The 50,958-nt window shown below is 71.4% G+C and carries 46 protein-coding genes, 1 tRNA gene and 2 pseudogenes; 21 read left to right on the top strand and 28 right to left on the bottom strand.

Annotated features, from left to right (window positions below):
* Window positions 1-966: 966 nt before the first annotated feature.
* Window positions 967-1,563, bottom strand: a complete 597-nt coding sequence (locus tag ABZ318_RS17215; RefSeq protein WP_356903285.1) for a DUF1349 domain-containing protein — start codon at window positions 1,561-1,563, stop codon at window positions 967-969.
* A 188-nt stretch (window positions 1,564-1,751) separates the two neighbouring features.
* Window positions 1,752-2,750, bottom strand: a complete 999-nt coding sequence (locus tag ABZ318_RS17210; RefSeq protein ID WP_356903289.1) for a LacI family DNA-binding transcriptional regulator — start codon at window positions 2,748-2,750, stop codon at window positions 1,752-1,754.
* 275 nt (window positions 2,751-3,025) lie between these two features.
* On the opposite strand from ABZ318_RS17210, the gene ABZ318_RS17205 reads away from it, so the two are divergent.
* The 4 genes from ABZ318_RS17205 to ABZ318_RS17190 all read left to right on the top strand — a co-directional run bounded on the left by ABZ318_RS17205 (window position 3,026) and on the right by ABZ318_RS17190 (window position 8,253).
* Complete coding sequence (locus ABZ318_RS17205) at window positions 3,026-3,952, top strand: sugar ABC transporter permease (protein ID WP_356903284.1); 927 nt, start codon at window positions 3,026-3,028, stop codon at window positions 3,950-3,952.
* Window positions 3,953-3,974: 22 nt separating this feature from the next.
* Window positions 3,975-4,916 (top strand): carbohydrate ABC transporter permease, encoded by a 942-nt coding sequence (locus ABZ318_RS17200; RefSeq protein WP_356903288.1) that lies wholly within the window; start codon window positions 3,975-3,977, stop codon window positions 4,914-4,916.
* A gap of 97 nt (window positions 4,917-5,013) precedes the next feature.
* Window positions 5,014-6,354 (top strand): sugar ABC transporter substrate-binding protein, encoded by a 1,341-nt coding sequence (locus tag ABZ318_RS17195; protein ID WP_356903283.1) that lies wholly within the window; start codon window positions 5,014-5,016, stop codon window positions 6,352-6,354.
* 147 nt (window positions 6,355-6,501) lie between these two features.
* Window positions 6,502-8,253: a beta-galactosidase family protein gene (locus tag ABZ318_RS17190; protein ID WP_356903282.1), complete on the top strand. Its 1,752-nt coding sequence runs from the start codon at window positions 6,502-6,504 to the stop codon at window positions 8,251-8,253.
* Between the two features lie 536 nt (window positions 8,254-8,789).
* Here ABZ318_RS17190 and ABZ318_RS17185 read toward each other — a convergent pair.
* From ABZ318_RS17185 to ABZ318_RS17170, 4 genes and pseudogenes are all read right to left on the bottom strand, one after another.
* Window positions 8,790-9,818 (bottom strand): ABC transporter permease, encoded by a 1,029-nt coding sequence (locus ABZ318_RS17185; protein WP_356903281.1) that lies wholly within the window; start codon window positions 9,816-9,818, stop codon window positions 8,790-8,792.
* A complete protein-coding gene (locus ABZ318_RS17180) occupies window positions 9,815-11,419 on the bottom strand; it encodes a sugar ABC transporter ATP-binding protein (RefSeq protein WP_356903280.1) in 1,605 nt (534 codons plus the stop codon). The genes ABZ318_RS17185 and ABZ318_RS17180 overlap by 4 nt, the downstream gene beginning before the upstream one ends.
* A 112-nt stretch (window positions 11,420-11,531) precedes the next feature.
* Window positions 11,532-12,584 (bottom strand): substrate-binding domain-containing protein, encoded by a 1,053-nt coding sequence (locus ABZ318_RS17175; RefSeq protein WP_356903279.1) that lies wholly within the window; start codon window positions 12,582-12,584, stop codon window positions 11,532-11,534.
* Between the two features lie 261 nt (window positions 12,585-12,845).
* Window positions 12,846-13,442 (bottom strand): annotated as a pseudogene (locus ABZ318_RS17170) (phosphotransferase); the annotation flags it as partial.
* Between ABZ318_RS17170 and ABZ318_RS17165 the strand changes: the two are divergent.
* The 4 genes and pseudogenes from ABZ318_RS17165 to ABZ318_RS17150 form a co-directional block, all read left to right on the top strand.
* Window positions 13,424-13,813 (top strand): annotated as a pseudogene (locus ABZ318_RS17165) (SMP-30/gluconolactonase/LRE family protein); the annotation flags it as partial. The pseudogenes ABZ318_RS17170 and ABZ318_RS17165 overlap by 19 nt on opposite strands.
* Entirely contained in the window at window positions 13,810-14,445 is a 636-nt protein-coding gene (locus ABZ318_RS17160) for a bifunctional 4-hydroxy-2-oxoglutarate aldolase/2-dehydro-3-deoxy-phosphogluconate aldolase (RefSeq protein ID WP_356903278.1), read from the top strand. The pseudogene ABZ318_RS17165 and the gene ABZ318_RS17160, both read left to right, overlap by 4 nt.
* A gap of 405 nt (window positions 14,446-14,850) precedes the next feature.
* Window positions 14,851-15,165 (top strand): hypothetical protein, encoded by a 315-nt coding sequence (locus ABZ318_RS17155; protein WP_356903277.1) that lies wholly within the window; start codon window positions 14,851-14,853, stop codon window positions 15,163-15,165.
* 21 nt (window positions 15,166-15,186) lie between these two features.
* A complete protein-coding gene (locus ABZ318_RS17150) occupies window positions 15,187-16,260 on the top strand; it encodes a M14 family metallopeptidase (protein ID WP_356903276.1) in 1,074 nt (357 codons plus the stop codon).
* A 57-nt stretch (window positions 16,261-16,317) separates the two neighbouring features.
* Here ABZ318_RS17150 and ABZ318_RS17145 read toward each other — a convergent pair whose 3' ends face one another.
* From ABZ318_RS17145 to ABZ318_RS17130, 4 genes are all read right to left on the bottom strand, one after another.
* Complete coding sequence (locus ABZ318_RS17145) at window positions 16,318-17,706, bottom strand: hypothetical protein (protein WP_356903275.1); 1,389 nt, start codon at window positions 17,704-17,706, stop codon at window positions 16,318-16,320.
* Window positions 17,707-17,712: 6 nt separating this feature from the next.
* A complete protein-coding gene (locus tag ABZ318_RS17140) occupies window positions 17,713-18,465 on the bottom strand; it encodes a hypothetical protein (RefSeq protein WP_356903274.1) in 753 nt (250 codons plus the stop codon).
* Between the two features lie 33 nt (window positions 18,466-18,498).
* Window positions 18,499-18,777 carry an ABC transporter permease gene (locus ABZ318_RS17135; RefSeq protein ID WP_356903272.1) on the bottom strand — a complete coding sequence of 93 codons (279 nt, stop codon included), beginning with the start codon at window positions 18,775-18,777 and terminating at the stop codon, window positions 18,499-18,501.
* 299 nt (window positions 18,778-19,076) lie between these two features.
* A tRNA-Pro gene (locus ABZ318_RS17130) sits at window positions 19,077-19,150 on the bottom strand.
* A gap of 583 nt (window positions 19,151-19,733) precedes the next feature.
* Between ABZ318_RS17130 and ABZ318_RS17125 the strand changes: the two genes are divergently transcribed.
* Complete coding sequence (locus ABZ318_RS17125) at window positions 19,734-20,942, top strand: acyl-CoA dehydrogenase family protein (protein ID WP_356903271.1); 1,209 nt, start codon at window positions 19,734-19,736, stop codon at window positions 20,940-20,942.
* Window positions 20,943-21,020: 78 nt separating this feature from the next.
* Here the strand turns inward: ABZ318_RS17125 and ABZ318_RS17120 are convergent, their stop codons facing one another.
* From ABZ318_RS17120 to ABZ318_RS17095, 6 genes are all read right to left on the bottom strand, one after another.
* Window positions 21,021-21,590: a GAF domain-containing protein gene (locus ABZ318_RS17120; RefSeq protein WP_356903270.1), complete on the bottom strand. Its 570-nt coding sequence runs from the start codon at window positions 21,588-21,590 to the stop codon at window positions 21,021-21,023.
* Window positions 21,587-22,210: an ATP/GTP-binding protein gene (locus tag ABZ318_RS17115; protein ID WP_356903269.1), complete on the bottom strand. Its 624-nt coding sequence runs from the start codon at window positions 22,208-22,210 to the stop codon at window positions 21,587-21,589. Before ABZ318_RS17115 ends, ABZ318_RS17120 begins: the two co-directional genes overlap by 4 nt.
* Complete coding sequence (locus ABZ318_RS17110; RefSeq protein ID WP_356903268.1) at window positions 22,188-22,559, bottom strand: DUF742 domain-containing protein; 372 nt, start codon at window positions 22,557-22,559, stop codon at window positions 22,188-22,190. Before ABZ318_RS17110 ends, ABZ318_RS17115 begins: the two co-directional genes overlap by 23 nt.
* Window positions 22,560-22,561: 2 nt before the next feature.
* Window positions 22,562-22,996 carry a roadblock/LC7 domain-containing protein gene (locus ABZ318_RS17105; protein WP_116157900.1) on the bottom strand — a complete coding sequence of 145 codons (435 nt, stop codon included), beginning with the start codon at window positions 22,994-22,996 and terminating at the stop codon, window positions 22,562-22,564.
* 6 nt (window positions 22,997-23,002) lie between these two features.
* Window positions 23,003-25,153, bottom strand: coding sequence for an ATP-binding protein (locus ABZ318_RS17100; RefSeq protein WP_356903267.1), 2,151 nt, complete (start codon window positions 25,151-25,153; stop codon window positions 23,003-23,005).
* Between the two features lie 532 nt (window positions 25,154-25,685).
* Window positions 25,686-26,375 carry a TetR/AcrR family transcriptional regulator gene (locus ABZ318_RS17095; RefSeq protein ID WP_356903266.1) on the bottom strand — a complete coding sequence of 230 codons (690 nt, stop codon included), beginning with the start codon at window positions 26,373-26,375 and terminating at the stop codon, window positions 25,686-25,688.
* A gap of 324 nt (window positions 26,376-26,699) precedes the next feature.
* Here ABZ318_RS17095 and ABZ318_RS17090 point away from each other — a divergent pair, with 324 nt between their 5' ends.
* Together ABZ318_RS17090 and ABZ318_RS17085 are read left to right on the top strand one after the other, a co-directional pair.
* Window positions 26,700-26,867, top strand: a complete 168-nt coding sequence (locus tag ABZ318_RS17090) for a hypothetical protein (protein WP_356903265.1) — start codon at window positions 26,700-26,702, stop codon at window positions 26,865-26,867.
* Window positions 26,864-27,823: an NAD-dependent epimerase/dehydratase family protein gene (locus tag ABZ318_RS17085; protein WP_356903264.1), complete on the top strand. Its 960-nt coding sequence runs from the start codon at window positions 26,864-26,866 to the stop codon at window positions 27,821-27,823. Before ABZ318_RS17090 ends, ABZ318_RS17085 begins: the two co-directional genes overlap by 4 nt.
* Before the next feature lie 71 nt (window positions 27,824-27,894).
* Here ABZ318_RS17085 and ABZ318_RS17080 read toward each other — a convergent pair whose 3' ends face one another.
* Window positions 27,895-29,964, bottom strand: a complete 2,070-nt coding sequence (locus tag ABZ318_RS17080; protein ID WP_356903287.1) for a SpoIIE family protein phosphatase — start codon at window positions 29,962-29,964, stop codon at window positions 27,895-27,897.
* A gap of 189 nt (window positions 29,965-30,153) precedes the next feature.
* Here ABZ318_RS17080 and ABZ318_RS17075 point away from each other — a divergent pair, with 189 nt between their 5' ends.
* Window positions 30,154-31,458 (top strand): NAD(P)-binding domain-containing protein, encoded by a 1,305-nt coding sequence (locus ABZ318_RS17075; protein ID WP_356903263.1) that lies wholly within the window; start codon window positions 30,154-30,156, stop codon window positions 31,456-31,458.
* A gap of 73 nt (window positions 31,459-31,531) precedes the next feature.
* Here the strand turns inward: ABZ318_RS17075 and ABZ318_RS17070 are convergent, their stop codons facing one another.
* The 7 genes from ABZ318_RS17070 to ABZ318_RS17040 form a co-directional block, all read right to left on the bottom strand.
* Entirely contained in the window at window positions 31,532-32,635 is a 1,104-nt protein-coding gene (locus ABZ318_RS17070) for a tryptophan dimethylallyltransferase family protein (protein WP_356903262.1), read from the bottom strand.
* 237 nt (window positions 32,636-32,872) lie between these two features.
* Window positions 32,873-34,234, bottom strand: a complete 1,362-nt coding sequence (locus tag ABZ318_RS17065) for a cytochrome P450 (RefSeq protein ID WP_356903261.1) — start codon at window positions 34,232-34,234, stop codon at window positions 32,873-32,875.
* Window positions 34,235-34,239: 5 nt separating this feature from the next.
* Window positions 34,240-34,842: an ATP/GTP-binding protein gene (locus tag ABZ318_RS17060; RefSeq protein ID WP_356903260.1), complete on the bottom strand. Its 603-nt coding sequence runs from the start codon at window positions 34,840-34,842 to the stop codon at window positions 34,240-34,242.
* The gene (locus tag ABZ318_RS17055; protein ID WP_356903259.1) at window positions 34,817-35,194 is read right to left on the bottom strand and encodes a DUF742 domain-containing protein; all 378 of its coding nucleotides are present in this window, start codon (window positions 35,192-35,194) and stop codon (window positions 34,817-34,819) included. Before ABZ318_RS17055 ends, ABZ318_RS17060 begins: the two co-directional genes overlap by 26 nt.
* Window positions 35,191-35,592, bottom strand: a complete 402-nt coding sequence (locus tag ABZ318_RS17050) for a roadblock/LC7 domain-containing protein (protein WP_356903258.1) — start codon at window positions 35,590-35,592, stop codon at window positions 35,191-35,193. The genes ABZ318_RS17055 and ABZ318_RS17050 overlap by 4 nt, the downstream gene beginning before the upstream one ends.
* Window positions 35,589-36,755, bottom strand: coding sequence for an ATP-binding protein (locus ABZ318_RS17045; protein ID WP_356903257.1), 1,167 nt, complete (start codon window positions 36,753-36,755; stop codon window positions 35,589-35,591). Before ABZ318_RS17045 ends, ABZ318_RS17050 begins: the two co-directional genes overlap by 4 nt.
* A 515-nt stretch (window positions 36,756-37,270) precedes the next feature.
* A complete protein-coding gene (locus ABZ318_RS17040; protein ID WP_356903256.1) occupies window positions 37,271-37,969 on the bottom strand; it encodes a substrate-binding domain-containing protein in 699 nt (232 codons plus the stop codon).
* Window positions 37,970-38,044: 75 nt separating this feature from the next.
* Here ABZ318_RS17040 and ABZ318_RS17035 point away from each other — a divergent pair, with 75 nt between their 5' ends.
* The 8 genes from ABZ318_RS17035 (at window position 38,045) to ABZ318_RS17000 (ending at window position 46,189) form a co-directional block, all read left to right on the top strand.
* Window positions 38,045-38,812: an IclR family transcriptional regulator gene (locus tag ABZ318_RS17035; RefSeq protein ID WP_356903255.1), complete on the top strand. Its 768-nt coding sequence runs from the start codon at window positions 38,045-38,047 to the stop codon at window positions 38,810-38,812.
* Between the two features lie 111 nt (window positions 38,813-38,923).
* Window positions 38,924-40,135 (top strand): 4-hydroxybenzoate 3-monooxygenase, encoded by a 1,212-nt coding sequence (locus ABZ318_RS17030; protein WP_356903254.1) that lies wholly within the window; start codon window positions 38,924-38,926, stop codon window positions 40,133-40,135.
* A gap of 51 nt (window positions 40,136-40,186) precedes the next feature.
* Window positions 40,187-41,212, top strand: coding sequence for an amidohydrolase family protein (locus ABZ318_RS17025; RefSeq protein ID WP_356903253.1), 1,026 nt, complete (start codon window positions 40,187-40,189; stop codon window positions 41,210-41,212).
* Window positions 41,213-41,236: 24 nt separating this feature from the next.
* Entirely contained in the window at window positions 41,237-41,926 is a 690-nt protein-coding gene (ligK, locus tag ABZ318_RS17020) for a 4-carboxy-4-hydroxy-2-oxoadipate aldolase/oxaloacetate decarboxylase (protein WP_356903252.1), read from the top strand.
* A gap of 9 nt (window positions 41,927-41,935) precedes the next feature.
* Entirely contained in the window at window positions 41,936-42,856 is a 921-nt protein-coding gene (locus tag ABZ318_RS17015) for an amidohydrolase family protein (RefSeq protein ID WP_356903251.1), read from the top strand.
* Between the two features lie 24 nt (window positions 42,857-42,880).
* The gene (gene ligA, locus ABZ318_RS17010; RefSeq protein ID WP_356903250.1) at window positions 42,881-44,188 is read left to right on the top strand and encodes a protocatechuate 4,5-dioxygenase subunit alpha; all 1,308 of its coding nucleotides are present in this window, start codon (window positions 42,881-42,883) and stop codon (window positions 44,186-44,188) included.
* A 1-nt stretch (window position 44,189) separates the two neighbouring features.
* Complete coding sequence (locus tag ABZ318_RS17005) at window positions 44,190-45,164, top strand: Gfo/Idh/MocA family oxidoreductase (protein ID WP_356903249.1); 975 nt, start codon at window positions 44,190-44,192, stop codon at window positions 45,162-45,164.
* Window positions 45,161-46,189 carry an aldo/keto reductase gene (locus ABZ318_RS17000; RefSeq protein ID WP_356903248.1) on the top strand — a complete coding sequence of 343 codons (1,029 nt, stop codon included), beginning with the start codon at window positions 45,161-45,163 and terminating at the stop codon, window positions 46,187-46,189. The genes ABZ318_RS17005 and ABZ318_RS17000 overlap by 4 nt, the downstream gene beginning before the upstream one ends.
* A 226-nt stretch (window positions 46,190-46,415) precedes the next feature.
* On the opposite strand, the gene ABZ318_RS16995 is transcribed toward ABZ318_RS17000, so the two are convergent.
* The 4 genes from ABZ318_RS16995 to ABZ318_RS16980 all read right to left on the bottom strand — a co-directional run bounded on the left by ABZ318_RS16995 (window position 46,416) and on the right by ABZ318_RS16980 (window position 50,302).
* A complete protein-coding gene (locus tag ABZ318_RS16995; protein ID WP_356903247.1) occupies window positions 46,416-46,874 on the bottom strand; it encodes a MaoC family dehydratase in 459 nt (152 codons plus the stop codon).
* 68 nt (window positions 46,875-46,942) lie between these two features.
* On the bottom strand, window positions 46,943-48,490 hold the full coding sequence (locus ABZ318_RS16990; protein ID WP_356903246.1) for a long-chain fatty acid--CoA ligase: 1,548 nt from the start codon (window positions 48,488-48,490) through the stop codon (window positions 46,943-46,945).
* Window positions 48,491-48,500: 10 nt separating this feature from the next.
* The gene (locus ABZ318_RS16985; RefSeq protein ID WP_356903286.1) at window positions 48,501-49,388 is read right to left on the bottom strand and encodes an amidohydrolase family protein; all 888 of its coding nucleotides are present in this window, start codon (window positions 49,386-49,388) and stop codon (window positions 48,501-48,503) included.
* Between the two features lie 2 nt (window positions 49,389-49,390).
* Window positions 49,391-50,302, bottom strand: a complete 912-nt coding sequence (locus ABZ318_RS16980) for an SDR family NAD(P)-dependent oxidoreductase (protein WP_356903245.1) — start codon at window positions 50,300-50,302, stop codon at window positions 49,391-49,393.
* 195 nt (window positions 50,303-50,497) lie between these two features.
* Here ABZ318_RS16980 and ABZ318_RS16975 point away from each other — a divergent pair, with 195 nt between their 5' ends.
* On the top strand, window positions 50,498-50,911 hold the full coding sequence (locus ABZ318_RS16975; protein ID WP_356903244.1) for a MarR family transcriptional regulator: 414 nt from the start codon (window positions 50,498-50,500) through the stop codon (window positions 50,909-50,911).
* The last annotated feature ends 47 nt before the right edge of the window (window positions 50,912-50,958 follow it).

Raw genomic sequence — 50,958 nt, 5'->3', positions numbered from 1 at the left:
ACGGGATTGCCCGCCGGGTCGGTGAACTGGGTGGCGTTGTCGATGGTCACCGACGCGGCATGAGCCGTGCCCATGGCACCGAAGAGGGACAGGAGAACGGCACAGAGTGCGGTGAGCACGGTGGCCGTCCCCGAGGATGTGCGTCGCATGATCGCGTACCTCGTGGTCTGGGGAGGGGGAATGTCTGGTGTGGCGGATGGGGCAGGCACAGACGCACTTCTGGTGCGGGACGCCTGCGGATACGGGGAGCGCGCCGACGAAATCGCATACCGCGGAAGGCGGCCGCCGGGTGGGGTCCGGCGTCACCGATGGAAGGTGGCCGCTGCGTTACAGCGGGGTTTCGCCTTGCCATGTTCGCGTTAACTTGAGCGCTTGGGACGAGAGTTTGGGGAGGGCGGCGGGGGCTGTCAAGGATTCGGACAAGACTCGGCGAAGTTGACCGATCGGCGATGTTTACGCCAACATGGCGGAGGACGATCCCCGCCGTGCGGGCAGCTTTCGACGTCTCCCGACGGGAGTTCGCACGCATGGTCACGGACGACAGAACGCGATCCACCGGTCGGTTCCGACGTCCGACCGTTCGGCGACGCCCGTGCGTGCGACACGACCCCCTGCACGGCTCGCAAGGCCGGCTTCTCGGTGAGTTCCGTGGGCGTACGCGCTCGGACCGTGGGTGACGACAGGGCTCACCGCCCCTCGGACTCACCGGCACACGGCCGGAGCCGGGGCAAGGGAGCGCACGGCCGGGTCCGACCCGCGATCACGTATTCAGGCGCTCCCGCGGCGGCCTTGTCCGGCCGGCGACAGCCAGGCCCGGCGGGAACCGGCGCGAGAAGTCGACCCACCCGGACTCGCCGTCCGCGGCGCCGCCGGGCGTCACGCACAAGCCGCGGTCGCGGTCGTCGCGGCCGGGTGCGGCGCCGTGCCCCAGGCCCCGGTGGCAATGGCGCGGTCGCCGCGCAGCGATCAGCGCCCGTCGAAGAGGTGCGCCAGCCGCGTCGAGGTCAGCGTCATGCGGTCGAATCGGACCGTGCAGCCCTGCCCCACCGGAGACTGGACCTCGATGCCGACCCGCAGATCCGTCACGGGCCCCAGACCGAACTGGCGCGCCAACCGCCAGGAACTCCCGTCGAGCGACACATGGAAGGCGAAGCCGTCGTCGATGCGGCTGATGCGCAGCCATGCCGGGCCGCTGTCGAGGGTCCACCCCACCGCGTCGTCCGAGAGCCCCCGGGTGACCACGGAATACACGGTGGGCCGGCCGTCGGGCGACTGTTCGAGGTTGAGTTTGGCCCATGTGTCCGGCGCGGACCAGACGACCACGGCGCCGGCGTCCCAGGGGGCCCGGAAGCCCACGCCGACGCGGGCCGAGAACTGCCAGTCCCCCTCGGGAGGGACGAGAAGGGCACGGGCCGCGTCGTTTCTGACCTCGCCGGTCAAGGGGTTGGCGAAGACATCGGTGCCGGCACCCGCCTCCACCGTCAGCACCTCGCCGTCGAGCGCCAGCGAAGCGGGGCGGATCGGCCAGTGCCGGGAGTGGGCGAGGACGGATTCCAGGGTCATGTCATTCACTCCGATGTCGACGGCGAGCCCGTTCGAGAAACGACCGGGAAGATCCGAGAAGTGATCCGGAAGCCCGGGTGGCGACCCCGCCGCCCTCGGTCTGTCCGACCCTCCTGCCGACCCCTTTCCGTGGTGTCCGGTCGGCACGACTCTTCCGGCGCCCCTTCTTCATCCCCGGGCGTGCGGTCTCAGCGCTCCTGTCCACGCGCGCCGGGGGGCGCCGTGCTGCTCCGTTCCACCAGGGTGGTCGCCACGAGCCGCACCCCCGTCACCGTCTCGCCCGCCAGCTCCTGCAGGACGGCGTCGACGCACAGCGCTCCGACCTGCGCGAAGTCCTGGTGGACCGTGGTCAGGGGCGGAATGAAGGAGGCCGCCTCGGGGATGTCGTCGAAGCCGACGACGCTGACGTCCTCGGGGACGCGCACGCCGCGTTCGTGGAAGGCCCGCAGCACACCGAGGGCCATCTGGTCGTTGGCCACGAAGACCGCCGTGCAGGAATCCTCGTCGGCGAGCCTCAGGCCCGCTTCGTAACCCGATTCGGGAGTCCAGTCGCCGTGCAGCACGGGAGGCACCGTGCGCCCTTCCTCGCGCAGCGCCGCCTCCCACGCCTCGGCACGACGGCCTGCGGCGAAGGACTCCTCGGGTCCCGCGACGTGCCACACCGTGGAGTGGCCGAGGCCGAGCAGGTGCCGCACCGCGGAGCGGGCGCCCTGCCGCTGGTCCGTGTCCACCACCGGGAAGCGCCCCGTGGCGTCCGAGTCCACCACGACCGCCTTGACGTGCGGCGGCAGGGTGAGGGCAGCGGCATCGAGGAGGTGCACTTCCATGATCAGCACGACGGCGTCGACGGCCAGCTCGTCGAGGCGGGTGAAGGCCCCCTTGACGTTGTCCTGCGTGGGGGCGTCGAGCGGGATGAGGGTGACCGCGTAGCCGGCGCGGGACGCCGAGCTGGCGACGGCGTCCAGGGTCCGGACGTTGCCCGTGCTGGTGAGACCCCTGATGATGACGCCTATGGCTCGAAAGTCACCCCGCTTGAGGGCGCGAGCCGCGCTGTTGGGGCGATATCCCAGCTCCTTCATCGCGTCGAGGACCTTCTTGCGCGTCGCCTCGACGACGGCCGCGTCCCCATTGGACACACGGGACACCGTCTGCGAGGAGACCCCTGCCCGCTGGGCGACGTCCGCCATGGAGACCCGGCGTGGCCTGCCCCGCGCTCCTCGTCGGCCGTCGTTCACGGCCACCGACCGACCGGTCGCGTTCTGCTCGGTCACTCGATTCCCTCCCGTTCGCTGCCAGTTCGTGCTTGACGCCCCCCAGCGGGAATGTCACCATCACCTTACCGATGATTGCGTAAACATTTCGCATCGGCCAGCCCCTTTCACAGGGTCGATTCTCGGCCTCAGGCCCCTTCACCTCGCTCCCCGTCTCCCGACCGGTCGGTCACCGACGCTAGGACCAAGACATGACGCTCCTGTCGACGTCAGCACGGGCGGTGCCACCGCCCCGCCGTGGATCCCGTTTCCGCCTCCGCAAGGAGGCCTGGGTGGGATGGGGGTTCGCCGGCCCGTTCGTCGGGGTCTTCGGTCTGGTGTTCCTCGCGCCGATCGGTTACGCCGTATACCTGAGTCTCTTCCAGGACCGGCTCATCGGCGGGACCACGTTCGTCGGCCTCGACAACTACGGTGAGGCGCTCTCCGACCCCCGTTTCTGGGACGGACTGGTGCGCGTCGGGCTCTTCCTGCTGGTCCAGGTGCCGATCATGCTCGGCATCGCCCTCCTGGCGGCCCTGGCCATCGACAGCGGCCGGCTCTACGGCAAGACCTTCTTCCGGGTCGCGATCTTCCTGCCGTACGCCGTGCCCGCCGTCGTCGCCGGCCTGATCTGGGGCTTCATGTACGGCACGCAGTTCGGCCTGGTCGGAAACATCAACGACACTTTCGGGACCTCGCTGCCCGATCCGCTCTCGCCGTCCCTGGTCCTGGCCTCCATCGGCAACATCGTGACCTGGGAGTTCGTCGGCTACAACATGCTGATCTTCTACTCGGCGCTCAAGGTCGTACCCCGCTCGCTCTACGAGGCCGCGGCCATCGACGGCGCGGGGGAATGGCGGGTGGTGCGCTCGGTCAAGCTCCCGGCGATCCGCAGCGCACTGGTCATCGCCACGATCTTCTCGATCATCGGCAGCTTCCAGCTCTTCAACGAGCCCAGCATCCTGCAGAAGCTCGCCCCCAACGCCATCACCAGCGACTTCACCCCCAACCTCTACACCTACTCGCTGTCCTTCTCGGGCCAGCAGCACAACTACGCGGCGACCGTGGCGATCGTGATGGGCGTCATCACCGCGATCATCGCCTACGCGGTCCAGCTGCGCGGCATGCGGAAGGGCTGAGCCGATGACCACCTCCCTGACCATGACGGCGGAGACCGAAGCCGCCGAACCCGGCCCGTCCACCGCGGCCGTCACGCCCGTCGCGCCCCGGCGCCGCAAGCGGCGCCCGCACACCCCGCTGAACCCGCGCCCCAGCATCCCGCTGACCCTGGTCACCGGCCTGGTCCTCGTCTACACCCTGCTGCCGCTGGCATGGCTGCTCATCAACGCCACCAAGGACCAGAAGGGCCTGCTCGACTCCTTCGGCCTGTGGTTCGCCGACGACACGCACTTCTGGGACAACATCGGCCGCACCCTCACCTACGACGACGGCGTCTTCGTCCGCTGGCTCCTCAACACCCTGCTGTACGTCGCCGCCGGCGCGGGCGGCGCCACGGTCCTCGCCGTCCTGGGCGGCTACGCCCTGGCCAAGTACGACTTCCCCGGCCGCAAGGCCGTCTTCGCGGTCGTCATCGGCGCCGTGGCCGTGCCTGGCACCGCGCTCGCCGTCCCCACCTTCCTGATGTTCAGCTCCATGGGACTGACCAACACCCCCTGGGCCGTCATCATCCCCTCCCTGATCTCCCCCTTCGGCCTCTACCTCATGTGGGTCTTCGCCTCCGAGGCCGTCCCCACCGAACTCCTGGAGGCCGCCCGCATCGACGGCTCCGGCGAGCTGCGCACCTTCTTCACCATCGCCCTGCCCCTGCTCACCCCGGGCATCGTCACCGTCCTGCTGTTCTCCATGGTCGCGACCTGGAACAACTACTTTCTGCCGCTGATCATGATCAAGGACCCCGACTGGTACCCGCTGACCCTCGGGCTCAACGCCTGGAACGCCCAGGCCCAGACCGCCGGCGGCGAGGCCGTCTTCGACCTCATCATCACCGGCTCCCTGCTCACGATCGTGCCGATCGTGGCCGTCTTCCTCCTCCTCCAGCGGTACTGGCAGTCCGGCCTGGCCGCCGGCAGCGTCAAGGAATGACCGGCCGCCGAAAGCGTCGAGCGACGACCGCCCCGCCCCGATCCACCCCTCTCCCGGAAGTTCCTCCCACCCGCACCACCGACCAGGAGCACCTCCCATGCGCATCCACACCACCCGCAGACTGCTCGGCGCGATCGCCGCTGTCGCCACGCTCACGCTGACCGCCACGGCCTGCGGCTCCGACGCCTCGGACACGGGAGGCGGCGACAGCGGTCCGAAGGACGTCAACGCCGCGCTGGAGAAGGGCGGCAAGATCACCGTGTGGGCATGGGAACCCACGCTCAAGAAGGTCGTGGAGGACTTCGAGAAGAAGTACCCCAAGGTCGACGTCGAACTGGTCAACGCCGGCACCGGCGACAAGCAGTACACCGCCCTGCAGAACGCGATAGCCGCCGGCTCCGGCGCCCCCGACGTCGCCCAGGTCGAGTACTACGCCCTCGGCCAGTTCACCATCGGCAAGTCCGTCGAGGACCTCTCCTCCTACGGCGCCCAGAAGTACGGCACCAGCTTCACCAGCGGCCCCTGGAACGCGGTCACCGAGGACAAGTCGATCTACGCGCTGCCCATGGACTCCGGCCCGATGGCGTTCTTCTACAACAAGAAGGTCTTCGACAAGCACCACATCAAGGTGCCGACCACCTGGGACGAGTACGTGGAGGCCGCCCGCGCCCTGCACAAGGCCGACCCCAAGATCTTCATCACCAACGACACCGGCGACGCCGGCGCCACCACCAGCATGATCTGGCAGGCCGGCGGCCGCCCCTACCAGAGCGACGGCGCCGACGTCACCATCGACTTCGGCGACGAGGGCACCCAGAAGTACGCCGCCACCTGGCAGAAGCTCCTCGACGAGAAGCTCGTCGCGCCCGTCAGCTCCTGGAGCGACGCCTGGTACAAGGGCCTGGCCGACGGCTCCATCGCCACCCTCTCCATCGGCGCCTGGATGCCCGCCAACTTCACCTCGGGCGTCGCCTCCGCCTCCGGCGACTGGCGCGTCGCCCCGCTCCCGCAGTGGACGAAGGGCGACAAGGTCACCGCTGAGAACGGCGGCAGTTCCCTCGCCGTCCCCAAGGCCGCCAAGAACAAGGAACTCGCCTACGCCTTCACCGAGTACGCCACCACCGGAGCCGGCGCGAGCGCCCGCGTCGCCGCGGGAGCCTTCCCGGCGACCCGCGCCGACCTGGAGTCGAAGGCCTTCCTCGACACCAAGTTCCCGTACTTCGGCGGTCAGCAGGCCAACCAGATCTTCGCCGAGTCCGCCCGCAACGTCGGCGCCGACTGGTCCTACCTGCCCTTCCAGGTGTACGCGAACTCGATCTTCAACGACACCGTCGGCAAGGCCTACGTCTCCCCGACCAAGCTCTCCGACGGCCTGAAGGCCTGGCAGGACGCCAGCGTCAAGTACGGCAAGGACCAGGGCTTCACCGTCAACAAGTAACCCGCTCGACGCGGGGGCGGAGCCCCATCGCGGCTCCGCCCCCGCAAGCCCGCGGAAAGGGCTTGCCGCGCCCCGCGTGTTTGCGTAAACATATCGGGGTGACGTCCCGGCCCCGCACGACCCTTCACCTACAGGAGCACACAGCGCATGCCCGATCTCCAGACAGACAAGGCCGGATTCCTGCTCGACGGTCAACCCTTCCGCTTCTTGTCCGGCGGGCTGCACTACTTCCGGGTCCACCCCGAGCAGTGGCAGGACCGGCTCCGCAAGGCCCGGCTCATGGGGCTCAACACCGTCGAGACCTACGTCCCCTGGAACCTCCACCAGCCGCGCCCCGACCGTTTCGTGATGGACGGCGGGCTCGACCTCCCCCGCTTCCTCGACCTCGCCGCCGCCGAAGGACTCCACGTCCTGCTGCGGCCCGGCCCGTACATCTGCGCCGAGTGGGAGGGCGGCGGCCTGCCCTCCTGGCTGCTCACCGAGCCGGACATCCAGCTGCGCTCCCGCGACCCCCGGTTCCTGGCGGCGGTGGACGACTTCTTCACCCGCCTGCTCACCCCGCTCCGGCCGTACCTCGCCTCGCAGGGCGGTCCGGTCCTGGCCGTGCAGGTGGAGAACGAGTACGGGGCCTACGGCGACGACACCGCCTATCTGGAGCACATCGCCGACTCGCTGCGCACCTGCGGGGTCGACGTCCCCCTCTTCACCTGCGACCAGCCGGTCGACCTGGAGCGGGGCGCGCTGCCCGGCGTCCTCGCCACCGCCAACTTCGGCAGCCGGTCGGCCGAACACCTGACCGCCCTGCGCGCGCAGCGCCCCGAGGGGCCGCTGATGACGACGGAGTTCTGGATCGGCTGGTTCGACCGGTGGGGTGCGCGCCACGTGGTCCGCGACCCGGAGGACGCGGCCCGCGAGCTCGACGAACTCCTCGCCACCGGCGCCTCGGTGAACTTCTACATGTTCCACGGCGGCACCAACTTCGGCTTCACCAACGGCGCCAACGACAAGCACACCTACCGGCCCACCGTGACGTCGTACGACTACGACGCCCCGCTCGACGAGGCCGGGGACCCGACGGAGAAGTACACCGCCTTCCGCGACATCATCGCCAAGTACGCGCCCGTGCCGGACGGCCCCGTCCCCTCTCCGGGCGCCAAACTGGCCCTCCCGGCGGTCGCGTTGACGGAGAGCGCCGAGCTGCTGCCGAGCACGGCCGGGCTGGCGCCGCGGATCGACTCCCGGCGGCCGCTGACCATGGAGGAGCTGGAGCAGGACTTCGGCTTCGTCCTGTACGAGACCGCCCTGCTCCTGCGCGGTCCCGCGCTGCTGGAGATCGAGCACGTCCGCGACCGCGCCCAGGTCTTCGTCGACGGTCAGCCGGTGGGCGTCCTGGAGCGCGAGAACCACGAGCACGCCCTGGCCTTCACGGTCCCCCGGGCCGGCAGCGTGCTCTCGATCCTGGTGGAGAACCAGGGCCGGGTGAACTACGGACAGGGCATCCACGACCGCAAGGGCCTGCTCGGCAAGGTCCTCCTAGACGGCGCCGAGCCGACGGCCTGGACGAACTGGTCGCTCCCGCTCACCGCGCTGGAGGACGTCCCCTTCGCGGCCACCACGACGACCCCCGTGGGGCCGGCCTTCCACCGGGGCACCTTCGAGGTCACCGAGGCGGCCGACACCTTCCTGCACCTCGACGGCTGGACCAAGGGCAACGCCTGGGTCAACGGCTTCGCCCTCGGCCGCTACTGGTCCCGCGGCCCTCAGAAGTCGCTGTACGTCCCGGCTCCGGTCCTGCGCCCCGGTACGAACGAGATCGTCGTCCTGGAACTCCACGCGGGCCCCCGCGGCCGTACCGTCGACTTCCGCGACACGCCCGACCTCGGCCCCACCGAGGAGTAGGAACGCCCGGCGAGGCCGGGGTTCGGGTGCGTCCCCCGTGCACCCGAGCCCCGGCCTCGTCGCCCCGGGAACCGGCATGGCGCCGGCTTCCGCCCTTCTCGCGCCGCACCTGCCCCGGCTCTCCCTCCCGCCCTCCCACCCCGTGGGAGGGCTCTTTGCCGTCTCCCCCAGGTGGCGGACCTGGTGGTCCACCGCTCTCGGCGGGCCGCGAGGGCGGCCCCCGGCCCGACGGCCCGGGGCACCGCGGCGCATACCGCGTACGCCGCCCCGTACGACAAGCCGACCGTCGAGGACGGTGATGGGCCCCTGGCGACGTGCTTCCCTCTCGACGCGAGCGTCGGCTGTGTCCGGAGGAGCTTCGATCCCGTGCCCTCGCCGGGCGGTACGTCGCCTTGAGGCTCACGTTCGCGGAGGGCCCGGCCGGCCCCGATCCGCTTCCCGCCGGACGACACTGCCTCCGGCATCCGTTCCTGGCGGTCGCCGGCACGCCGAGAGGCCCGCTCCCCTCAGGGGGCGGGCCTCGTCCGTGTGTACGGTCAGTGCGGAAGTCCGACGGCTCGTTCACCGTTGCGGCGCTGCTGGATCACCACGGCGGCCACGAGCAGGGCGCCCTGGGCGACGTTCTGCCAGAACGTGTTGATGCCCTGGACCGTCAGGCCGTTCTCCAGGGCGCCCAGCAGGGCGACGGCGAGCAGGGTGCCGCCCACGCCGCCCTTGCCGCCCTTGAGGGCGCAGCCGCCGAGCGCGGCGGCGGTGATGGCCTTGAGTTCGAGGCCCTCGCTGCCGGAGACGGGCTGGCCGGAGCCGGTGCGGGCGGTGAGCAGGATGCCGGCGACGGCGGCGACCACGCCGATGAGGGCGTAGACCGCGACGAGGTACTTGTTGATGTTGATGCCGGCGAGACGGGCGGCGGTGTCGTTGCCGCCGATCGCGTAGAGGTTGCGGCCGATGTCCGTGTACTTGAGCATCACGTGCACGGCGATCGCGACGACGATGAGGATCCAGATCATCACCGGCAGGCCGGCGATCTTTCCGCGGCCGAGGAACACGAAGACCGGGTCGTTGAGGACGTAGCCCTGGGCCCGGCCGTCGGAGACCAGCTGGGCGACGCCCTTGTACGCGGCGAGTCCGGCGAGGGTGGCGATGGTGGGGTTGACCCGTCCGTAGACGATCGCCACGCCGTTCACGATGCCGACGAGCACTCCGATGACGAGGGCGGCGCCCATGCCGAGGTAGGGGTTGGAGCCGGCCGAGGTGAAGGCCATCGCGCTGACCACGGAGGCCAGGCCGGCCTGTGAGCCGACCGAGATGTCGAGGCCGCCGCAGATGATGACGACGGTCTGGACGATGGCGAGCAGTCCGGTGATCGTCACGGCTTCGCCGATGACCTGGATGTTGGACCAGCTCAGGTAGTTCTCGTTGAGGGCGCCGAACAGTCCGAGGACCACGACGAGCGCACCGATGAGGCTGAGGTTCTGCCCGCCCAGGGCGGCCAGCGGCGAGCGCTTGCGCGCGGCTGTGGGGGCCTTCTCGGTCTCGACCGGGGAGGTGGTGGCGGTGGTCATCGGGGGCCTCCATGGGCGGAGTCGGTACGGGGCCGGTCGGCGGCCGGGGTGGGGGCGGCGTCCAGGGGGGCGAGGTCGTCGGCCATGGCGAGGTTGAGGATCGATTCCTCGGTCGCCTCGGCCCGGTCGAGTTCGCCGGTGATGCGGCCGTTCTGCATCACCACGACGCGGTCGGCGAGGCCGAGCACCTCGGGGAGTTCGGAGGAGATCACGAGCAGGGCGACGCCGTCCCGTGCCAGGTCGGCGATGATCCGGTAGATCTCCGCCTTGGCGCCGATGTCGATGCCGCGGGTGGGCTCGTCGAGGATCAGGACCTTCGGCCGGCGCAGCAGCCACCGGGCGAGGACGACCTTCTGCTGGTTGCCGCCGGACAGCTTGCGCACCTCGTGCTCGATGGACGGGGTGCGCACCCTGAGCCGGTCGGAGAACTCCTGGGCGACGGCCTTCTCCTGGCCGCTGCGGACGAAACGCATCCGGCGCAGCCGCTCCAGGCTGACCAGGGAGGTGTTGTCACGGATGGACCGCTGCAGGAAGAGGGCCTGGGCCTTGCGCTCCTCCGGGGCCAGGCCGATGCCGGCCCGGATGGCGTCCTTGGGGCTGCGCAGCCGCAGGGGGCGGCCGTTCAGGGTGATCCGCCCGGAGCGCAGGGGGCGGTCACCGGCGAGGGCGAGGCCCAGCTCCGAACGCCCGGCGCCCATCAGCCCGGCGAGGGCGACCACCTCTCCGGCCCTGATCCGGAGGCTGATGTCGGTGACGTCGTCGGTGGTGACGCCGTCCAGTTCCAGGACGACCTCGTCCCGGGCGACGTCCTGCCGTACGAACAGCGAGGAGAGGTCACGGCCCACCATCATCCGTACGACCTCGCCCTCGGTGGTCGCCGTGGCGTCGAGGACGCCGGCGGAGGCGCCGTCGCGGAGCACCGCGATCCGGTCCGCGAGCCGGAAGATCTCCTTCATGCGGTGGGAGACGTAGATGATCGCGATGCCCTGGGCGCGCAGCCGGCCGATGAGGGCGAACAGGGCCTCGGCCTCGTTCTCCGCGAGCGAGGAGGTCGGCTCGTCGAAGGCGATGACCTTGGCCTCGCCGGTGAGGGCGCGCAGGATCTCCACCAACTGGCGCTGGGCCGGGGTCAGTTCGGAGCCGAGCTGGTCGGGGTCGATGACCTTCTCGAAGCCGAGCCGGGCCAGGTCTGCGGTGATCCTGCGGCGCAGTTCGGCGCGGTCGAGGCGTCGGCCCGCCTTGCGGGGAAGGGAGCCGGCGTAGACGTTCTCGGCCACGGAGACGTGCGGGATGATCTCCGGCTCCTGCGGGATGATGCGGATCCCGGCCTTGCGCGCGTCCTGCGGTGAGGCGAACGAGACCGGCGTGCCGTCGAGGAGGACGCGTCCTTCGGTGGGCTGGTGGTCGCCGGTGAGGATCTTCAGCAGCGTGGACTTGCCTGCGCCGTTCTCGCCCATGAGGGCGGTGACCTGCCCCGGGGGGAAGGTCAGGGTGACTCCGCCCAGGGCCTGGACGGCGCCGAAGCGCTTGATGATGTTCTCGACGGCGACACCGGCGCCTGGGGTCGTCGGCGTGGGGGGTCGGGTGCCGGGTGTGGTCATGCTGGCCTCACGGACTGGAGGGACGGGAAGGGGCCGACGGAGTGCCGGGCGGCGGGAGAAGCCGGTGCGGCGAGCGGGACGGGCCGCCGCACCGGCGCCGAGGGGCTGCGGCTCAGCCGCAGGTGACTCCGGCGGACTTCCAGGTGGAGGCGTCGACCATCGTGGTCGGGGCGAAGGCCTCCTTGGGGAAGGCCTTGCCGTTCTTGAGCTTGTCGTACATCGTCTGCACGGCCAGGGCGCCGACGTCCTTGCCGTTGATGAACAGCGCGGCCTTCATTCCGGAGGGCTTGTCGGAGCTCCAGTTCTTGCAGGCCAGGTAGGCGCCGAGGCCCACGCCGATGACGTCGTCGGCCTTGAAGCCGGCGTTCTCCAGTGCGGTCACCCCGCCCTGGACGTTCTCGTCGTTGCAGCCCCAGACCACCCAGTGCTTGACGCCCGGGTTCGCGGTGATCGTGGCCGCGATCTTGTCCTGCGCTCCGGTGGGGCTGTTGTCCGTGGGAACGTCGATGTTCTGCACCTTGGCGCCGGAGTTGGCGGCGAAGGCGTCCTTGGAGGCCTTGACGCGGTCGGTGCAGACGGTCACGTCCTGCTTCCACGCGGAGATGGTGCGGGTCTCGGCGGGGTTCCAGCCGGCCTTCTTGAACTCCGCGGCGGCGCGCTTGCCGACCTCGCCGCCCATCTGGGCGCCGCTGAAGCCGATCCGGGGCACCAGGGCGTCGGCCGGACAGGCGGACGGGTCCGGCCCCGTCGTGCAGATCTGGTCGTCGGAGGTGAGCAGGGCGACCTTGGCGTCCTTGGCGATCTGGGCGACCTGGGGTCCGACGGCCGGGTCGGGGACGACGACGATCAGGCCGTTGCTCTTCTGCGAGATCGCCGACTGGGCCTCGCTGATGGTCTTGTTGGCGTCGGTGCCGAGGTTGACGACCTTCAGGTCGATGCCGAGCTCGTCGGCCTTGGCCTTGGCTCCGGCCGCCTCGCCGACGAAGTACTCCTGGTCGCCCTGCTTCTGGAGGTAGGTCAGGGATATCTTGCCGTCGACCTTGGCGACGTCTCCGCCCCCCGAGCCGGCTGCCTGCTGACCGCTGGAGCAGGAGGTCAGTGCGAGGACGGAGGCCAGGCCCAGGACGGCCACTGCCATCGGCCGCCGGTTGTGTTCAGTGAACATGTCATTCCCCTTGCTCGAACGGGCCGCACACGGCCGACCGGTGAGGCGCAGATTCAGGTGGGCTCGCGGAGGGTCGTGGCGAGGGAGAGGGAACGACGGTTCCGGTCCTGTCCAACGACGTTGCGAGAGCGGGTGACTGGGGCTTCGGGGTGTCGAGGTCGCCACAGTCAGTCGTCAATCAACTCGATGCACCACAGAAAATCGCCGTTTCCATCAAAAGTCAACAGCGCATCCAGGAGGTTTCAGATCGATACGTCGCCGTTACCGAGACCTGGAATGGAGCCCTGACCACGGCAATCGCTTACTACGTGGGCAATCGGACACCCCGCCCATCAAGATGTTGAAATATGTTGGACCGACTCCAAGAGAAGACAACCGAAGGGCTCCCGGGCAGGCCTCGGCCGCACCGCCCGCCCGGAGACCGTCAGCCCCCTTGCCCGCCGAGCAGGGCCACGGTCTCCCGCAGTCGTCCACAGGCCCGGTCGTACGGTGCGGTGTCGGCCTGCGCCCGGAAGTCCGTCTCGATGATCTGGACCAGAGCAAGGTGAAGGCCGTACGACTGCCGGCGAGTCCGCTCGGCGGCGGTGAACGCCCGGTGGCCGTAGCCGCGGACGAACGCCGTGGAGCCCCGAAAGCTCTCGAACCGCTCCCGGCGAAGCCGAACTCCATCAACGGATCGCCGTAGAACGCCCGCTCGTGGTCGAGGATCGCCACGATCCGACCGTCACGCACCATGCAGTTGCCGGGCCACAGGTCCCACTCGACGAACCGGGGCTCGGCCACCTCGTCCAGCACATCGGCGTAAGCCGCCACGACCTCGCACGTCCGTTCCGGCCGGCCGTGTCGACGTGTTCGACTACGACCTCGCCACCGGCACTCCCAGCGGTCGTCGGCCCTTCGCCTCGATCGAAGGCTGTCTCCCGGACGGCCTGACCGTCGACCGCGACGGCAATGTGTGGGTCGCGGTCCGGGGAGGGGGCCAGGTTCGCGCCTTCGCACCCGACGGCACCTGCCACACCGTCGTGCACGTCGGCACCTCGCACGTGTCCGGCGTCGTCTTCGCCGGCCCCGCCCTCGACACCCTCGTGATCACGACGGCGACCGAAGAACTGACACACCAGCAGCTGCACGAAGAACGCCACGCCGGCCGGCTGTTCGTCTGCCGCCCGGGCATCGCCGGACTTCCGGCCGTGCCGTTCGACGATCTCGTCCCCCAGGAGACGTCATGACCGCTCTCTCAGCCGCACTCGCCGCCATGCCCGTCGTGGCGATCCTGCGCTCCAGCTCCGCCGACCGGTTCCCCGAAGTCGCCGACACCCTGCGCCGGGGAGGCATCCGCGCGATCGAGTTCACGCTCACCACCCCCGGGGTCCTCGCCGCTCTGCGCGAGTACGCGCAGGACCTGCCCGACGGCCTCACGCTCGGCGCCGGCACGGTCACCACCCCGCGCGAGGCCGAGGCGGCGGTGGCCGCGGGCGCCGAGTACCTCATCACCCCGACCACCCAGCCCGAGGTGATCGCCGAGGCCCGCCGGCTCGGAGTCCCGGTGCTGCCCGGCGTTCTCACTCCGACGGAGATCCTGACGGCGTGGCACGCGGGGGCCTCCATGGTGAAACTGTTTCCCGCCGCCGTCGGAGGCCCGGAGTACGTCCGCGCCGTCCGCGCGCCGTTCCCCGGCGTACCGCTCGTGCCCACCGGTGGCATCGGCCTCGACGACGCCCCCGGCTACCTCCGGGCGGGTGCCACCGCGCTCGGCATGGGCAGCCCCCTCGTCGGCGACGCCTGCGAGAGCGGCGATCTGGCCGCCCTCGCCGACCGTACGGCCCAGCTCGTCGGTCTCGTGACGGGAGCACGCCGATGACCGCCCTGGTAACCCCGGGCGGGTCGACGGCCGCGGTCGCGGCGAACGCCCCCGGAACCCGAACCAGGCTTCGTTCCGGTCGGTCAAGTTCCCGGACCGGTTCATCCGGCACAGGGACTCCATGCTCTTCGCCGAGTACGACGAACAGGAACTGCTCGCGGGCCTCGACAGCCTGCTCGGCCGCATGCCCGAGCCGCCTCTTGACGCCTTCTACGGCGGAAGCGCACGCTGAGAATACGAGGTACACATCGGATATATCCGTACATGACCACGTACGTGTGTATGTACCGTCGTCCCCGCGAGCGCTCGTCGCGCCGTCCGTCGCGCCCGGTCCCGGCCCTTCGATGCCGGCCCCGGCTTCCGCTCTCCGATGTGGGCCCGACGGCGCCCGAAGGAGGCCCCGTCATGTCCGACGACCGCACGATCCTGCGCGCCCGGGTCGCCGCCAGGGACGCCGACACCCTGCGCGCCCTCCTGCGCGATGCCCACCCCGATGTCGGTGGGCGCGTCCGCCAGGCCGAGGACGGCAGCTGCACCATCGACGCCTACGTCACCCCCGACGAGGCCGAGGCCCTCGAACGCGAGGGCGTGACCGTCACCATCGTCGAAGACGCCACCGCCGTCGGGCGGGCCCGCCAGGCCGAGGTCGGCGAGGGCGACCGCTTCGCTCCCGAGGACGCCCTTCCCCAGGGACTCGCCCTCAAGGTGAAGGACTCCTAGGAAGGACCCAGGAGGGACGCCATGCCGTACTTCAACGTCGTCGAGGTCGAGTCCGGTCTGACCAGCCTGGCCACCGCGTTCCCGACCACCACCGACCTCATCGAACTTCCCGAGCCCTCCGTCCAGGGCCGCACCTGCCACGCCCTGCGCATCGGCACCCACCGCCTCGCACCCAAGGACGCCGTCGTCCTCACCGGCGGCGTGCACGCCCGGGAGTGGGGCAGCTGCGAGATCCTCGTCAACCTCGCGGCCGACCTGCTGCACGCGTACGCGGGCGGCACGGGCCTGGCGTACGGCGGTACGCACTTCACCGCCGACCAGGTCCGCACGGTCGTCGAGGAACTCGACGTCGTCGTCTTCCCGCTCGTCAACCCCGACGGCCGGCGCTACAGCCAGACCGTCGACCCCGACTGGCGCCGCAACCGCAACCCGGCCCAGTCCGGCGGGGACCCGCAGGCGATCGGCGTCGACATCAACCGCAACTTCGACTTCCTCTTCGACTTCAGAACCGCTTTCCACCCACTCGCCCCCGTCCGGGTCTCGGACGACCCGGCCGACCCCAACCAGGTGTACCAAGGCCCCGAACCCTTCTCGGAACCGGAGACGCGCAACGTCCGCTGGCTGATCGAGCACTTCATACGCACCCGCTGGTTCGTCGACGTCCACAGCTACACCCAGAACATGCTCTACGTCTGGGGCGACGACGACAGCCAGTCGGACGACCCGACCAGGAACTTCCAGAACCCCGCCTTCGACGGCAAGCGCGGCCTGCGGGACGACCTGCTCTACGCGGAGTTCATCCCGAAACCGGACGCCGACGACGCCGCCCTGCTCGCCCAGCAGTTCTGCAAGGCCCTCAAGGGCGTGCGGGGCAAGGTCTACACCCCCAAGCCCGCCTTCGACCTCTACCCGACCTGCGGCACCAGCGACGACTACACGTACGCGCGCCACATCGTCGGGGCGGACGAGGAAAGGATCCTGGCCTTCACGATCGAATGGGGCATGGACTTCCACCCGCCGTGGCCGGAGATGAAGAAGATCGTCCTCGACGTCGACGCCGGCCTCGTGCAGTTCTGCCTCAGCGCGCTCTCCTAGCCCCACGGAAACGCCCGGGGCACCCGCCGGCGGCGGGCGCCCCGGTCATGGCCCGGGTCAGGCGGCCCAGTGGTAGAAGAACGGGTCGATGGACGGCGGTACGAGCGTCAGGTTGTCGAGGTCGAGCAGCTGGTGGCTGGTGAAGTCGGCGTGGCGCTGGTACGTGACCCCCTCGGGGAAGTTGGCCGGGTCGGGCGTGTTGTTGCCCGAGAACACCCCGTAGAAGTCCCGGCCGACCGTGAGCAGCCGCATGTAGTCGCCCAGGTACGGCAGGCCCCGCCGCACCGGGATGTTCGCCGGCGCCTGGTGCAGCACGTGCCGCTCCGGGGGCGTCTGCCAGTCGTCACCCGTCAGCTCCAGCACGGTCTTCCAGGCCCCCTCCAGGAACCGCTGGCCGGCCAGCCCGAGCAGGGAGTCGGTGTTCACCGCCAGCGCCGGGTTCTTGGCGTTGGTGAGGGTGCGCACGTCGGTGGACCAGGTCTGTCCGTGGTCGGTGGAGTGCCGTACGTGCAGGGTGTAGTCCGTGCCCGTCAGCCCGCCGACCCGGTCGCACCAGGCCACCCAGACGCTCCCGGGGTTCGTCGGGTCCACCGCGATCGACAGGTCGCCGCCGAGGCGGTCCTGTCCCATCATCGCGCCGAACTTCACGAAGCGGTGGGTGTCGACGCGCTGGCCCGGGGCGGAGTCCACCGCGTCCTTGAGGTCCTCGAACGGAGTCGCCCCGACGCCACCGTTGTCGTCCCGCGTGACCACGACGTCGAAGAAGACGTTCGGTCCCGACCTCTGCTGCCAGCTCTGGAACACCGCGTAGACGGTGCCGGCGGGATGCAGGGCCACCCGCACCGGCGGCCCGTCCTGGCCCGTGGTCGTGCGCCGTTCGATGGCATGGCGCGTGAAGCCGGCCGGCGGCCCCGCCGTCCGGGCACTGCCCGAGACGTCCACCGTCGCGGTCTGGCCGGTGCCTTGGCCGAAATCGTTGTTGGCCACGTAGACGCGGTCGCGGACCGTGCCGTTCACGTTCACGCTGCCGGCCACCACCCACGGCTGGTCCTCCTCGTCGCGCGAGACGAGCACCTCCATGGGCGTGGTCGAGGAGATCCCGGGAGAGCGCAGCACCTGCATGCGGAGGATGTTCTCCACGGCTGCCTGGGCGTTGAGGATGCCCGCGTACAGGGTGCCTCCCTTGGACGCGAAGCCGACCGAGATGTCGCCGGTGCCCCGACCCAGGGCGCCGCCCGGCACGATGCTGCGCATCACCCAGGTGTCCCCACCGTCGGTGGAGACGTAGACCGGGGCCAGCGGGCCTCCCATGGGGTCGGGTGTGAACGCGGTCGCGACCATCTGGTCGGGGTGCTCCGGGTTGACCGCGAGGCTCGGCTCGCCGTCCTGGGTCCGGTCGCCGCTCAGGGCGACGGGCGTGATGTCGACGACCTTCACTGTGGGCATGTCCGCTCACCTCCGTGCGGCCTGCAGCGTGTCGAGCTTCTGCACCGGCTGGTGGTCATCGGGATGGAGGATCTGGAACGGCGCCCACGCGCGCAGCTCGCCCTCGGTGGCATGCAGGATCCACACCCCCTCCTGCGACGCCCTGGGCTTGGGCGCCTTGTACCAACGGAAGTCGAGGCTGTTGGGGTACAGCACGTCGAGCGGCCCGGGCTCGACCTGCCCCTGCTCGACGGTGGTCACGTCGATCCGGGCGCGCCACCAGTCGGGGTAGTGCTCGGAGGGCTGGTCGGCGGTCATCTGCTCCAGGCCGACGACCGTACCGACCACGACGGCGTCGGCCTCGGCGGCATGCGCGACCATGTCCTCGTCCGCGAGGTCGCGCTCGATCGGGGAGAACGGCATCGCGTCGGCGGTCCTGGCCACCATGTCGATGTTCTCCTGGACGTCGTCGGCCGGCAGTCGCCCGACCTCGGTGACGGCGAGGCTGTCGCCGTAGACCATTCCGTCGGTGAAGAACGCCGCCGCCTCACCGACGGCGGGCGGCTCCAGGTCGGCCGACAGCTGCACGGTGACCTCGTTGCCCGCGAGCTTCTGGAACGCCTCGGGGGCGTGCAGCACCGTGTCCACCTGGACGACGGCCGTCCGTTCATCGACCGGTACGTCCGTCAGCCGCGCGTCACCGAGTCGCGTGACGGTGCCCACGAAACTCAGCGGGGCGCGCCGGACGAGCGTCCGGACGTCCTCGGGACCTTCAGGCATGGCGGAATCCTCCTCCCGCCTCATTCCGGCCGCCTAGCGCGCGGCGTGCGCGCCCGCCGGGTGGATGCGGCGCCATTCCGTCCTCGCGCCGAGGGCGCACAGGACGGTGACCAGGGCCGTGACGGCCACGATGAGCCACTCCAGGGCTCCGCTCCCGGCGTCCGGTTCGACGCCGAAGAGCAGTTCGATCCAGTCGCGCCGGACGAGAGTGATCACGAAGAGCAGCCCGGACAGGATTCCCAGGACGACCTCCGCCCAGAAGCGGGGGCGCAGTCGGCCGGGGGGAGGGGGGTGCAGGGGTCGGAAGGCCATCGCGCGGCCTCCCCTCTGTGACGCGCCGTGCGGGGCGCTGGGGAAACGCGTACGCCTACGAGGCACACATACTCCGTACACCAGTCTCCGCGCGTCTCCCGTCCCGGGTCAAGAGCCCTCAGAGCCCCGCCGGAGTCTCCACTTCCCCGACGCCCGGATCTTCTCGGGACCGCGCGGCGGACGCATCTCCACGGCGGTCCTACGCGATGCCCCCCCCGCGTCCTCAACCGGCCCCCAGAAACGATGTTGAGGCCGTACCGGATGTTTCCGATACGGCCTCTGACTCGCGTAAAAGCAAGTCGGGACGACAGGATTTGAACCTGCGACCCCTTGACCCCCAGTCAAGTGCGCTACCAAGCTGCGCCACGTCCCGATACCCGTCTGACCTGGGGTTTCCCCTGGCCGAACGCGCATGAGAACAATACCGCACTTTCGCCGGTGGTCACGCACGCCTTTCCGGGCGCCCGCGCTCGGGTGTGCGCCGGGCGGGCGGTGTTCACTCTCTGTGACGCATCTCCGTGCCCTCCGCGTGCGCTCGCGCGCCCGCCCTGGCGGAGCGGAAGGGGGGAGTCGGGGGGCGAGGAGGGGCGGCAGCTCGACGGAAGGAGGGGAGGGCGGGGTTCCGGAATGCCTCCCATCTGGGGAGGAAGCGATCGATGCGGCGGTATGACCGTACTTGTCAAGCTGTGTCGTGATTTTCACCGCCATCGGCACGTGGCAGAAAGGCGACCATGAGGAAGGAAGCCCGGGCCCGACCAAGAAGGCCAAGACCACACGAAACACAGTCAGATCCAATCGGCAAGCTCTTCCGTTTCGGCCAAACTTCATGGCGATATTGATCCGTTCCGGAAAGATCAACACCATGAATGGGTCGGCCTGTTCGGGACGGGACCACTGCCGATGCTCCACCTGTTCGGACAACCCGCCGAGCAGGCGTTTCGCAGGTGAGGACTCGGATGGACAACTACTTCAGCAGCCGGCTGCATCATGAGCTCAGGGAGACGGTCCGTGACTTCGCGGAGCGTGAGGTGCGACCCCGGATAGCCGAGATGGAGGAGTCCCGGACGGTCCACCACGAGTTGTCCCGCAAGATCGCCGAGCAGGGCTGGCTGGGCGCGACGATCAGCCAGGAGTACGGCGGCATGGGCGCCGGCCACCTGGCCAAGACGATCATCATCGAGGAGCTCTCCCGGGTCAGCGGCGCCATGGGCGCCATGGTCCAGGCCTCCCAGCTGGGCACCGCCAAGATCGTCCACTTCGGCAGTGACGAGCAGCGCAAGACCTGGCTTCCGGAGATCGCCGCCGGCGCGTGCCTGCCGACCATCGCGGTCACCGAGCCCGAGTCCGGCGGTCACGTCCTCGGCATGAGCGCCAGCGCGGTCCGGGACGGCGACGACTACATCCTCAACGGCAGCAAGGTCTACGTGGGCAACAGCCACGTCGGTGATCTGCACGGTGTCGTGGTCAGGACCGGTCCGGGATCGAAGGGACTCACCGCCTTTCTGGTCGAAGCCGATCGCCCGGGGTTCAGGACCGGTCTCCAGCAGCAGGCGATGGGCCTCCACGGCTTCAGCTTCGGTGAGCTGATCTTCGAGAACTGCCGGGTGCCGGCCGCCAACCGGCTCGGTGACGAGGGCGACGGCCTCGCCGTCGCGTACTCCTCCAGCGTGCTGTACGGACGGGCCAACCTCACCGCCGTCTCGCTCGGCATCCACCAGGCGATCCTGGAGGAGACCACGCGGTTCGCCTCCGAGCGCATCCGCTACGGAAAGCCGCTCCACGACCTGCCCACGGTCAAGCTGAAGCTGGGTCAGATGCAGTCCCGGCTGATGACCGCCCGGCTGGCCGCTTACCACGCCGTGCACCTGCTCGACCAGGGGCTCTCCTGCGACACCGAGCTGATGAACGCCAAGCTCGTCAACGTCGAGTCGGCGATCGACTCCGGCCGCAACGCCATGGAGATCCACGCCGCCGCCGGCCTCTTCACGGACCGGGCCATCGAGCGCTACCTCCGGGACGCGCACCACATCTTCGCCCCCGCCGGCACCTCCGACATCCAGCTCCTGCGGCTGGCCGAGGTCGCCCTCGGCCAGGACAAGGGCAGCTGGTCGGAGCGCCTGTCCGAGCTGGTCCGCACGCCGGAGCCGGAGCTCATGCACGTCTGATCCCCACCCCCACGAGCCGGGAGCCCCGGTACGGCAGCGGCCGTACCGGGGCTCCCGGCTGTCGTCGGACGGTGGCGGTCAGAACATGCCGTCCTCGCGGCGGTGGATCTGCTCCATGAGCTCCGCCGCCATCGCCTTGATCGTCTCCAGACCGGCACGCCCCCACGGCCGGACGTCGGTGTCGACCACGCAGATGGTGCCGAGGGCGACACCGGTGCGGTCGATCAGCGGCGCCCCCATGTAGGAACGGATGCCGATCTCGTCCACGACCGGGTTCCCCGCGAAGCGCGGGTAGTCGCAGACGTCCTCCAGGACGAGCGCCTTGCGCCGCACCACGACGTGCGGGCAGTAGCCGTGGTCGCGGGCCATGAAGCGGCCGACGCCACCGCCCGCGGCGGCCGCGCCCAGGTCGCTCCCGGAGTGGGTGCCCTCGGGGGTGTGCAGACCCGCGAAGAACTGCCGGTTCTCGTCGATGAAGTTGACCATCGAGAACGGGGCGCCGGTCACCTCGGAGAGCCGGTGGGCGAAGTCGTCGAACGCCGGCTCCGGCCGCTCCCCGAGACCAAGTTCGCGCAGTCGCTGCACGCGGGCGGGCGCGTCCTTGTCGATGGGGGTCAGCAGGAGGTGACCGGTCGGGTCGTAGGTCATGGCGTTGCTCCGTAGCTCGGCGCGGTGTCCGGGAGGGTGGTGAGCAGATGCTGGACGAGGGTCAGCAGGGTGCGGATGCCGGAGCTGGAGATCCGGGCGTCGCAGGTGACGACCGGCACCTCCGGCTTGAGGTCGAGGGCGGCCCGCACCTCGTCCGGTTCGTAGCGGTAGGCGCCGTCGAACTCGTTGACCGCCACGATGAACCGGATGCCCCGCCGCTCGAAGAAGTCCACGGCGGAGAAGCACTCCTGGAGCCTGCGGGTGTCGGCCAGGACGACCGCTCCGAGCGCGCCTTCGGAGAGTTCGTCCCACATGAACCAGAAGCGCTCCTGGCCCGGGGTGCCGAAGAGGTACAGGACGTGGCGGGCGTCGAGCGTGATGCGGCCGAAGTCCATGGCGACGGTGGTCGTGGTCTTCGACTCCACGCCCTCCAGGCTGTCGGTGGCCGCGCTGACCGAGGTGAGCAGCTCCTCGGTGCTCAGCGGTTCGATCTCGCTGACCGCGCCCACGAGGGTCGTCTTGCCGACGCCGAATCCGCCCGCCACCAGGATCTTCAGCGCGGTGGGGAAGGGGTCGGCCGCGAAGCCGTCGTGGCGCTCAGAGCCGTTGTCGTAGGCCATCGAGCACTGCCTCCAGCAAGGAACGGTCGGTTGGATTGGCGTGGAAGCGGGGCGCCCGGGCGGTCAGCGCTCCGCAGTCCACGAGGTCGGAGAGCAGGACCTTGGTCACGACGGCCGGAAGCCGTAAGTGCGCCGCGATCTCGGCCACCGAGGTGGGCCCGTCGCACAGCCCGAGGGCCAGGCTGTGCTCGGGACCCATGTGAGCCTGGGGGCTCGAACCGGTCGCCATCACCATGGACAGCAGGTCCAGGGCGGTGGTGGGCTTGGTCCGGCCGCCGCTCACGGTGTACGGGCGGATCAGCCGCCCGGCCGCGTCGTCGAGCCAGGGTCCTTCCTGATGGGGCGTCACCTCTACTGCCCGCGCCCGCCGACCGCGCCGGCGGCCTGCCTGGCGGGGGTGACCAGGTACGGCCGGACGCTCTTGACGAGCATCGCCATCTCGTAGCCGAGGACGGCGGCGTCCGCCTCGCGCCCGGCGAGGACGGCCAGGCACGTGCCGGAGCCCGCGGTGGAGACGAACAGGAGGGTGGAGTCGAGCTCCACGACCACCTGACGGACCTCGCCGCCGTCACCGAAGCGGGCGCCCGCGCTGCGGCCGAGCGAGTACAGCCCGGAGGCGAGGGCCGCCATGTGGTCGGCGGCGTCGGGGTCGAGGCCGTGCACGGATTTCACGAGACCGTCGGAGGAGAGCAGGACGGCGTTGCGGGTGTACGGGACCCGCTGGACCAGTCCGCTGAGCAGCCAGTCGAGGTCCGAGGAATGGCCGGTCGGCGCATTGCTCGCCATGGTGATCTACTCCTTGTGCGCGTCGCCAAGACGCAGCGATTCGTGGGGGGCGGGCTGGGATTCGGCAAGGCCGATGCCGCGCTGGAACGCGGCCATCAGGCCCGGGTCGTGCAGGGCGTGCTCCTCGGTCCTGCGGGTCACGGGCTCGTCCCGCAGCTGCGGGACGAGGTGCTCCTGTGCGCGCCTCTTGGGGAGCAGGGGCCTGCCGTCCTCCTCGGCACGGGGGGCCGGGGGGAGCGGCGAGAGCAGGTGGTCCGGCGGGCCGACGGGCCTGGTGCCGGCCGACCGGTCCGGTGTCGCGGGGGCGGGACCGGGGTCTCCGTACCCGCTCGACCGCTCGCTCGTACGGAGGTACGGGTGCGAGCCGGGCACGGGGGCCTCATCGTGGCGGGCGGCGGCCCGCTCCGAGGAGGGCGAGGGTACGGGAGCGGTGGGGGCCGCCCCGTTCACGCCGGCCGGCGCAGGCGCCTGGGTGCGGCCGGGGACATGCCCCGTGACCTGCGCCGCGAGCGGGTCCGGTGCCTGGTGCGGCAGGGGGGACGGAGTCTGGTGCGGCAGAGGGGCCGGTGCCTGGCCCGGCAGGGGGGACGGTGCCTGGCCCGGCAGGGGGGACGGTGCCTGGCCCGGCAGGGGGGACGGTGCCTGGCCCGGCAAAGGGGCCGGAGTCTGGGCCGGAGCGTGACCCGGCACTGAGGCCGGGGCGTGGCTCGGGGCGTGGCCCGGCGCTGGGGCCGGGGTCTGGACCGGAGCGTGGCCCGGCGCTGAGGCCGGGGCGTGGCCCGGGGTCTGGGCCGGTGCCGTGACGGCGGCCGCGGGCCGGTCCTGCGGCTGCATCTGCACCTGGTCGGGCGGGATCGCCGCGGAGCCGACGGTCGCGGCGGTCTGCCGCTCGTGCTGCGCGAGGCCCTCGGGGTCGGAGCCGAGGAGGCCCTGCGGGAGGACGAGGACGGCCTGGACGCCGCCGTAGATGTTGGACTGCAGGCGCACGGCGATGCCGTGCCGGCGGGCGAGCGCCGAGACGACGAAGAGTCCGATGCGGCCGTCCTGGAGCAGATGCGCGACGTTGACCTGGTCGGGGTCGGCGAGCAGGGCGTTCATCTTGTTCTGCTCGGTGACGGGCATGCCCAGGCCCCGGTCCTCGACCTCGATCGCGAGGCCCGCCGTGACGTACTGGGCGCGCAGCAGGACCGTGGTGTGCGGCGCGGAGAACAGCGTCGCGTTCTCGACGAGTTCGGCGAGGAGGTGGATGACGTCGGCCACGGCATGGCCCCGGAGCGTACCGTCGATCGGGGGTACGAGCTTCACGCGCGGGTACTGCTCGACCTCGGCGATCGAGGAGCGCAGCACCTCGGTCATGGTGACCGGGTTCGACCACTGGCGGCGGGAGATGGCGCCGCCGAGCACGGCGAGGTTCTCGGCGTGGCGGCGGATGCGGGTGGCCAGGTGGTCGACGTGGAACAGGCCCTTGAGCAGCTCCGGGTCCTCGACCTCGTTCTCCAGCTCGTCGAGGAGCTGGATCTCGCGGTGGACCAGGGACTGCAGGCGCCGGGCGAGGTTGACGAAGACCTCGACCTTCTGTTCGTTTCCGACGCTGCTGGAGAGCCGGGAGGCCTGCACGACGGCCGCCACGGCGGCCTCGTGGGAGCGGGTCAACTCCTGGGAGAGGAGGTCGAACGCGTCGCCGGAGGCGGGGGCGGTCGGCTGCTCCGGCGGTGCCGGCGGAGCCTCTCCCCTGCGCAGCTGTTCGACGACGGCCCGGAGTTCGCTCTGGCCCCGGGCGCTGGTGCGGCGCAGGGAGTTGCAGCGGTCGAGGATCGTCTTGGCCGCCCGGTCGGCGCCGAGCGCGGCGGCCGTCACGGAGGCGATGGTGAGGGCTGCGGCGCCGGTGAGCGCGGCCCAGAGGCCGGGGCTCGGGCTGGCTCCCGTGGAGCGGATGGTGAAGAGGACGGCCGCCGCGCCGCCCAGGGCCACCGCGACGGCGGGAAGTACGGAGGTACGCAGGAGTTGGGGGCGTATGCGGGCTTCGGCGGGGAGCGGTGCGGAGGTCTGCGCCGGGGGGTTGCTGTGGGTACCGGTGGCGGAGCGGGCGCCTGGCCGGCCGTGCCGCCCGCCCTCGCGTCGATCGGACCGCGAGGCGGGTGCGCGAAGTTGAGACATGAGTGTCCTTGGTACGTGCCCAGGAGTCGGCGTACTGCGGGGTGTTCTGCAGGGGGTGTACGGGGGGAGTGTTCTACGGACGTGCGATGAGGCTACCGATGATCATCAGCCACACACTGTAGTCGTCAACCGTTCATGTGCGGTGCGCAGTTGACAAACTTACCCGTAGACCGGCCCGCTCTGGTATCGACCCTCGCACGGGAGGCCGAGAACGATCGGCCGAAAGTCGGCGTCACACCCCGGCGGGTCCCGACGAGCGCGAGCGGAAGAGGGCGAAGGCGCCCAAACGCCTGTGCGCTCCACGGAAATCACCCCTTACCGGAATCCCCGGAGCAGATGCGACCCCACCGGTCCCACTCCCCCGCCAGGGCCGACCGCACCCTCTGGCGCGCCTCGCCCCGCGTCCGCGCCGGGGCGCTCCACTCCCCTCGCCGCCCCGCGCGCCCCGGACGGCAGCGCCCCCCGGATCCGGGTGCCCGGTGACGGTCGGTGAGATCGGAGGCCCACGGTCCCGGAACGCCGGAAGGACGCTTCAGCCCTCGGCCCGTCCCGCGATGCCGTCCAGGACCCGGTCGAGCCCCCACGCGTACTGCTCGTCGGAGACGAACCGCGCGATCGTGTCCGCCGCCCCGGCCGTGCGCGGGTAGCGGTCGGCGGGGACGGCGCGGAGCCGCTCCCGGCGGGTCGCGACCCGCTCGGCGACCGGCGGGACCGGTGCGGGCGAGGGGAGTTCGGCGGCTTCCAGGGCGATCGCTCCGAGGACCTGGACGATCAGCAGGTACGAGGCACGGGCCGCCTCCGTCGGGTCGAGGCCGGCGTCCGCGAGGACCGTGAGGAGGGCTTCGCCGAGCGCGAGGGCGTGGGGGCCGTCCATCGGGCCGGAGAGCAGCAGGTGGACCGCGCCGGGGCGGGCGAGCAGGCGGTGCCGCAGATCCACGGCGAGCACGTGGACGCGGTCCCGCCAGGGCGTGTCGCGGGCGGTGAGGGCCGCGAGGTCGGCCTCGCCGAGCAGGTGCTCGACGACCGCGCGCACCACCGCGGCCCGGTCCGGGAAGTACGTGTAGACGGCGTTCGGCGCGAGTCCCAGCTCGGCGGCGATCCCCCGGATGCTCACCGCGTCGGCCCCCCGGGCGCCGAGCAGCCGTACGGCCGCCGCGACGACCTCGTCCTCGCGGACCGCCCGCTTCCGGCCCCGCTTCGCCGGTGGCGTGTCCTGTGCCATCCGTACGCCTCCTCGTCCGCCCTGCCCCGCGACCTTGACGAGTCATTTTTGCACGGCGTACATTAATTGTACGCCGTGCAGAAATCGGAGGTGGCCCCCCGTGCGCGCTCCCGACCGAGGCCCCGGGCGCCCCGCCTCGCGCGGCTGGATCCGGTGGACGGCCGGTTCCCCGGCGTTCCCGACCGCCGGGCTCGCCGGCGCTCATGGGCGCCGGCGAGGGCGTCCTGCTCGGCGTGGCCCAGGCCTGCGCCCTGCCGCCCGCCGCCCGCCTGCCGTGGCTCTGGGCGGCGGCGCTGCCGGTCCTGTGGGCGGCGGGGCCGGACGGTGACCACCCTCGCCGGAGTCGGGGTGGACGCGCGGTTCACCGTCTTCGGGGCCACCGGCGCCCTCACCTTCTCCGCCCTCTCCGGCGTCCTGCTCCACGGACTCCTGCCCGCCGCCACCCCCGACCGGACCGCCGGCTCGGACTCCCCCAGTGAGGTCGACGCATGAAGCACACCACCGCCCCCCGTCACGTGATCTTCGGCTCCGGCGCCGTGGGCACGGCCGTCGCCGAGGCGCTGGTCCGCCAGGGGGAGCCGGTCCGCATCGTCAACCGGTCCGGCCGCGCGGACGTCCCCGACGGCGTCGAGGTGGCCGCCGGCGACGCGGCCGACCCCGCCTTCACCACCGCCGTCGCGGCCGGCGCCGCCGTCGTCTACCAGGCGCTCAACCCGCCCTACCACCGCTGGCCGCAGGAGTTCCCCGCCCTCCAGGCCGGCGTGCTCGCCGCCGCCGAAGCGGCCGGCGCCCGCATGGTCTCCATGGACAACGTCTACAGCTACGGGCCGCCCGGCGGCCGCCCCTTCACCGAGGAGACCCCCGACGCCGCCACCACCCGCAAGGGCCGCCTCCGGGGCCGGATGGCCCAGGACCTGCTCGCCGCGCACCAGGCCGGACGCGTGGAAGTGGCGATCGGCCGCGCCTCCGACTACTTCGGGCCACGCGGCGGCGCCCAGTCCAACCTCGGCGACCTCGTCTTCCCGGCCCTCCTCGCCGGCCGCACCGCCACCGTCCTCGGCGACCCCGACCAGCCCCACACCTACACCTTCGTCCCCGACATCGGCGAAGCACTCGCCCTCCTCGGCCGCCACCCCGACGCCCCGGGCCGCATCTGGCACCTCCCCAACGACCCCCACACCCGCACCACCCGCGAACTCGTCGACCTCGCCCACCGCACCACCGGCCGCCCCGGCACCGCCCGGCTGCGCCGCATGCCGACCCCCGCCCTCTACGCCATGGGCGCCGTGAACCGCACCGTGCGCGAACTCATCGAGATGCGGTACGAGTTCGCCGAACCGTTCATCGTCGACTCCAGCCTCGTCCGAGACCGGCTCGGCGCCGTCGCCACCCCGGTCGAGGAGGCGCTGGAGCGGACGACGGCGGCCTACCGCGCCCGCCGGAAGTGACCCGCGGGGAGGGGCGGCATTCGCCGGAGCGCCCCGCACGTCAGCGGGTCGGGGCGCGCGTCGTCCCGCGCTCAGACCGCGGCGTCGATGCGGGCGACGAGGAGGGCGATGTCGTCGTCCGCGGCGGCCGGGACGAGGTGGGTGAGCAGGCGGTCGCAGAGGGCCGACAGGGAAGGCACCGGTTCGGCGAGCAGGCCGGTCAGTTCGGCGAGGCGCGCGTCGATGTCGCTGCTGCGGGCCTCGACGAGGCCGTCGGTGTACAGGACGAGGAGGCTGCCGAGGGGCAGGGTGACGTCGGTGGTCGTGAAGTCGGTGCCGCCGACGCCCAGGGGCAGACCCGGCGGTACGTCGAGCAGCCGGACGGTGCCGTCGGGGTACACGACCGCGGGGGGCGGGTGACCGGCACGGGTGATGCGGCAGTGGCCGGTGGCCGGGTCGACCACGATGCACAGGAAGGTCGCGAGCATCGGCTCGGCGAGATCGTGCAGGGCGGCCTCCAGCTGGTACGGCATGTCCTCGGGGGCGAGGTCGAGGCGGGCGAGGGCCCTGACGCTCGCGGAAAGCCGGCCCATCACCGCCGCGGCCCCGATGCCGTGCCCCATCACGTCCCCGATGACGAGCACGGCCCTGCCGTCCTCCAGCGCGATGACGTCGTACCAGTCGCCGCCGACCTCGTTGACGTCGCTGGCGGGGAGGTAGCGGTGGGCGACCTCGATCCCCGGCGGCGGGGTGATGTGCTGCGGCAGCATGCTGCGCTGCAGCACCGCGGCGGTGTCGTGTTCCCGGCGGTAGAGGCGCGCGTTGTCGACGCAGACGGCCGCGCGGGCCGCCAGCTCGCCCGCGAGGGCGACCTCCTCCTTGGTGAAGGGGCCGATGGGCCGGGTCCGGTAGAAGGTGGCCAGACCCAGCACCACGCCGCGGGCGAGCAGGGGGATCATCATGAACGAGTGCACTCCCGCCCGGAGCAGCTCCGCGGGCCTGGTGGAGTGGCCGGCCGCCGGGCCGATGGCCCGGTCGTCGAAGTCGGGGACGACGAACGGGCGGCGTTCGCCGAGCGCCCGGGTGTACGGCGCGTTGGCGGGAAAGACGAGCGTCCGTCCCAGGGGGGCGAGGATGGCCGTGACGGGTGAGCCGGTCAGCGGCGCCTTGGCCAGTCGGCGCAGCGTGGCGCCGCCGACCAGACCGGCGCCGAGTTCGCCGTCGGCGGCCAGGGTCTCCAGGACGTCGACGGCGAGGGCGTCCGCGAGGTCGGGCACGGCGACGTCGGCGAGTTCCTGTGCGGTGCGCTCCAGGTCGAGGCTGGTGCCGATCTTGAGGGTGGCCTCGTTGACGAGGGCGAGGTGGCGTCGGCCCGCGTCGGCTTCGAGTTGCGCCTGCTGCTCGGCGGTGATGTCGATCAAGGTGGCGGCAAGCCCGATCGGGCGTCCGTCGGTGTCCTCGAGACGGACGTACGACCCCGACCACACGTGGTCGTGGTCCGGGTCGGCCGGCGTGCGGCCCGTACGGCGGGAGTCGAGGACGGGCTTCCCCTCGTCCAGGGCCCGGCGCATCGCGCGCTCCATGTCCGCCGCGTTGACGTCGGGCAGGATCTCGACCAGGCGGCGCCCGATGTGAGCGGCCTGCGAAAGACCGTTCATCGCCTCCAGTGCCGGGTTGACACGGAGGAATCGCAGTTGGGTGTCCAGGATCGCGATGCCGACCGGGGAGCGGGAGAACAGCCCGTCCCACACCGCCGACGAGCCGCGGATCCGTCGTGCCGCCTGCGCCTCCGCGGCGAACACCAGCACCGTCGTCCCGCCCCGGTGCCGGGCAGGGACCGGGGCCGCCCAGATCTCCAGGTCCAGCGGGCGTCCCTCCTTGTGCCAGGCGGTCACCATGCCCATGACCCCGCGCCCGGTGGCCGCGCCCTCCCACAGCGACCGGCCGAGGCTGCGGTCCGCGCCCGGATGGAGCAGGTCCGCGATGTGCCGGCCGAGCACGTCGTGCGGGGTGTAGCCGAGCAGGTCCTCCGCCGCGTGGTCCCAGCGGACGATCGCCCCCTCCGCGCTGGTGCCCACGACGGCGACCGGCAGGTCCCCCAGCCATCCGCCCGCGTCCCGGGCCGCGTCGGTGGTCACTTCGTCGAAGGGCATCTGCTGCATCGCCACCGCGGTTCTCGTACGTGCGCACCCCTGGGCGGCCGCCGTCCTCCTCAGTATGGGCGCGGTTCCGCGGTTCGTCGCGCGGGCCGGGTGTGACGGGTTCCTAGGGGTGTTGCGGGTGTGAGGTGTGGGGCGGATGGGCAGTGAATGATCGTTCGAATGGAGAGTGTGTGTTCTATGGGGGAAACCTTGAGTGTGTGCGTGATCGGTGCGGGGCTGTCGGGGCTGGCGGCCGCACACGCTCTGGCGGTCAAGGGGATCGACTTCGTCTGTCTCGAGCGGGCGGTCGACGTCGGCGGGATCTGGCGGCAGCCGGCGGCCGGTGAGCCGGGACCCGGGTACAAGTCGCTGCATCTGAACACCGCGAAGCAGCTCACGGGGTACACCGAGTTCCCGATGCCCGACGCGTACCCCCTCTATCCGCGGCACAGCGAGGTCGCGGCCTATCTGCGGTCCTTCGCCGAATGGGCGGGGGTCCTGGACCGCATCGAGTTCGGCGTCGAGGTCGTGTCGGTGCGGCAGGAGGGTGACGACGCGTCGTGGACGGTCGTCAGCCGGGGAGCGGACGGGGCGCTGGAGTCGCGGCGGTTCGCCCATGTCGTCGTCGCCTCGGGGCACAACACGGTGCCGACGCTGCCGAAGCCCGCGCCGCCCGGTTCGGACGGCTTCGCCGGCAGGATCCTGCATTCCGTCGACTACCAGGACGGATCCGACTTCGCCGGGCAGCGCGTCGTCGTCGTGGGCCTCGGGGCGTCGGCGGTGGACATCGCCGCGGACCTCTCCCGGCATGCCGCGCGCACCGTGCTCTCGGTGCGCCGGGGACTGCACATCGTCCCCAAGCAGCTCTACGGCATGTCGGTCGACGAGATGGCCGAGGTGCCGTGGTTCACCTCCATGTCCCTGCCCGAGCAGGTCGCCTTCGCCGAGAACGCCCTGCGGATCGCGCGGGGCAGACTGTCCGACTACGGCCTGCCCGAGCCGGACCACCCGCTCTTCTCCTCCCCGGTGACCATCTCGGACGAGATCCTCAGCCGCATACGCCACGGCGCGGTGGTCCCCAGGCCGGGGATCGACCACCTCGACGGCAGGCGGGTGGTCTTCACCGACGGGACCTCCGAGGAGGCCGACGCGGTCGTCTACTGCACCGGTTACCGGATGGACTTCCCGTTCCTGCCCGAGGGGTGTCCGGCCGGGCCGGGCGGGTCGGTCGAGCTGTACCGGCGGGTCGTCGCTCCCGGCCGGCCCGGTCTGTACTTCGTCGGCCTGGTCCGGCCGATGGGCGCGATCACGCGGCTCGTGGAGGGCCAGACGCACTGGGTCGCGCGCATCATCGGCGGCGAGGTCGTCCTGCCGGACGCGCAGGCGATGCGCGAGGAGATCGACGCGTACCTGAGCGGCATCGCAGAGCGTTACGGCACGGCGGAGGGCGGCTCCTCCATCCAGGTCGACGTCGGTCCCTACCTGCGGGAGATGCGAGGACTCCAGAACGCCTGAGGGCCCGGCCGGGCCCTCAGACGACGGGGCTCCCGGTGGAGATTCCGCCGGGAGCCCCGTCGTCGAGGTGCGGCTAGACCCCCACCGCCGCGCGGTGCCGGAGCTTCGCCGGCGGCCTGACGGCGTAGGCCTCCGACGAGAGGTACGCGGTCACCCGGGGCGGGTGGCCCTGCTGGTGGGCGAGCGCGAGGTAGGCGATGAGGCCCACTCCGTCCTTCGGCCGCCGCGCGGTGAGGGCGGACAGCGACCGGACCAGCGGGGCGGGGTCCATGCCGTGGCTCCGCAGGACGTCCACCGCCCGGTCGAGGACCTCCCCGTCGTGGCGGGCATAGTCGCGAACCGGGATGTGGAGGGTGAAGCCGCTGGGGCGGCCGGTCTCCGTCTCGGTGAAGGAGTGGCAGGACAGGCCGGGCCGCCGGTCGAGGTCGTCGGTGGCGGCGGTGGCCCGGAAGAACTCCTGGATCTCCTCCGGCCCCGGGCCGGAGCCCGTACGGGACAGGCCGCCCGCCCCGATGGCCGAGAGGTCGAGGTGCCGGGTGTAGACCTTCACCCGCGGCGTCTCCCAGTCGCCCAGGTCCAGGGCGAGGAAGGGGTGGCCGTCGGCCTTCGGCAGCGCCCGGTACGCCGATGTGTGGCCGAGGCGGCGCAAGGCCTTCCGTACGGTCTTGGCGGAACGTTTCGCCCCAGACGCGGCAGGGTTCAGGTACACCTTGACCTTGGGCACCCCACCGGGCACCAGCTCCAGCGCGATCCACAGCGCCAGCGGGCCCTTCGGCTGGGCCGGGAAGAAGAGGTCCTCGATCTCGTCGAGCCGCTCGGTGGAGAAGTCCCAGCGCCGGGCCATCGCGCGGACGGCCTCCAGACCGATCCGGCCGTTCTCCGCCCGGGTGTCCGCGCCGCAGCCCGGTTCCACCAGCACCCGCAGTGCCGGGGCCCTGCCGGGGCTGAAGGAGAGCGAGTACTCCACGGGGGTGTGGTCGTCCGAGAGGAAGGTCCGCGTCGGGGGCGGCAGGGCCAGCGACCGCTCGGCGGCCGGACCCAGCGCCTCGACCAGGGTGTGCGCGTACGCCTCCGTGTCGGCCGGGGACAGTCCCGCGACGTCACAGAGGCCCACCAACTGGGCCCGGGTGAAGGCGCCGAGCGTGCCGGTCCGCGGATCCGGGGGGATGTCAGACATCAGACCGGTCACCGGCATCCCGCCAGAAATCGGGGTACGCATGAAGATACCCGCCGACGAGGGCGGGTATCCCGGTGCGCACCGACACGGGGCGGTGGCTCTGCCATAGCGGTGTCGGTGGATATGTGGTCCACGACAACTCCTCTACCTCATACGCAACATTGGTACCGCGGCGATCACTACCCTCGCGGACGCATGGTCATGCAGAGATATGGAGACCTATGGAGGATTCGTGGATCAGTTGGTGAGCCAGGACAGGAACTGGCTCCAGCGGCCCTTCCGTTCGCTCTTGCCCTCCCCTCCGGCCTGGTCGCCGGACCGCGCGCCCGAGGCGGTGGCGGCCGTGCCGGGCCGCGTGTCGCCGCGCTTCGACGACGGGACGGGGGTGAACCTGGCGGGCAGCGTGGCCAGGGCCCGGTTGAAGGGACCGGGACGCCAGATCAGACTGTCCGCCGGTACGGCGAGTTCGACGTCCGGCAGCCGGTTGAACAGGTGCTCGAGGGCCGTGACGGTGATGTGCCGGGCCGGCTCCTTGGACGGGCAGCCGTGCAGGCCCGCGCTCCACGCCAGGTGGGACCGGTTGCTGCCGCTCGTCCGGTCCGCCGTCAGGGCGAGGCCCGAGTTGGCGGCGGCGAAGCTCACCAGCATCAGGTCCCCGGCCTGCACCTTCTCGCCCGCGAACTCCATGTCCCTGGCCGGGTAGTGGGGCGCGTAGTTCGACATCGGCGGGTTGTCCCACAGCGTGTCGTCGAGCGCCTCCCCGATCAGACCGCCGCCGTCGGCGTAGCGGTCGTCGGTGAGCAGCCGGTGCAGGGTGTTGCCGAGGAGGTTGCGCAGCGGTTCGGCGCCCGCGCCGAGGAGCAGGGCGAGCTGGTGGACCATCTCCTCGTCGCTCAGCTTGGCGTGGTGCTGCATCAGCCAGGAAGTGACGTCGTCGCCCGGCCGGCTGCGCTTGAGCGTGACCAGCTCCTGCACGGCCCCGTACAGTACCGCGGTCGCCTTCTCGGCGTTCACGCCGTCGAACATCCCCGTGATGCCGAAGAGCACCCGGTCGCCGATGCCGGCCGGGCAGCCGAAGAGTTCGTTGAAGACGAACAGCGGGAGCTGCTTGGCGTAGTCGCCGAGCAGGTCGGCCGAGCCGCGGGAGTCGAACTGGGAGATCAGGTAGTCCGAGATCCGCTCGGTGTTCCGGGCCAGCCGTTGCGAGTCGATCCGGGCCATGCTGTCGGTGATCGCCTGGCGCAACCGCAGGTGCTCGCCGCCGTCGCTGAACATGCAGTTCTGCCGGTAGGCCAGGAGGGGCACGACGGGGCTGTCCCGCGGGACCCGGCCCTCGTTGAAGTCCCGCCACAGGCGCGCGTCCTTGCGGAAGGACGCGGAGTCCTGCAGCAGCTGGAGCGCCGTCGCGTAGTCGGTGACGAGGGTGGCCTCCACCCCGGGAGCGAGCTCCACGGGTGCGGTGGGCCCGTAGTGGCGCATGTACGCGTAGTACGCCTGCGGGTCCGCGGCGAACTCCGGCCCGTGCAGCGGGATCCGGGCGCCCGAGCCGTGGGCGGGGCAGCCGGGCGGGGGCGCCGGGGCGGGGGTCTGGGGGTCCATGTCGGCTACTGCTCCTGTCGGGCGCGGTCCAGCAAGAAGCGGACCAGGGTGGTCAGTGCGCCGGCGGACGACTTCTCGTCGCGCGCGTCGCAGGTGACGACGGGGGTGTCGTCGAGCAGGTCCAGCGCCTCGCGCAGCGCCGCCTCGTCCCGCAGGGGCGAGCCGTCGAAGTGGTTGACGGCGATCGCGTACTCCAGCCCGTACTGCTCGATCAGGTCGATGACTCCGAAGGAGTCGGCGAGCCGCTCGGGGTCGACGAGGACCAGCGCGCCGAGGGCCCCGCGCGCGAGGTCCTCCCACATCTGCACGAACCGCTGCTGGCCGGGGGTGCCGAACAGGTACAGCACGATGCGGTCGCTGATGGTCAGCCGGCCGAAGTCCATGGCCACCGTGGTGGTGGTCTTGCTCCGGACGCCCTTGAGGTCGTCGACGTGCTCGGCGGCCCGCGTCATCCGCTCCTCGGTGGTCAGCGGCTCGATCTCGGAGATCGAGCCGATGAACGTGGTCTTGCCCACCGCGAAGTGCCCGACGACGAGGATCTTCACCGGGATCTGCGAAGCGCCGTCGCGTACGTAGTGCTCCTTACCCAAACTTGGCGCGGAGACCATTCAGCACCTCCTCCAGGATCTCCCGGTCGGCGAGGGCCGCCCGGCGCACCGGCGAGCGCGTGACGAGGTAGCCGCCCTCGGCCAGGGCGGCGAGGAGGATCTTCACCACGCCGAGCGGCAGCCGGGTGTGGCCGGCGATCTCGGCGACCGACAGGTAGCCGGCGGAGCAGATGTCGAGCAGCCGCTGCTCCTCGGGGGAGAGCCGGGTGGGCCGCTGGCCCTCCTCCGGCGCCACCGTCACCAGCGTGATCAGGGAGAGCTGCTCCTCGTCGGGCAGGCCCCGTCCCTTGGTGATGACGTACGGCCGGACCAGCTCGGCGGCCGCCGGCTCCCACTCCTCGCGTCCCGTCATGAGTGCGTGCCGAGGTTCTCGCGCGGCGGCGTCATGAGCACCTTGCCGAGCTGGCCCACGAGCTGCTGCATCCGGAAGGTGATGTCCGCCATGTCGACGTCCGGGGAGGCGGAGACGCCGAGGTAGGCGCCCTCACCGGCGGAGATCAGGAAGACCCAGCCGCCGTCGAACTCGACCAGTGTCTGTCTCCACTGCGCGCGCGGGTCCTCGCAGAAGAAGCCGAGGGAGCGGCTCAGCGACTGCACACCGCTCATCGCGGCCGCGACGCGGTCCGCGTTGTCCTTGTCGTAGTCCTGCGACCTGGCCATCAACAGGCCGTCGGCGGATATCAGGACCGCGTGCAGCGCCCCGGGAATCTCCAGGGCGCTGTCGAGCATCCATGACAGATCGTCGTTCACGAGACCTCATGTCCTTCGCTGCTTGCACGAGATGTGCCGCTCGCGCGGTCCGTCGCGTCCGGGAAGGAGGCCCGGCCGGACTGTGTGCCTCGCTGGAAGGCACCCATGATCGCCGCCGCTTCGGCGTCGGAGCGGCTCGGAGCCTGTGCGGGCGTACTGCTGGGCACGATGGCCATCGGCCGCTTGCGGCGCCGCTTCGGCAGGCCGTCGGCGGTCGAAGACGTCGCGACCACGGCTTCGGGCCCGCCCGGGTGCGGTACGCCGGGAGTGGTCACGGGCGGTGCCGCGGGCTTCTGCACCGGCACGCTGGTGAGCAGCTCGTGCGGCAGCAGGACGACCGCGCGGACGCCGCCGTAGGGGGAAGAGGAGTCCACGGACACCTCGAAGCCGAAGCGCTCGGCCAGCACGCCGATCACCGCGAAGCCGAACTGCGGCGGGTTGCCGAGTCCGGAGACGCCGGTGACGCGGTCGCTGGAGAGCAGCCGCTCGGCGCGGGCCCGCTCCTCGTCGCTCATGCCGACGCCCGCGTCGTCGACGACGATGCAGACGCCCTTGGGCACGGTGCGGGTGTTGATCTCGACGACGGTGTCCGGGCTGGAGTAGCTGGTGGCGTTGTCGAGGAGCTCGGCGAGCGCCAGCGCCACCGGTTCGACGACCCGGCTGGTGAGGCCGAAGTCGACGCGCGAGAGGATCTCCACGCGGCGGAAGTGCCGGATCCTGCCCTGGGCGCTGCGGACCACGTCGTACACGGACGCCACGTCGCGGTGGCGGCCGAGCCAGCCGTCGCAGAGGACGGCGATGGACTGCGCGCGCCGGCCGAACTGCGAGTTGGTGTGGTCGATCTCGAGCAGGTCCTGGAGCATGGCGGACTCGCCGTACTTGCTCTGCAGCCGCGAGACGACCAACTGCTGTTCGGCGGCGAGGCCCTGGAGCGTCCGCATCGCGGACTTCAGGACGGTCTTCGTCGCTTCCTCGGCCTGTTCCTGCGCCGCCTCGACGGACTGCGTGTAGTGGTTCTCCAGGTCGGAGTAGTGGCTCCGGAGCCCGTCGATCTGCTGCTTCAAAGCCTGGGCCGCCTTGCGCTGGCGGACGATGACGGCGATGGCGGCAAGAACGAGGACCAACAGAGCCCAGAGCATCGGGTTCTGTATGTATTCCGTCATAAGACTCTCTTCAGGCGACCGACGGCCAGTTGCTGAATTCGCGTCATGCGGTGCACCGGCGAACCGCCCGCATCGGGACGCCTGCGCGGAACACTCCTGAAGTCGGAGGTGTCGTTCCGCGCTCATCCGCCCGCCCCGCTTGCGCCGAGATCGTATCACTGTGCGATTAAGTGACTGCTCGTCAGTAGACAGGCTGACCAGACAAGTCGGACGGTACGGGACGGGTCCCCGACCCGTGGAGCCGCACCGGCCGGCCAGATGCCCGGCAACGGAGGGCGTCACCCCAGGCCACGGGCACGGCCGGACCCCTCCGACGGCATCCGGCCATGTTCTGGACGCGGTCGTCGGCGACACCCGCACCGACGCCGGCCGGGCGAAGGTGTCGATCGATCGAACGTTCGATGCCACCTGCCCGGACGGGGGACTGACGCTGGGTCACACCCGCACCCGGCACCACCCCGCTGCACTCCCCACCCCGAGCCGATGACCGGGCACAGCATCAAGGTCCGGCTGGATTACTGGTCCCCGGGTGCCCGCATGCCCCTGGCGCGGGCTGTTCTTGATGCCGTGTCGGAGCCGAGGAGGTCGAGGACTTCGCGGGCGAGGCCCGGTCGGCTGGAGGCGGTCAGCACACCCCCGCTGAACGTCGAGCTGATGGCCGTGTCACCTGGCAGCGGGCCGATGACGACGACGCCCGGCAGGTCCATCAGCTCGCTGTGCTGTTGAAAGGCGAGGTCGGCTCGGCCGGATGCCAACAGGCTGCCTGCGGGCACCCCCGGTGGCGCTTGGACGAGCCGGTCGCAGAGCGTGTCGGCGAGATCCAGCCGGGTGATCAGATCGACGAGGGCAGTGCCGCTGGGGCCGGTGGAGTAGGCGACCCCCTTCGCGGAGGTCAGCGCGGCTCGCAGGTCGGATTCCGAGCCGAGAGCCGGGACGGGTGCTCCTTCCGCCACGGCGGCGACGACCTGCGAGATCCACAGCGGTCGCGTCGTGCCCTCGAGGACGTGCCCTTCCTTCTCCAGCTCGGCCAGCGCACCGTCGGCGAGGACGAGCAGGTCGGCCTCGGCGCCTTCGCGCACGCGCCGCGCGATCTCGACCCCGCCGGCGGAATCGAAACGTACGGGGAGCCCGTGAGCGAGCCGGATGTGTTCGGACAGCTCGGCCAGTACGGGCCGCGTCGCCATCGAAGACAGCCCGGAGATGTCTCGGTCCACGTCGCCTCCTCGGTGTCCGGCAGATGGTACGGCGCGCGGCCGCCTGCCTCAACGCCGGTCTGGGAGACTGGCGACGTGAGCACAACCCGGAGCACGGCGGCTGGAAAGGTCCTGGAGGTCCTCTCGGCCTTCGACCGCGAGCACCCGTCGCAGACGTTGTCGGAGATCGCTCAGCGCACGGGTCTGGCCCTGAGCACCACGCACCGGGTGGTGGCCGAGCTGGCGGCCTGGGGCGTGCTGGAGCGGGCCGAGGACGGGTCGTGGCACGTGGGGCTGCGGCTCTGGGAGATCGCCTCGGGCTGCCCGCGCACCCAGATCCTGCGCGATGTGGCGCTGCCGTTCATGCAGGACCTGTACGAGGTCACGCACGAGAACATCCAGCTCGCGGTGCGGGAGGGCACGGAGCTCGTGTTCGTCGAGCGGATCGCCGGGCACCGCTCGGTGGAACTGCTGACCATGGTCGGGACCCGTTTCCCGATCGCCTCCACGGGGATGGGGCGGGTGCTCCTCGCGCACGCGCCGCAGGAGATCCAGGAGGAGGTCCTGCACGCGCCGCTGCGGTCATGGACCCCGCACACGGTCGTCGATCCGAAGGTGCTGCGGGCGCAGTTGGACCGGATCCGCCGCGAGCACGTGCTCGTCAGCGACCGGCAGCTGTCGGAGAGCACGGTCGCGGTGGCCGCGCCCGTGCGGATCGGGCGGGCCGGGCCGGTGAGCGCCGCTCTGGGGGTGGTGATCACGGCGCAGGGCGCGGGCCGTGCGCGCCGGCTGCGGGAGCCGCTGATGCGGGCCGCGCACGGGATCTCCGACGAGCTCGGCCGGCGTACCCGCACGACCTCCTGAGGTTCCGGACCGGCACGGGCTTCCGCCTGACGGAAACGGCAGCGACCCGGCGTCGGACCGGGTGTCAACGTTCGGGGTGTTCGGAACGTCCGCAGTCGCTCAGGAGTTGCCATGGCCGATGCCCCCGTCGACACCGTCGTCTCGGTCCCCGTAGCCGTCGTCGGCGCCGGTCCCGCCGGCCTGATGCTGGCGCACCGGCTCGGGCGCGCGGGGGTCGGGACGATCGTGCTCGACACCCGTACCCGGCACGAGATCGAGACGACGCAGCGTGCCGGGATCCTGGAGGCCGACGTGGCCCGGGACCTGGTCGAGACCGGTGTCTCCGACCGGATCCTGCGGGACGGCCACGAGCACGAGGGCATCGAGCTCCGGTTCGGCGGCCGGGCGCACCGGATCCACTTCAAGGCCCTGGTGGGCGAGTCGGTGTGGCTCTACCCGCAGACCGACGTGTTCATCGACCTGGCCGACGCGCGGGAGCGCGACGGCGGCACGGTCCACTTCGGTGTCAGGGACACCGAGGTCCTCGACATCGCCACCGACGCCCCGCGGGTCCGCTACACCGCGGCCGACGGGTCCCGGCACGAGATCCGGGCGCGGTACGTCGTCGGCGCGGACGGCTCGCGGAGCATGTGCCGCGACCTGGTGCCGGAGGACCGGCGGGTGCGGTACGGCAAGGAGTACCCCTTCGCGTGGTTCGGCATCCTCGCCGAGGCGCCGATGAGTGCGCCCGAGCTGGTCTACGCCCATTCGGAGCACGGCTTCGCGCTGATCAGCCGGCGCACCGAGGCCGTGCAGCGGATGTACTTCCAGTGCGCGCCCGACGAGTCCGTGGACGACTGGTCGGACGACCGCGTCTGGGAGACCCTCCAGGCGCGGGTGGCCGGTGAGGACGGCTTCCGGCTGAAGGAGGGGCCCGTCGTCGAGAAGACGGTGCTGCGGTTCCGGTCCTTCGTGCAGGAGCCGATGCGCTGGGGCTCGATGGTGCTCGCCGGCGACGCCGCGCACACCGTGCCGCCGACCGGTGCCCGCGGGCTCAACCTGGCGCTGCACGACGTGAAGGTCCTCGCCGGCGTACTGCTGCGGGCCCTCGGCCGCGAGGGCGGGACCGCGCTGGACGAGTACCAGCCCCAGGCCCTCCAGCGGGTGTGGCGGGCGCAGAACTTCTCGTACTGGATGACCCGGCTGCTCCACACCGCGCCCGGCGCCTCGGCCTTCGACCTGCGGCGCCAACTCGGCGAGCTCGACAACGTGGTGGGCACGCGCGCCGGACGGACGTACCTCTCGGAGCAGTACACCGGCTGGCCCGTCAGCGCCCAGGGCTGACCGCGTCCCCGGCCCGGCCGGCTCCCGCCCCGACACCCCAGGAGACCTCCCATGATCATCGACTGTCACGGTCACTTCACCACCGCGCCGCCGCAGCTGGCCGAGTGGCGCGACCGGCAGGTCGCGGCCGTCGGCTCCCCCGCGGACGCGCCCGACCCCGACGACCTCGTCATCACCGACGACGACCTGCGCCGGGCCGTCGAGGGCAACCAGCTGCGGCTGATGGACGAGCGCGGCAGCGACCTGACGGTCTTCTCGCCGCGGGCCAGCTTCATGGCCCACCACATCGGCGACTTCGCCGTGTCCTCGGCGTGGGCGCGGATCTGCAACGACCTGGTCCACCGGGTCAGCACGCTCCACCCCGACCGGTTCGCGATGGGCGCGATGCTGCCGCAGTCCCCCGGCGTCGACCCCGCCAGCTGCCTGCCCGAGCTGCGCCGCGCGGTCGAGGAGCTCGGCGCGGTGACGGTCAACCTCAACCCGGACCCGTCGGGCGGCCGGTGGACGGCGCCGCCGCTGACGGACCGGAGCTGGTACCCGCTCTACGAGGCGATGGTCGCGTACGACGTCCCCGCGATGATCCACGTCTCCACGTCCTGCAACCCGGCCTTCCACACCACCGGCGCGCACTACCTGAACGCCGACACCACGGCCTTCATGCAGCTCGTCCAGGGCGACCTGTTCGCCGACTTCCCGACGCTGAAGTTCGTGATCCCGCACGGCGGCGGCGCCGTGCCGTACCACTGGGGCCGGTTCCGCGGCCTGGCGACGGCGCTCGGCAAGCCGGACCCGGAGGCGCTGCTCGACAACGTCTTCTTCGACACCTGCGTCTACCACCAGCCCGGCATCGATCTGCTGACCCGGGTGATCCCCAGCCGGTCCGTCCTCTTCGCCAGCGAGATGATCGGCGCGGTCCGCGACGTCGACCCGCGCACCGGCCACCACTTCGACGACACGAAGCGGTACGTCGACGCCACCCCGCACCTGTCGGACGAGGAGCGCTCCGCCGTCTACTCCGGCAACGCCCTGCGCGTCTACCCCCGACTCGCCGCCCGCCTCGCCGCGGCCGGCCGCTGACCCCGCCTCCCAGGAGAAGTACGCATGGAACACACCGAGATCGGCGTCGTCCACACCAGGGTCGACCGGGCCGACCCCGAGGCCGTCGCCGAGCTGTCGAAGTACGGCGTCGCGACGATCCACGAGGCCATGGGCCGGGTCGGACTGATGCGCCCCTACCTGCGCCCGGTCTATCCGAAGGCCCGGATGTGCGGCACCGCCGTCACCGTGCTCCTCCAGCCCGGCGACAACTGGATGCTGCACGTCGCCGCCGAACAGGTCCAGGACGGCGACATCGTCGTCGCGGCCTGCACGACCGAGAGCGAGGACGGCTTCTTCGGCGAACTGCTCGCCACCTCCTTCCGCGCCCGGGGCTGCGCCGGCCTGGTCATCGACGGCGGTGTCCGCGACGTCACCGACCTGGAGCGGATGGACTTCCCCGTCTTCTCCCGCGCGGTCAACGCCAAGGGCACGGTGAAGGCCACCCTCGGCTCGGTCAACGTGCCCGTCGTCTGCGGCAACGCCCTGGTCCGCCCCGGTGACGTCGTCGCCGCCGACGCCGACGGCGTCGTCGTGGTGCCCCGCGAGCGGGCCGCCGAGGTGGCCGCCGCCTCGGGCGCCCGCGAGGCCAACGAGGAGGGCAAGCGCGCGCAGTTCCGCGCGGGGAAGCTCGGCCTGGACCTGTACGGCATGCGCGGCCCGCTGGCCGAACTCGGCCTGCGCTACGAGGACTGAGGACGACTCATGACCACGAGTTTCGAGAAGACGCCCGGCTGGCTGGACTGGTACGCCGATCCGAGCCGGCCGCGGTTCCGGCTCCCCGAGGGTGCCGTCGACGCGCACTGCCACGTCTTCGGCCCGGGCGCCGAGTTCCCGTACGCGCCCGAGCGCAAGTACACGCCGTGCGACGCGTCCAAGGACCAGCTGTTCGCGCTCCGCGACCACCTCGGCTTCGCCCGGAACGTCGTGGTGCAGGCGACCTGCCACGGCGCCGACAACACCGCCCTGGTCGACGCCCTGCGGGCCTCCGGCGGCCTGGCCAGGGGCGTGGCGACGCTGCGGCCCGACGTCACGGACGCCGAGGTGCGGGAGCTGCACGAGGCGGGCGTGCGCGGGGTGCGGTTCAACTTCGTCAAGCGGCTGGTGGACGCGGCACCGGAGCAGGACCTCCTGGACATCGTGGAGAAGATCGCGCCGTACGGCTGGCACGTCGTCGTCTACTTCGAGGCGGCCGACCTCGCCGACCTACGGGACTTCTTCCTGTCGATCCCGGTGCCGCTGGTGATCGACCACATGGGCCGGCCGGACACCGCGAAGGACCCGGACGGGCCCGAGTTCGAAGCGTTCCTGGACTTCCTGCGGGCCCGGCCGGACATCTGGTGCAAGGTGACCTGCCCGGAGCGACTGACGGTGGACGGCCCGCCGGCCCTCGACGGTGAGCAGGAGGCGTACCGCGACGTCGTCCCCTTCGCCCGGCGCGTGGTCGGGGAGTTCCCCGAGCGGGTGCTGTGGGGCACGGACTGGCCGCACCCCAACCTCACCGACCACATGCCCGACGACGGTCTCCTCGTCGACTTCGTCCCGCACATCGCGCCGACGCCGGAGCTCCGGCACAAGCTGCTCGTCGCCAACCCGATGCGCCTGTACTGGCCCGAAGCCGACTGACCGCACCACGATTGGAGTTCCGGCATGTCGCTGGACAAGACCTACAAGCTGGTGCCGGGGACGACCGTCTTCGACGCCGAACAGTCGGCCAAGGGGTACCACCTCAACCAGTTCTGCATGTCGCTGATGACGGCCGAGAACCGCGCGGCCTACCTCGCCGACGAGCGGGCCTACCTGGACGCGTGGCCGCTGCGCGAGGAGCAGAAGCAGGCGCTGCTCGACCGCGACCTCAACGCGGCGATGCGCGAGGGCGGCAACATCTACTTCCTCGCCAAGTGGGGTGCGACGCTGGGACTGTCGTTCCAGCAGATGGCGGGTTCGATGACCGGAATGACCGAGGAGGGGTACCGCGCGATGATGGTCGGCGGCGGGCGCTCGGTCGAGGGCAACCGCATCGACCACGCCGTCCTCGAAGCCGCCCATGCCCTTGCTGCTCCCGCCGAGCACGCCGGGATCACCGGTGCCGTCTTCACCTCGCACGTGCCGGCGATCGGTGCGGCGATGGACCACGGCAAGACCGACGAGCCCTACTGGCAGCCGGTCTTCGAGGGGTACGAGTACTCCAGGCGGTGGGAGGCGGCGAACGTCCCCGACGTGATCTTCCTGGTCTACAACGACCACGCCAGCGCCTTCGACCAGTCGCTGATCCCGACGTTCGTGCTCGGTACCGGCGCCTTCTTCCCCACCGCCGACGAGGGGTACGGCCCCCGCCCCGTCCCCGGCATCGAGGGCGACCCGGAGCTGGCCGCGCACATCGCGCACTGCCTCGTCCGGGACGACTTCGACCTCACCCTCGCCAACGAGATGCCCGTCGACCACGGCCTGACCGTCCCGCTCTCGCTGATGTTCGGCGACGTCGAGAAGTGGCCGTGCAAGGTCATCCCCTTCCACGTCAACGTGGTGCAGTACCCGGTGCCCTCGGGCGCCCGCTGCTTCAAGCTCGGCCAGGCGCTGCGCCGGGCCGTCGAGTCGTACGACCGGCCGCTCAAGGTCCAGGTGTGGGGCACCGGCGGCATGAGCCACCAGCTCCAGGGACCGCGCGCCGGCCTCATCAACCGCGAGTGGGACAACGCCTTCCTGGACCGGCTGATCGCCGACCCGGCCGGGCTGGCCGAGGTGCCGCACCTGGAGTACGTCGAGGAGGCCGGCTCGGAAGGCATCGAGCTGGTCATGTGGCTGATCGCCCGCGGCGCGATGAGCGACGTGGACGGCACCGGCGACGTCGAGGTCAGGCACCGCTTCTACCACGTGCCCGCGTCCAACACGGCCGTCGGCCACCTGATCCTGGAGAACCACCCCCGGGCCGCCGCGCCCGCCGAAGGAGAGAACTGACATGACCGACGACCGAACCCTGCGGATCGCCCTGGCCGGCGGCGGCGCCTTCGGCGCCAAGCACGCGGCCGCACTCCGCCGCATCGAGGGCGTCGAGGTGGCCGCCGTCGTGAGCAGCAGCCTGGAGCGAGCCCGGAAGTTCGCCGCCGAGCAGGACGTCGCACGGGCCGCCGCGTCCCTGGACGAGGTCCTGGCCATGGACGACGTCGACGCCGTCGTCCTCGCCACCCCGACGCAGCTGCACGCCGCGCAGACCCTGGCCTGCCTCGACGCGGGCAAGCACGTGCAGACCGAGATCCCGCTCGCCGACTCCCTCGCCGACGCCGAGGCGTGCCAGGCGGCCCAGGAGCGCACCGGTCTGGTCGCGATGGTGGGGCACACCCGCCGCTTCAACCCGAGCCACCAGTGGGTGCGGCGCCGGATCGACGCGGGCGAGTTCGACATCCAGCAGATGGACGTGCAGACGTACTTCTTCCGCCGGAAGAACCTCAACGCGCTCGGCGAGCCGCGCTCGTGGACGGATCACCTGCTGTGGCACCACGCGGCACACACCGTCGACCTGTTCGCGTACCAGACCGGCTCGCCGATCGTGCAGGCCAACGCGGTCCAGGGCCCGATCCACCCCGAGCTGGGCATCGCGATGGACATGTCGATCCAGCTGCGCGCGGCCAGCGGCGCGATCTGCACGCTGTCGCTGTCGTTCAACAACGACGGGCCGCTGGGTACGTTCTTCCGCTACATCGGCGACAGCGGGACCTACATCGCCCGGTACGACGACCTGTTCACGGGCAAGGACGAGCCGATCGACGTGAGCGGTGTGGACGTGTCGATGAACGGCATCGAGCTCCAGGACCGCGAGTTCGTCGCCGCGATCCGCGAAGGCCGCGAGCCGAACTCGTCCATCGCCCAGGTCCTTCCCTGCTACCGGACGCTGGCGGCGCTGGAACAGCAGCTCACCGCCGCCGCGGGCTCGTGACCGCGCCGACGCGTGCCGGCGCGGGGTGGGCCCCGCGCCGGATCGGGCCCTTCGAGGTCCCTGCGGTCGGCCTGGGCTGCATGAACCTGAGCCACGCCTACGGCGTCGCGCCGACGCCGGAGGCCGCCGAGCGGCTGCTGCTGACGGCGCTGGAGGAGGGCGTGACGCTCTTCGACACCGCCGCGCTGTACGGCTTCGGCGCCAACGAGGAGCTGCTCGGCCGGGTGCTCGCCGGCCACCGCGACCGGATCGTGCTGGCCAGCAAGTGCGGCATGACCGGGGTCGACGGCCGTCGTGTCATCGACGGGCGTCCGGAGACGATCCGGCGCACCGTCGACGAGGCGCTGGCCCGGCTCCGTACCGACGTGATCGACCTCTACTACCTGCACCGGCTCGACCGGGCTGTGCCGGTGGAGGAGAGCGTCGGGGCGCTGGCCGGGCTCGTCGAGGCGGGCAAGGTGCGGGCGCTGGGCCTGTCCGAGGTGTCCGCCGCGACCCTGCGGCGGGCCCACGCCGTGCACCCGGTCGCCGCGCTGCAGAACGAGTACAGCCTGTGGACGCGCAACCCCGAGCGGGGGACCCTTGAGGCGGCCCGTGAACTCGGCGTCGCCCTCGTGGCGTTCAGCCCCCTGGCCCGGGGGTTTCTCACCGACACGCCCCCGGACTTCGGCGCCCTTCCCACGGGTGACATCCGCCGGGGCATGCCCCGCTTCGGCGAACGCCACTATCCGGGCAACCTGGTGCTGCGGGGCGAGCTGGAGAAGATCGCCGGGCGTGCCGGCCTCACCCTGCCCCAGCTGGCCCTGGCCTGGGTCCTCTCCCGTGGTTCCCACGTCGTGGCCATTCCGGGGACCCGGTCGGTGCCACACCTGCGGGAGAACCTGTCCGTCCTCGACCTCGACGTGCCCGGCGAGGCCCTCGACGCGGCCGGACGGGTGCTGAGCGGCACGACCGTCCACGGGGCCCGCTACAACGAGGCCACGCTCGCCGAGATCGACACCGAGCGCTGCGGGCGAGCAGGCTGAAGGCGGGGCGGGGAGCGGGGCCGACGCAGGGTTGGTCCCGCTCCCCGACCCGCCTTCGTACGGGGAGACAACACGGCTCTGGAAGACGACTCCTCACCAAAGCAGTGAGTACTGAAGCGCACGTGGGGTGGTCGCCTACCGCTCCAGCTCACCGGGCGGACGAACTGCTGGTGTGTGGCGCTGGATGCGGCAGGTGACGGTGTCTCGCCCCACGGGACGGGGCGGGTCAGGCGTAATGGCGGTAGACGGCCTGGGCGACGCAGGCCGGCTTGTCGCTGCCGTCGACCTCGACGGTGAACGTCAGCGGCATCTGGACACCGTTGCCCTTGACCGCCTCCACCGTGCCGACGGCACCGTGGAGGCGGATCTTCGCGCCGACGGGGACGGGGCTGGGGAACCGGACCTTGTCCAGGCCGTAGTTGACGCTCATCTTGGTGCCGGTGATGCTGAGCAGCTCTCCGAAGAGCGGAATGACGAGGGAGAGGGTCAGGTAGCCGTGGGCGATGGGGCTGCCGAAGGGGCCGTCCTTGGCCTTCTCCGGGTCGGTGTGGATCCACTGGTGGTCGTCGGTGGCGTCGGCGAAGGTGTTCACCCGGTCCTGGGTGATCTCGAGCCATTCGGTGTGGCCGAGGTCGGCTCCGCTGAGGGACGTGAGTCCGTCGAGGCCGTGGGCGGTGGTGGTCATGGAGGTTCCTCTCGGTGGCAGAGGCGACGTGTCAGCGCGGCCTCTGAGAGCGTGCTGCTCGACGTGGGTCACGGGTGGGGGCGCTCGGCGGGACCTGTCGCGTAGGTGTCGCGTACGGCGGTTTTGATGATCTTTCCGGAGGCCGTGCGGGGCAGCGCTTCGGTCACGACGAGGGATTTGGGGATCTTGTACTTGGCGAGCCGACCCCGAAGGTGGCCGAGGAGGTCGTCATCCTCGGCGCGGACGCCGGGTTCGAGGACGACGACGGCGCGGCCGACCTCGCCCCAGACCGGGTCCGGCACGCCGATGACCGCGCATTCGGCGACGGCGGGGTGGGAGAGGAGCGCGTCCTCCACCTCCGCCGGGTAGACGTTCTCGCCGCCCGAGACGAACATGTCCTTGACCCGGTCGACGATGTAGGCGTAGCCCTCGGCGTCGGTTCGCGCCACGTCACCCGTGCGCAGCCAGTGGCCGTCGGCGAAGGCGGCCTCCGTGTCCTCGGGCCGTCCCCAGTAGCCGTTCATGACGTTGGGGCCGTGGACGAGGATCTCGCCGCGCTCGCCGGGTTCGGCCTCGCTGCCGTCCGGCAGAACCACGCGGGTGTCGGTGAAGAAGTGGGGCACGCCGGCGGAGCCCGCCTTGGCCGAGGTCTGCTCCCGGTCCAGGAAGAGGACGCCCGGGGACGCCTCGGTCATGCCGTAGCCCTGGCTGAAGGCCAGGCCGCGGTCGAGGTACGCGGCGATGGTGCGGGCGGGCACGGGGGCGCCGCCGCAGTTGAGGGAGCGGAGGCTGGACAGGTCGGCGGTCGCCCAGCGGGGCCGGGCGGCCATGGCGTCGTACATGGTGGGGACGCCGAACATGTACGTCACACCCAGGCGCTCTATCAGTTCCAGGACTCGCTCGGCGTCGAAGGCGCCGAGCAGGACCACCCGGCCGCCCTTCAACAGGGTCGGCAGGCAGGTCATGTTGAGGCCGGCGGTGTGGAACAGCGGTGCGGCGACGAGGGTCACCTCGTCGCCGGACAGGTCGATGTCGACGAGGACGTTGACGCTGTTCCAGGTGATGTTGGCGTGGGAGAGGACGGCGCCCTTGGGGCGGCCCGTCGTCCCGGAGGTGTACATGATCATGCACGGGTCCTCGGGCGCCACGGCCTCGTCCAGCGGTCCGGTCCCGGCGCCGGCGAGCAGTTTCTCGTAGCCGAGGGCGCCGTCTCCGTCGGGGCCGGCCAGCGCGATCCGGTGCCGTGCGCCCGCCTCGGCCGCCGCGGCACGGGCCGCCCCGTCCTGCTCGGGCCCGTGGACGAGGACGGTGCTGCCCGAGTCGGTCAGGTTGTAGGCCAGCTCCGGGGCGGCGAGCCGGGTGTTGAGGGGGACGAAGACCGCTCCCAGGGTCCCGGCGGCGAACAGCGTCTCCAGGAACGCCGGGTGGTTGGGTCCGAGGTACGCGATCCGGTCCCCCCGCGCCACGCCCAGCGCGCGCAGCGCGTGGGCGAGGCGCAGGACGCGTCCGTGCAGCTCGCGGTAGGTCAGGGTGCGGTCCTCGTGGACGACGGCCACCCGGTCGGGGGTCTTGCGGGCCCGGCGCGCCGGCCAGGAACCGATGCCTTGGTTCAACACGGCGTCTCCTTCAGTCCGTGGTCAGACCGAGCAGGCGGGCGGCGTTCTCCTTGAGGATCTTCGGCCGGACCTCGGGCTTGACGTCGAGCTTCTCGAAGTCTGCGAGCCAGCGGTCGGGGGTGATGACGGGGTAGTCGGAGCCGAAGAGCACCTTGTCCTTGAGCAGGGTGTTGGCGTATCGGACGAGCTGCGGAGGGAAGTACTGCGGGGACCAGCCGGACAGGTCGATGTAGACGTGCGGCTTGTGGGTGGCGACGGCCAGGGCCTCGTCCTGCCAGGGGAAGGACGGGTGGGCCAGGATGATCCGCAGCTGGGGGAAGTTGACGGCCACGTCGTCGACCAGCATCGGGTCGGAGTACTTCAGCCGGATGCCGCCGCCGCCCGGGACGCCGGCGCCGATGCCGGTCTGGCCGGTGTGGAAGAGCGCGGGCACGCCGAGCTCCTCGATGGCCTCGTACAGGGGGTAGGCGAGCGGGTCGTTCGGCGAGAACGCCTGGATGCTGGGGTGGAACTTGAAGCCGCGGACGCCGTGTTCCTCGACCAGGCGCCGGGCCTCCCGTGCGCCCGCGCGTCCCTTGTGCGGGTCGATGCTCGCGAAGGGGATGAGCGCGTCGGCGTGGGCGGCGCAGCTCTCGGCGATCTCCTCGTTGGAGATCCGCGGATGGCCGGTGGCGTGTTCGGCGTCGACGGTGAACACGACGGCTGCCATGCGGCGCTCGCGGTAGTGGTCGGCCATCTCGTCGATGGTCGGCTGCCGGTGGCCGTGGGCCTTGAAGTACTCCTCGGAGGCGCCGAACAGCTCCGGGCTCAGCGCCCCGTGGCCGTCCTTGGAGATCTCGGCGTGCGTGTGCACGTCGATGGCGGTGAGCCGGTCGAGGTCGAGCGCGAGGTCGCCCATGGTCACGCCCCCGGGGCCTGCGGCGCGGGGATGCCGTAGGTCTCGGGCTCGGCGCCGACGCCGTCCGCCCACTCGGCGGCGATGGCGTCGGCACTCCAGCCGCCGTCGGCGAAGGCGACCGCCTTCTCCTTCGGGTGCGCCCACAGGGCCAGTCGGTCACCGCCGATGCCGATCGCCTGCCCGGTCACTCCGTCGGAGTCGTCCGAGGCCAGGAAGGTGATCAGAGAGGCGACGTCCTCGACGGTGCCGAGGCCCTCGTCCTTGCGCAGCCGGTCCGGCAGCGGCTCGCCGGTGCGCTCGGACTCCTCGATGGCCGGGGCGAAGGCCGGGATGGTCTTGGTCATCTCGGTGGCGGCGACCGGGACGACGGCGTTGACGGTGATGCCGGCGCGGCCCAGTTCCATGGCCCAGGTGCGGGCCATGGCGACGATGCCCGCCTTGGCGGCGGCGTAGTTGGTCTGGCCGAAGTTGCCGCGCTGGCCGGCCGGGGAGGAGATGAGGATCAGCCGGCCGCCGGCGCCCTGCTCGCGCATGCGGACGGCGGCGGCGCGGGCGCAGGTGAAGGTGCCGCGCAGGTGGACGCGGACCACGTCGTCGAAGTCCTCGTCGGTCATCTTCCACAGCACGCGGTCGCGCAGGATGCCGGCGTTGGTGACGAGCACGTCCAGGCGCCCGAACTCCCGTACCGCCGCGTCCACCAGCTCCTGCGCCGCCGCGTCGTCGCCCACCGCCGCGACGACACCGGTCGCCCTGCCGCCCTCGGACGTGATGGAGGCGACGGCGGCGTCGACGACGGCCTGGTCGACGTCGTTGACGACGACGGCGGCGCCGGCCACGGCGAGGGCCTGGGCGTAAGCCAGTCCGAGACCGCGTCCGCTGCCGGTGACGACCGCGACCTTGCCCTGAAGATCCATGAGAGGTGCCTCTCGTAGAGGGGGAAAGAGGGATGCCGAAAGCGCCGGCGCAAGCCGGGATCGACAGGAATCCTGATGAACGCCAGTCTGTGCATCAACAGGATTCCTGTCAATGTTTTAGGGTGAGAGGCGCCGCCGCCCCGACGGCGGCGACACGACCCGCCCCGCGCGGACGATCACCACAGGAGGACGAACGTGAGCACCTCACTGCTCTACCTGCTCAAGAGGACGGAGCTGGCGGTGCGGGCCCGCCTGGAGGAGCTGCTCAAGCCTGCCGGGATCACGGCGTTGCAGTACACCGCCCTGACGGTGCTGGAGCGGCACGACGGCATCTCCGCCGCACAGCTCGCCCGCGACTCCTTCGTCACCGCCCAGTCGATGGCCGACATGGTCCGCGCACTGGAGGGCCGCGGCCTGATCCGCCGCGAGCCCAACCCGGCCAACCGCCGCGAACGCCTCATCCTGCTCGCCGCCCCGGGGCGACGCCTGCTCGCCGAGTACGCCGAGCCGGCCCGCGCACTGGAGGAGCGCATGGTGGCCGACCTGACGACCGAGGAGATCGGCGTGCTCCGGGAGGCCCTGGTCAGCGCGTGGCGATCCCTGTCCTAGCCGGGGCGCGGCGGCTGCTCCGCGGCCCGCGCGGACATCGCGCGGGC

The sequence above is a fragment of the Streptomyces sp. NPDC006197 genome (assembly GCF_040613865.1).
In the GTDB taxonomy this organism is placed as follows: Bacteria; Actinomycetota; Actinomycetes; order Streptomycetales; family Streptomycetaceae; genus Streptomyces.
Note: the sequence above shows the minus strand (reverse complement) of the source record. Positions and strands in the feature narration are given on the sequence as shown.

What these genes read in the sequence shown, in the direction of transcription:
- ABZ318_RS17180 (WP_356903280.1), bottom strand. Translation starts at nt 11,419, where the DNA reads ATGACCACACCCGGCACCCGACCCCCCACGCCGACGACCCCAGGCGCC.
- ligK (WP_356903252.1), top strand. Translation starts at nt 41,237, where the DNA reads ATGGAACACACCGAGATCGGCGTCGTCCACACCAGGGTCGACCGGGCC.
- ABZ318_RS17195 (WP_356903283.1), top strand. Translation starts at nt 5,014, where the DNA reads ATGCGCATCCACACCACCCGCAGACTGCTCGGCGCGATCGCCGCTGTC.
- ABZ318_RS17025 (WP_356903253.1), top strand. Translation starts at nt 40,187, where the DNA reads ATGATCATCGACTGTCACGGTCACTTCACCACCGCGCCGCCGCAGCTG.
- ABZ318_RS17065 (WP_356903261.1), bottom strand. Translation starts at nt 34,234, where the DNA reads ATGGACCCCCAGACCCCCGCCCCGGCGCCCCCGCCCGGCTGCCCCGCC.
- ABZ318_RS16985 (WP_356903286.1), bottom strand. Translation starts at nt 49,388, where the DNA reads ATGGGCGACCTCGCGCTCGACCTCGACCGGCTCACCGCCATCGACGTG.
- ABZ318_RS17175 (WP_356903279.1), bottom strand. Translation starts at nt 12,584, where the DNA reads ATGTTCACTGAACACAACCGGCGGCCGATGGCAGTGGCCGTCCTGGGC.
- ABZ318_RS17150 (WP_356903276.1), top strand. Translation starts at nt 15,187, where the DNA reads ATGCCGTACTTCAACGTCGTCGAGGTCGAGTCCGGTCTGACCAGCCTG.
- ABZ318_RS17060 (WP_356903260.1), bottom strand. Translation starts at nt 34,842, where the DNA reads ATGGTCTCCGCGCCAAGTTTGGGTAAGGAGCACTACGTACGCGACGGC.
- ABZ318_RS17135 (WP_356903272.1), bottom strand. Translation starts at nt 18,777, where the DNA reads ATGGCCTTCCGACCCCTGCACCCCCCTCCCCCCGGCCGACTGCGCCCC.
- ABZ318_RS17120 (WP_356903270.1), bottom strand. Translation starts at nt 21,590, where the DNA reads ATGACCTACGACCCGACCGGTCACCTCCTGCTGACCCCCATCGACAAG.
- ABZ318_RS17145 (WP_356903275.1), bottom strand. Translation starts at nt 17,706, where the DNA reads ATGCCCACAGTGAAGGTCGTCGACATCACGCCCGTCGCCCTGAGCGGC.
- ABZ318_RS17125 (WP_356903271.1), top strand. Translation starts at nt 19,734, where the DNA reads ATGGACAACTACTTCAGCAGCCGGCTGCATCATGAGCTCAGGGAGACG.
- ABZ318_RS17210 (WP_356903289.1), bottom strand. Translation starts at nt 2,750, where the DNA reads ATGGCGGACGTCGCCCAGCGGGCAGGGGTCTCCTCGCAGACGGTGTCC.
- ABZ318_RS17155 (WP_356903277.1), top strand. Translation starts at nt 14,851, where the DNA reads ATGTCCGACGACCGCACGATCCTGCGCGCCCGGGTCGCCGCCAGGGAC.
- ABZ318_RS17160 (WP_356903278.1), top strand. Translation starts at nt 13,810, where the DNA reads ATGACCGCTCTCTCAGCCGCACTCGCCGCCATGCCCGTCGTGGCGATC.
- ABZ318_RS17205 (WP_356903284.1), top strand. Translation starts at nt 3,026, where the DNA reads ATGACGCTCCTGTCGACGTCAGCACGGGCGGTGCCACCGCCCCGCCGT.
- ABZ318_RS17190 (WP_356903282.1), top strand. Translation starts at nt 6,502, where the DNA reads ATGCCCGATCTCCAGACAGACAAGGCCGGATTCCTGCTCGACGGTCAA.
- ABZ318_RS17085 (WP_356903264.1), top strand. Translation starts at nt 26,864, where the DNA reads ATGAAGCACACCACCGCCCCCCGTCACGTGATCTTCGGCTCCGGCGCC.
- ABZ318_RS17005 (WP_356903249.1), top strand. Translation starts at nt 44,190, where the DNA reads ATGACCGACGACCGAACCCTGCGGATCGCCCTGGCCGGCGGCGGCGCC.
- ABZ318_RS17200 (WP_356903288.1), top strand. Translation starts at nt 3,975, where the DNA reads ATGACGGCGGAGACCGAAGCCGCCGAACCCGGCCCGTCCACCGCGGCC.
- ABZ318_RS17045 (WP_356903257.1), bottom strand. Translation starts at nt 36,755, where the DNA reads ATGACGGAATACATACAGAACCCGATGCTCTGGGCTCTGTTGGTCCTC.
- ABZ318_RS17095 (WP_356903266.1), bottom strand. Translation starts at nt 26,375, where the DNA reads ATGGCACAGGACACGCCACCGGCGAAGCGGGGCCGGAAGCGGGCGGTC.
- ABZ318_RS17215 (WP_356903285.1), bottom strand. Translation starts at nt 1,563, where the DNA reads ATGACCCTGGAATCCGTCCTCGCCCACTCCCGGCACTGGCCGATCCGC.
- ABZ318_RS17055 (WP_356903259.1), bottom strand. Translation starts at nt 35,194, where the DNA reads ATGACGGGACGCGAGGAGTGGGAGCCGGCGGCCGCCGAGCTGGTCCGG.
- ABZ318_RS17105 (WP_116157900.1), bottom strand. Translation starts at nt 22,996, where the DNA reads ATGGCGAGCAATGCGCCGACCGGCCATTCCTCGGACCTCGACTGGCTG.
- ABZ318_RS17100 (WP_356903267.1), bottom strand. Translation starts at nt 25,153, where the DNA reads ATGTCTCAACTTCGCGCACCCGCCTCGCGGTCCGATCGACGCGAGGGC.
- ABZ318_RS17080 (WP_356903287.1), bottom strand. Translation starts at nt 29,964, where the DNA reads ATGCAGCAGATGCCCTTCGACGAAGTGACCACCGACGCGGCCCGGGAC.
- ABZ318_RS17185 (WP_356903281.1), bottom strand. Translation starts at nt 9,818, where the DNA reads ATGACCACCGCCACCACCTCCCCGGTCGAGACCGAGAAGGCCCCCACA.
- ABZ318_RS17140 (WP_356903274.1), bottom strand. Translation starts at nt 18,465, where the DNA reads ATGCCTGAAGGTCCCGAGGACGTCCGGACGCTCGTCCGGCGCGCCCCG.
- ABZ318_RS16980 (WP_356903245.1), bottom strand. Translation starts at nt 50,302, where the DNA reads ATGGATCTTCAGGGCAAGGTCGCGGTCGTCACCGGCAGCGGACGCGGT.
- ABZ318_RS16995 (WP_356903247.1), bottom strand. Translation starts at nt 46,874, where the DNA reads ATGACCACCACCGCCCACGGCCTCGACGGACTCACGTCCCTCAGCGGA.
- ABZ318_RS17070 (WP_356903262.1), bottom strand. Translation starts at nt 32,635, where the DNA reads ATGTCTGACATCCCCCCGGATCCGCGGACCGGCACGCTCGGCGCCTTC.
- ligA (WP_356903250.1), top strand. Translation starts at nt 42,881, where the DNA reads ATGTCGCTGGACAAGACCTACAAGCTGGTGCCGGGGACGACCGTCTTC.
- ABZ318_RS17115 (WP_356903269.1), bottom strand. Translation starts at nt 22,210, where the DNA reads ATGGCCTACGACAACGGCTCTGAGCGCCACGACGGCTTCGCGGCCGAC.
- ABZ318_RS17030 (WP_356903254.1), top strand. Translation starts at nt 38,924, where the DNA reads ATGGCCGATGCCCCCGTCGACACCGTCGTCTCGGTCCCCGTAGCCGTC.
- ABZ318_RS17015 (WP_356903251.1), top strand. Translation starts at nt 41,936, where the DNA reads ATGACCACGAGTTTCGAGAAGACGCCCGGCTGGCTGGACTGGTACGCC.